The 57,671-nt window shown below is 35.3% G+C and carries 61 protein-coding genes and 2 riboswitches (1 of these 63 running past the window's edge); of the genes, 17 read left to right on the forward strand and 44 right to left on the reverse strand.

The window, feature by feature from the left end:
- Positions 1–202 precede the first annotated feature (202 nt).
- Positions 203–1,945 carry a ubiquinone-dependent pyruvate dehydrogenase gene (gene poxB / locus RWP19_RS03220; RefSeq protein WP_314356443.1) on the reverse strand — a complete coding sequence of 581 codons (1,743 nt, stop codon included), beginning with the start codon at positions 1,943–1,945 and terminating at the stop codon, positions 203–205.
- Positions 1,946–2,200: 255 nt separating this feature from the next.
- Positions 2,201–2,316: riboswitch (FMN riboswitch) on the forward strand.
- A 68-nt stretch (positions 2,317–2,384) separates the two neighbouring features.
- Here poxB and ribD point away from each other — a divergent pair.
- The 9 genes from ribD to RWP19_RS03265 all read left to right on the forward strand — a co-directional run bounded on the left by ribD (position 2,385) and on the right by RWP19_RS03265 (position 11,970).
- Positions 2,385–3,599, forward strand: a complete 1,215-nt coding sequence (gene ribD, locus RWP19_RS03225) for a bifunctional diaminohydroxyphosphoribosylaminopyrimidine deaminase/5-amino-6-(5-phosphoribosylamino)uracil reductase RibD (protein WP_314356444.1) — start codon at positions 2,385–2,387, stop codon at positions 3,597–3,599.
- A complete protein-coding gene (locus tag RWP19_RS03230) occupies positions 3,580–4,236 on the forward strand; it encodes a riboflavin synthase (protein WP_314356445.1) in 657 nt (218 codons plus the stop codon). The genes ribD and RWP19_RS03230 overlap by 20 nt, the downstream gene beginning before the upstream one ends.
- A 17-nt stretch (positions 4,237–4,253) precedes the next feature.
- Positions 4,254–5,456 (forward strand): bifunctional 3,4-dihydroxy-2-butanone-4-phosphate synthase/GTP cyclohydrolase II, encoded by a 1,203-nt coding sequence (locus RWP19_RS03235; RefSeq protein WP_314356446.1) that lies wholly within the window; start codon positions 4,254–4,256, stop codon positions 5,454–5,456.
- A 70-nt stretch (positions 5,457–5,526) separates the two neighbouring features.
- Complete coding sequence (ribE, locus tag RWP19_RS03240) at positions 5,527–5,988, forward strand: 6,7-dimethyl-8-ribityllumazine synthase (protein ID WP_295207914.1); 462 nt, start codon at positions 5,527–5,529, stop codon at positions 5,986–5,988.
- Positions 5,989–6,184: 196 nt separating this feature from the next.
- Positions 6,185–7,063: an Hsp33 family molecular chaperone HslO gene (gene hslO, locus RWP19_RS03245; RefSeq protein ID WP_314356447.1), complete on the forward strand. Its 879-nt coding sequence runs from the start codon at positions 6,185–6,187 to the stop codon at positions 7,061–7,063.
- Positions 7,064–7,171: 108 nt separating this feature from the next.
- Positions 7,172–7,966: an S-methyl-5'-thioadenosine phosphorylase gene (gene mtnP, locus RWP19_RS03250; protein ID WP_314356448.1), complete on the forward strand. Its 795-nt coding sequence runs from the start codon at positions 7,172–7,174 to the stop codon at positions 7,964–7,966.
- 44 nt (positions 7,967–8,010) lie between these two features.
- On the forward strand, positions 8,011–9,075 hold the full coding sequence (mtnA, locus tag RWP19_RS03255; RefSeq protein ID WP_314356449.1) for an S-methyl-5-thioribose-1-phosphate isomerase: 1,065 nt from the start codon (positions 8,011–8,013) through the stop codon (positions 9,073–9,075).
- A gap of 222 nt (positions 9,076–9,297) precedes the next feature.
- On the forward strand, positions 9,298–10,542 hold the full coding sequence (locus RWP19_RS03260) for an adenosylhomocysteinase (protein ID WP_295289252.1): 1,245 nt from the start codon (positions 9,298–9,300) through the stop codon (positions 10,540–10,542).
- A 138-nt stretch (positions 10,543–10,680) separates the two neighbouring features.
- The gene (locus RWP19_RS03265) at positions 10,681–11,970 is read left to right on the forward strand and encodes an amidohydrolase (RefSeq protein ID WP_314356450.1); all 1,290 of its coding nucleotides are present in this window, start codon (positions 10,681–10,683) and stop codon (positions 11,968–11,970) included.
- Positions 11,971–12,143: 173 nt separating this feature from the next.
- Here the strand turns inward: RWP19_RS03265 and RWP19_RS03270 are convergent, their stop codons facing one another.
- Positions 12,144–12,893 carry a class I SAM-dependent methyltransferase gene (locus RWP19_RS03270; protein ID WP_314356451.1) on the reverse strand — a complete coding sequence of 250 codons (750 nt, stop codon included), beginning with the start codon at positions 12,891–12,893 and terminating at the stop codon, positions 12,144–12,146.
- Between the two features lie 145 nt (positions 12,894–13,038).
- Here RWP19_RS03270 and RWP19_RS03275 point away from each other — a divergent pair, with 145 nt between their 5' ends.
- The 3 genes from RWP19_RS03275 to RWP19_RS03285 all read left to right on the forward strand — a co-directional run bounded on the left by RWP19_RS03275 (position 13,039) and on the right by RWP19_RS03285 (position 15,778).
- On the forward strand, positions 13,039–13,977 hold the full coding sequence (locus RWP19_RS03275) for a DUF1848 domain-containing protein (protein ID WP_314356452.1): 939 nt from the start codon (positions 13,039–13,041) through the stop codon (positions 13,975–13,977).
- Between the two features lie 147 nt (positions 13,978–14,124).
- The gene (locus RWP19_RS03280) at positions 14,125–15,033 is read left to right on the forward strand and encodes an HAD family hydrolase (RefSeq protein WP_314356453.1); all 909 of its coding nucleotides are present in this window, start codon (positions 14,125–14,127) and stop codon (positions 15,031–15,033) included.
- A gap of 1 nt (position 15,034) precedes the next feature.
- Entirely contained in the window at positions 15,035–15,778 is a 744-nt protein-coding gene (locus RWP19_RS03285) for a DUF4241 domain-containing protein (protein ID WP_314356454.1), read from the forward strand.
- A 106-nt stretch (positions 15,779–15,884) separates the two neighbouring features.
- Here the strand turns inward: RWP19_RS03285 and RWP19_RS03290 are convergent, their stop codons facing one another.
- From RWP19_RS03290 to RWP19_RS03300, 3 genes are all read right to left on the reverse strand, one after another.
- Positions 15,885–16,034, reverse strand: coding sequence for a hypothetical protein (locus RWP19_RS03290; RefSeq protein ID WP_295257613.1), 150 nt, complete (start codon positions 16,032–16,034; stop codon positions 15,885–15,887).
- Between the two features lie 253 nt (positions 16,035–16,287).
- Positions 16,288–16,905, reverse strand: a complete 618-nt coding sequence (locus RWP19_RS03295; RefSeq protein ID WP_314356455.1) for a phosphatase PAP2 family protein — start codon at positions 16,903–16,905, stop codon at positions 16,288–16,290.
- 215 nt (positions 16,906–17,120) lie between these two features.
- Positions 17,121–18,440: a VanW family protein gene (locus RWP19_RS03300; protein ID WP_314356457.1), complete on the reverse strand. Its 1,320-nt coding sequence runs from the start codon at positions 18,438–18,440 to the stop codon at positions 17,121–17,123.
- Between the two features lie 107 nt (positions 18,441–18,547).
- Here RWP19_RS03300 and RWP19_RS03305 point away from each other — a divergent pair, with 107 nt between their 5' ends.
- Positions 18,548–19,558, forward strand: coding sequence for a site-specific integrase (locus RWP19_RS03305; RefSeq protein WP_314356458.1), 1,011 nt, complete (start codon positions 18,548–18,550; stop codon positions 19,556–19,558).
- A 122-nt stretch (positions 19,559–19,680) separates the two neighbouring features.
- On the opposite strand, the gene RWP19_RS03310 is transcribed toward RWP19_RS03305, so the two are convergent.
- A complete protein-coding gene (locus tag RWP19_RS03310; RefSeq protein ID WP_105094378.1) occupies positions 19,681–19,989 on the reverse strand; it encodes a LysM domain-containing protein in 309 nt (102 codons plus the stop codon).
- A gap of 252 nt (positions 19,990–20,241) precedes the next feature.
- Between RWP19_RS03310 and lexA the strand changes: the two genes are divergently transcribed.
- Positions 20,242–20,913 (forward strand): transcriptional repressor LexA, encoded by a 672-nt coding sequence (lexA, locus tag RWP19_RS03315; RefSeq protein WP_024065698.1) that lies wholly within the window; start codon positions 20,242–20,244, stop codon positions 20,911–20,913.
- A 100-nt stretch (positions 20,914–21,013) separates the two neighbouring features.
- Here lexA and dapA read toward each other — a convergent pair whose 3' ends face one another.
- The 26 genes from dapA to cobU all read right to left on the reverse strand — a co-directional run bounded on the left by dapA (position 21,014) and on the right by cobU (position 43,031).
- Positions 21,014–21,901: a 4-hydroxy-tetrahydrodipicolinate synthase gene (gene dapA / locus RWP19_RS03320; RefSeq protein ID WP_314356459.1), complete on the reverse strand. Its 888-nt coding sequence runs from the start codon at positions 21,899–21,901 to the stop codon at positions 21,014–21,016.
- Between the two features lie 21 nt (positions 21,902–21,922).
- Positions 21,923–22,954 carry an aspartate-semialdehyde dehydrogenase gene (locus tag RWP19_RS03325; RefSeq protein WP_314356460.1) on the reverse strand — a complete coding sequence of 344 codons (1,032 nt, stop codon included), beginning with the start codon at positions 22,952–22,954 and terminating at the stop codon, positions 21,923–21,925.
- Between the two features lie 23 nt (positions 22,955–22,977).
- Positions 22,978–23,775 carry a 4-hydroxy-tetrahydrodipicolinate reductase gene (gene dapB, locus RWP19_RS03330; RefSeq protein WP_314356461.1) on the reverse strand — a complete coding sequence of 266 codons (798 nt, stop codon included), beginning with the start codon at positions 23,773–23,775 and terminating at the stop codon, positions 22,978–22,980.
- A gap of 74 nt (positions 23,776–23,849) precedes the next feature.
- A riboswitch (Lysine riboswitch) is annotated at positions 23,850–24,021 on the reverse strand.
- Positions 24,022–24,062: 41 nt separating this feature from the next.
- Positions 24,063–25,727, reverse strand: coding sequence for a DNA repair protein RecN (recN, locus tag RWP19_RS03335; RefSeq protein WP_314356462.1), 1,665 nt, complete (start codon positions 25,725–25,727; stop codon positions 24,063–24,065).
- 4 nt (positions 25,728–25,731) lie between these two features.
- Positions 25,732–26,187, reverse strand: a complete 456-nt coding sequence (gene argR / locus RWP19_RS03340) for an arginine repressor (RefSeq protein WP_295257636.1) — start codon at positions 26,185–26,187, stop codon at positions 25,732–25,734.
- 320 nt (positions 26,188–26,507) lie between these two features.
- Positions 26,508–27,029 carry a class I SAM-dependent methyltransferase gene (locus RWP19_RS03345; RefSeq protein WP_314356464.1) on the reverse strand — a complete coding sequence of 174 codons (522 nt, stop codon included), beginning with the start codon at positions 27,027–27,029 and terminating at the stop codon, positions 26,508–26,510.
- An 81-nt stretch (positions 27,030–27,110) separates the two neighbouring features.
- Complete coding sequence (locus tag RWP19_RS03350) at positions 27,111–27,995, reverse strand: NAD(+)/NADH kinase (protein WP_314356465.1); 885 nt, start codon at positions 27,993–27,995, stop codon at positions 27,111–27,113.
- A 9-nt stretch (positions 27,996–28,004) separates the two neighbouring features.
- Positions 28,005–28,808, reverse strand: coding sequence for a TlyA family RNA methyltransferase (locus tag RWP19_RS03355; RefSeq protein ID WP_314356466.1), 804 nt, complete (start codon positions 28,806–28,808; stop codon positions 28,005–28,007).
- Positions 28,805–29,284, reverse strand: a complete 480-nt coding sequence (locus tag RWP19_RS03360; RefSeq protein WP_295257644.1) for a divergent PAP2 family protein — start codon at positions 29,282–29,284, stop codon at positions 28,805–28,807. Before RWP19_RS03360 ends, RWP19_RS03355 begins: the two co-directional genes overlap by 4 nt.
- A gap of 28 nt (positions 29,285–29,312) precedes the next feature.
- Positions 29,313–30,191, reverse strand: a complete 879-nt coding sequence (locus RWP19_RS03365; protein ID WP_314356467.1) for a farnesyl diphosphate synthase — start codon at positions 30,189–30,191, stop codon at positions 29,313–29,315.
- A 9-nt stretch (positions 30,192–30,200) separates the two neighbouring features.
- Positions 30,201–30,407, reverse strand: a complete 207-nt coding sequence (gene xseB / locus RWP19_RS03370; RefSeq protein ID WP_314356468.1) for an exodeoxyribonuclease VII small subunit — start codon at positions 30,405–30,407, stop codon at positions 30,201–30,203.
- Positions 30,382–31,605, reverse strand: a complete 1,224-nt coding sequence (gene xseA, locus RWP19_RS03375) for an exodeoxyribonuclease VII large subunit (RefSeq protein WP_314356469.1) — start codon at positions 31,603–31,605, stop codon at positions 30,382–30,384. The genes xseB and xseA overlap by 26 nt, the downstream gene beginning before the upstream one ends.
- A gap of 2 nt (positions 31,606–31,607) precedes the next feature.
- Positions 31,608–32,561, reverse strand: coding sequence for a metallohydrolase (locus tag RWP19_RS03380; RefSeq protein ID WP_314356470.1), 954 nt, complete (start codon positions 32,559–32,561; stop codon positions 31,608–31,610).
- Positions 32,561–32,965, reverse strand: coding sequence for a transcription antitermination factor NusB (gene nusB / locus RWP19_RS03385; RefSeq protein ID WP_314356471.1), 405 nt, complete (start codon positions 32,963–32,965; stop codon positions 32,561–32,563). Before nusB ends, RWP19_RS03380 begins: the two co-directional genes overlap by 1 nt.
- Positions 32,955–33,350: an Asp23/Gls24 family envelope stress response protein gene (locus tag RWP19_RS03390; RefSeq protein WP_295257655.1), complete on the reverse strand. Its 396-nt coding sequence runs from the start codon at positions 33,348–33,350 to the stop codon at positions 32,955–32,957. Before RWP19_RS03390 ends, nusB begins: the two co-directional genes overlap by 11 nt.
- 12 nt (positions 33,351–33,362) lie before the next feature.
- Positions 33,363–33,743: an Asp23/Gls24 family envelope stress response protein gene (locus RWP19_RS03395; RefSeq protein ID WP_295208619.1), complete on the reverse strand. Its 381-nt coding sequence runs from the start codon at positions 33,741–33,743 to the stop codon at positions 33,363–33,365.
- A 136-nt stretch (positions 33,744–33,879) separates the two neighbouring features.
- Complete coding sequence (gene efp, locus RWP19_RS03400; RefSeq protein WP_004695799.1) at positions 33,880–34,437, reverse strand: elongation factor P; 558 nt, start codon at positions 34,435–34,437, stop codon at positions 33,880–33,882.
- Positions 34,438–34,452: 15 nt separating this feature from the next.
- Positions 34,453–35,526, reverse strand: a complete 1,074-nt coding sequence (locus RWP19_RS03405; RefSeq protein WP_314356472.1) for a Xaa-Pro peptidase family protein — start codon at positions 35,524–35,526, stop codon at positions 34,453–34,455.
- A 70-nt stretch (positions 35,527–35,596) separates the two neighbouring features.
- Complete coding sequence (locus RWP19_RS03410) at positions 35,597–36,295, reverse strand: pseudouridine synthase (RefSeq protein WP_314356473.1); 699 nt, start codon at positions 36,293–36,295, stop codon at positions 35,597–35,599.
- The gene (cobC, locus tag RWP19_RS03415) at positions 36,295–36,933 is read right to left on the reverse strand and encodes an alpha-ribazole phosphatase (protein WP_314356474.1); all 639 of its coding nucleotides are present in this window, start codon (positions 36,931–36,933) and stop codon (positions 36,295–36,297) included. Before cobC ends, RWP19_RS03410 begins: the two co-directional genes overlap by 1 nt.
- A gap of 7 nt (positions 36,934–36,940) precedes the next feature.
- Positions 36,941–38,071: a threonine-phosphate decarboxylase gene (locus RWP19_RS03420; RefSeq protein WP_314356475.1), complete on the reverse strand. Its 1,131-nt coding sequence runs from the start codon at positions 38,069–38,071 to the stop codon at positions 36,941–36,943.
- 24 nt (positions 38,072–38,095) lie between these two features.
- Positions 38,096–38,980 (reverse strand): GHMP kinase, encoded by an 885-nt coding sequence (locus RWP19_RS03425; RefSeq protein WP_314356477.1) that lies wholly within the window; start codon positions 38,978–38,980, stop codon positions 38,096–38,098.
- 65 nt (positions 38,981–39,045) lie between these two features.
- Positions 39,046–39,939 (reverse strand): adenosylcobinamide-GDP ribazoletransferase, encoded by an 894-nt coding sequence (cobS, locus tag RWP19_RS03430; RefSeq protein ID WP_295208633.1) that lies wholly within the window; start codon positions 39,937–39,939, stop codon positions 39,046–39,048.
- Positions 39,939–40,931 (reverse strand): adenosylcobinamide-phosphate synthase CbiB, encoded by a 993-nt coding sequence (gene cbiB / locus RWP19_RS03435; RefSeq protein WP_314356478.1) that lies wholly within the window; start codon positions 40,929–40,931, stop codon positions 39,939–39,941. The genes cobS and cbiB overlap by 1 nt, the downstream gene beginning before the upstream one ends.
- Before the next feature lie 11 nt (positions 40,932–40,942).
- On the reverse strand, positions 40,943–42,460 hold the full coding sequence (locus RWP19_RS03440; RefSeq protein ID WP_314356479.1) for a cobyric acid synthase: 1,518 nt from the start codon (positions 42,458–42,460) through the stop codon (positions 40,943–40,945).
- Positions 42,453–43,031: a bifunctional adenosylcobinamide kinase/adenosylcobinamide-phosphate guanylyltransferase gene (gene cobU / locus RWP19_RS03445; protein WP_024066073.1), complete on the reverse strand. Its 579-nt coding sequence runs from the start codon at positions 43,029–43,031 to the stop codon at positions 42,453–42,455. Before cobU ends, RWP19_RS03440 begins: the two co-directional genes overlap by 8 nt.
- A 63-nt stretch (positions 43,032–43,094) precedes the next feature.
- Here cobU and RWP19_RS03450 point away from each other — a divergent pair, with 63 nt between their 5' ends.
- Positions 43,095–43,430 (forward strand): hypothetical protein, encoded by a 336-nt coding sequence (locus RWP19_RS03450; RefSeq protein WP_005386666.1) that lies wholly within the window; start codon positions 43,095–43,097, stop codon positions 43,428–43,430.
- 47 nt (positions 43,431–43,477) lie between these two features.
- On the opposite strand, the gene RWP19_RS03455 is transcribed toward RWP19_RS03450, so the two are convergent.
- The 11 genes from RWP19_RS03455 to RWP19_RS03505 all read right to left on the reverse strand — a co-directional run bounded on the left by RWP19_RS03455 (position 43,478) and on the right by RWP19_RS03505 (position 54,401).
- On the reverse strand, positions 43,478–43,993 hold the full coding sequence (locus tag RWP19_RS03455; RefSeq protein ID WP_314356480.1) for a cob(I)yrinic acid a,c-diamide adenosyltransferase: 516 nt from the start codon (positions 43,991–43,993) through the stop codon (positions 43,478–43,480).
- A 65-nt stretch (positions 43,994–44,058) separates the two neighbouring features.
- Entirely contained in the window at positions 44,059–44,466 is a 408-nt protein-coding gene (gene ndk / locus RWP19_RS03460) for a nucleoside-diphosphate kinase (protein ID WP_314356481.1), read from the reverse strand.
- 22 nt (positions 44,467–44,488) lie between these two features.
- Positions 44,489–45,364, reverse strand: coding sequence for a zinc metalloprotease HtpX (htpX, locus tag RWP19_RS03465; protein WP_314356482.1), 876 nt, complete (start codon positions 45,362–45,364; stop codon positions 44,489–44,491).
- Between the two features lie 55 nt (positions 45,365–45,419).
- Positions 45,420–46,334, reverse strand: coding sequence for a homoserine kinase (thrB, locus tag RWP19_RS03470; protein ID WP_314356483.1), 915 nt, complete (start codon positions 46,332–46,334; stop codon positions 45,420–45,422).
- Positions 46,335–46,337: 3 nt separating this feature from the next.
- Positions 46,338–47,627 (reverse strand): homoserine dehydrogenase, encoded by a 1,290-nt coding sequence (locus tag RWP19_RS03475; protein ID WP_295257674.1) that lies wholly within the window; start codon positions 47,625–47,627, stop codon positions 46,338–46,340.
- A 24-nt stretch (positions 47,628–47,651) separates the two neighbouring features.
- Positions 47,652–48,101: an ACT domain-containing protein gene (locus tag RWP19_RS03480; protein ID WP_295208657.1), complete on the reverse strand. Its 450-nt coding sequence runs from the start codon at positions 48,099–48,101 to the stop codon at positions 47,652–47,654.
- A 15-nt stretch (positions 48,102–48,116) separates the two neighbouring features.
- Positions 48,117–49,109: a lysylphosphatidylglycerol synthase transmembrane domain-containing protein gene (locus RWP19_RS03485; RefSeq protein ID WP_314356484.1), complete on the reverse strand. Its 993-nt coding sequence runs from the start codon at positions 49,107–49,109 to the stop codon at positions 48,117–48,119.
- Positions 49,106–49,960: a ChbG/HpnK family deacetylase gene (locus RWP19_RS03490; protein WP_314356485.1), complete on the reverse strand. Its 855-nt coding sequence runs from the start codon at positions 49,958–49,960 to the stop codon at positions 49,106–49,108. Before RWP19_RS03490 ends, RWP19_RS03485 begins: the two co-directional genes overlap by 4 nt.
- A 188-nt stretch (positions 49,961–50,148) precedes the next feature.
- Positions 50,149–50,940, reverse strand: coding sequence for an RNA methyltransferase (locus RWP19_RS03495; RefSeq protein ID WP_314356486.1), 792 nt, complete (start codon positions 50,938–50,940; stop codon positions 50,149–50,151).
- Position 50,941: 1 nt separating this feature from the next.
- Entirely contained in the window at positions 50,942–52,687 is a 1,746-nt protein-coding gene (locus RWP19_RS03500; protein ID WP_314356487.1) for an ABC transporter ATP-binding protein, read from the reverse strand.
- Positions 52,674–54,401 carry an ABC transporter ATP-binding protein gene (locus tag RWP19_RS03505; protein WP_314356489.1) on the reverse strand — a complete coding sequence of 576 codons (1,728 nt, stop codon included), beginning with the start codon at positions 54,399–54,401 and terminating at the stop codon, positions 52,674–52,676. The genes RWP19_RS03500 and RWP19_RS03505 overlap by 14 nt, the downstream gene beginning before the upstream one ends.
- Before the next feature lie 282 nt (positions 54,402–54,683).
- Here RWP19_RS03505 and tpx point away from each other — a divergent pair, with 282 nt between their 5' ends.
- Both tpx and RWP19_RS03515 read left to right on the forward strand, forming a co-directional pair.
- On the forward strand, positions 54,684–55,199 hold the full coding sequence (gene tpx / locus RWP19_RS03510; protein ID WP_295990333.1) for a thiol peroxidase: 516 nt from the start codon (positions 54,684–54,686) through the stop codon (positions 55,197–55,199).
- A 111-nt stretch (positions 55,200–55,310) separates the two neighbouring features.
- Positions 55,311–55,706, forward strand: coding sequence for a phosphate-starvation-inducible protein PsiE (locus tag RWP19_RS03515; protein WP_295208672.1), 396 nt, complete (start codon positions 55,311–55,313; stop codon positions 55,704–55,706).
- An 87-nt stretch (positions 55,707–55,793) separates the two neighbouring features.
- Here the strand turns inward: RWP19_RS03515 and RWP19_RS03520 are convergent, their stop codons facing one another.
- Positions 55,794–57,671, reverse strand: partial view of a glutamine synthetase gene (locus RWP19_RS03520; protein ID WP_314356491.1) — the 3' portion only. Its footprint extends 27 nt past the window's final position; 1,878 of the gene's 1,905 nt are visible here — the last part of the coding sequence; its start codon lies beyond the right edge, outside the window; the stop codon is at positions 55,794–55,796.

Raw genomic sequence — 57,671 nt, forward strand, 5'->3', positions numbered from 1 at the left:
GTGGTTGCCAGACCAACTTCATTTTATCACTAGGAGGTTCTTTCCTTTTCTCTAAGAATTTTTGCCGACCCCCAGTTTAACTGGGGGATTAGTCATGCCTATTCGGCGTACATAGATAAAAGAGGAGTCATCACTCGATGACTCCTCTTTTTGAAAGTTTTGCAGTTTATTTAATTTGGCAGATTTTGTAAATTTGAAAATATTAGTATAAGGATTTATATTTCATCCAGTTTGTTTTGGCCATTTCTTTAAGTTCTGTACCACGGCCATCAAGGATTGCATTAATCAAGTATTTACTGAAGCCTTTAGCTTGTTGGTAAGCAATTTTTGGAGGCATAGCAAGTTCTTGTTTATCTACGTGAACATTAACGATAACAGGACCATTATGGTTGAGAGCTTCCATAATTTTTTCGTCTATTTCGCTAGAGTTTTGAATGCTTACACCTTTAATACCAGCAGCTTCTGCAAGTTTACCAAAGTCTGGATTTACAAAGTCTGTAGCATAGTCTAAGTAGCCAGATGCTTTCATTTCCATAGCGATGAAGCTAAGTTCCTCGTTGTTGAATACAAAGATTTTGACTGGCAAGTTAAGTTGTTTTAATGTTAACATTTCGCCCATCATCATTGTGAAACCACCATCACCGGAGAGGGAGATGACTTGACGGTTTGGACATGCATTTTGAGCTCCAATAGCATGCATCATAGCATTAGCCATGGAGCCATGGTTATAGGAACCCAAGATGCGGCGTTTACCATTTGTTTTTAAGTGACGAGCAGTCCAAATAACTGGAGTACCTACGTCAAAAGTAAAGATTGCATCTTCGGAAGCTAATTTATTAAGACGATTTACAAAGTATTGAGGGTGAATTGCAACACCATCTGGTTCTGCTACTGCATAGCTATCTAAATCGCTTCTAAATTTAGCATACGCTTTACGTACAGTATCAATAAATTCAGTATCACCACGTTGAGCAATTAAAGGTAATAATTCTTTTAATGTGTCTTTTACTGTACCAATGATGCCTTGTGTAAGAGGAACACGACGACCTAGTGCACTAGGATCTCTGTCAACTTGAATTACCTTAGCATTTTCAGGATAGAAAGGACGGTAAGGAAAGTCTGTACCAAGCATTACAAGTGTGTCGCATTGTTCAATAGCACGATAACCGGATGTATAGCCTAATAGACCAGTCATACCTACATCATATGGGTTATCCCATTCAACCCATTCTTTACCTCTAAAGGCATGTACTACAGGAGCTTGTAAGCGTTTTGCTAACTCTACTACTTCGTCATGAGCACCTTCACAGCCTGCACCACAGAAGAGGGTAATGCGTTTACCGGTTTCTAAATGAGCAGCCATTTCTTCGATATCATCGCGTTGAGGAATGATATGAGGTAAACGTGGTTGATTCCAAACAGGTAATTCGTCAATCTCCATTTCCATAACAGCCACGTCACCTGGAAGAACGATAACAGCAACATCTTGATTACCAACTGCTGCATTCATAGCACGGAATAGGATTTCAGGCATTTGTTTAGGATTGGACACAAGTTCACAGAAACAAGAACATTCTTTAAACAAGTTTTCTGGATGTGTTTCTTGAAAGTAATTTAAGCCTACTTCAGATTGAGGAATATGAGAAGCAATTGCCAATACTGGAACACGATTGCGATGGCAATCGAATAGACCATTGATTAAGTGTAAGTTACCAGGGCCAGAGCTACCAGCACATACAGTTAATTTATGAGTTAAGGATGCTTCTGCACCTGCAGCAAAGGCTGCTGTTTCTTCATGTCGAACATGTTCAAAAGCAATCTTACCATTACGACGTAAACTATCGTTTACAGAATTTAAACTATCGCCAGTGATACCATAAATGCGTTCGATACCTGCATTGGCTAAGACTTCTATAAGTACATCAGAAATTCGTTTTTTTGCCATATTATCACCTTTATTCAATAATTAATATCAATAAAATATGGTTCTCAAAACCATATAAAATATACTAGACCTATTTTTAGTGTATTTATGTGATATAAATCACTAAATATTGTATACATCGTTTATAATTATTTATAAAAAGGTGGTAAGGCATATATTTTCACAACTATTTATTTGATATTCTTTCTTAATACAAAACTCTTATTCTTGCATAACCCTAATAAAAGTGTTACTATTAATTCATAAAGAAAATAGATAAGTCTTTGGGGACAGGTGAAATTCCTTACCGGCGGTATAGTCCGCGAACCTTTTAGGTATGAATCGGTGCAATTCCGATACCGACAGTACAGTCTGGATGAGAAAAGACGAGGCACATTTGTTGTGCGCAATTATGATTACCCAAGGACTATGTACATAGTCCTTTTTTTATTGAGGTGATATGGTGGATGACGTAGCATATATGAAACGCGCCATTGCACTGGCAAAATTGGCCACGGGTCACACTTCGCCAAATCCTTTGGTTGGTGCCGTGGTGGTTAAAGACAATACAATAATCGGTGAAGGTTATCATCATAAGGCTGGTACAGCTCATGCTGAGGTTCATGCCTTAAACCAAGCTGGTGGTAATGCTAAAGGTGCTACTTTATATGTAACCTTAGAGCCATGCTCTCATTATGGTAAAACTCCACCTTGTGCGCTGCGTATTATCGAGGCTGGCATAGCTAAGGTCGTTGTAGGGAGTACAGATCCTAATCCACTTGTATCTGGAAAGGGTCTGGATTTACTCCGTGAAGCAGGCATAGAGGTTGTTTGTCCCGTATGTAGTGAGGAATGTGCTGAACTAAATGAGCATTTCTTTACCTATATCCAAACGGGTAAACCTTTTGTAACTATTAAAAGTGCTATGTCCCTTGATGGTAAGATTGCCACTTTTACTGGTCAATCTCAATGGATTACGAATGAGTCCTCCCGCCGAGATGGACATATACTGCGTGCTACTCATGATGCCATGCTCGTTGGCATTGGTACAATTCTGGCCGATAATCCTCAATTAAACTGTCGTTTAACTGATACTGAATTATCAGAGGCTTTATTAGATACAAGTATACTTGATGAACCGATTCATGTTCATCAGCCTGATGTAATCATCTTAGATAGTCTAGGTAGAACACCTACGACTAGTCATGTATTTGAAGTAGATACTCGCAAGGTACATATATTTGTATCGAAAGGTTGTCCTAATGAACGGATACAGGCACTAGAACAAGCCGGTGCTCTTGTAACCGTTGTCGAATCAGTTGCTACTCGTAAAAGTAAAAGTACAGATATCGTAATAGATATTAAAAAACTATCTATTGATGATATTCTTATGAAGTTGGGCGATTTTGGTTATACTTCAGTGTTAGTTGAAGGTGGCTCTGCCATTATAAGTTCATTTGTAGAAACATTGAACTTTGATAAGGTAGTTACCTATATTGGTAATACAATAATCGGTGGAACAGAGGCTACACCTGCTGTAGGTGGTCGTGGCTTTGAAAGTTTAGAATCTTCTCCACAGTTAACTTTTACAAAAACTAAAGTATTAGATAATAACATTCGTATCGAAGCGTATCGTCAAGGAAGGAGGGGCGCTTATGTTCACGGGAATCGTTGAAGAAATCGGCCGTGTAGAGAGCATTAAAAAGGGCCCTAAATCCTTGGCTATTACAATTCGGGGGAATAAAATATTTAGCGATTTAAAAATTGGTGACTCCGTAGCTGTTAACGGTGTGTGCTTGACGGCCACCACAATTGGTAATGGCGTATTTACCGCAGATGTAATGCCAGAATCTATTAAGATGACTACTTTTACAAATTTGAAAGTTCATCAACCGGTCAATTTGGAGCGAGCTATGCTTGCTAACGGTAGATTTGGTGGTCATATTGTGGCAGGTCACGTAGATGGGACGGGCCGCATTATTAATCGCGAACAAACGGATAATGCCATTATCTTTACCGTAGAGGCCCCAAAATCTGTTATGGATTATGTTATTTATAAGGGCTCCATTACGATCGATGGTATTAGCCTCACAATTATGCGACGAACAGACAGCAGTTTTTCAGTATCTATTATTCCTCATACCTTGGGAGAAACTATTTTAGGCTCTTCCCATATTGGTACAGAGGTTAATTTAGAAACGGATATTGCTGGTCGATACATTCGTCATTTTATGAATCTCGGTAGTGAACCTACCGAAGACAAACCTAAGAAATCTATGCAATCCCTCTTAGTAGAGAATGGATTTATATAAAAGTAAGGAGCGTTCCTATGAGCGAACAATTGCATTCTATTGAAGAGGTCTTACAAGACCTTAAAGCTGGTAAACCTGTTATTATTGTTGATGATGAAAGTCGTGAAAACGAAGGCGATCTTATCATCGCTGCAGAGTTTGCTACACAAGAAAATATTAATTTTATGGTTAAATATGCACGCGGTATCGTATGTACCCCAATGCGTCGTGAAGCTTTAGAAAAGCTTGGCATTCCTGCAATGGTTGCCAAAAATACAGATAACCATGAAACTGCTTTCACCGTTACTGTTGACCATGTAGATACTACAACAGGCGTATCTCCAGCAGAACGTGCTTATACAATTCAAAAATTAATAGATCCTAATGCTAAACCAGAAGACTTCCGTCGTCCGGGTCACGTATTCCCTCTAGTATATAAAGAAGGTGGCGTACTTGTTCGTCAAGGTCATACGGAAGCATCTATTGACCTTTGTCGTTTAGCAGGCTTACAAGAGGCAGCTGTTATTTGTGAAATTACAAAAGATGATGGCGATATGGCTCGTCTGCCAGATTTACTACAATTCGCTAAAGAACACAATCTTAAAATTGCGTCTGTAGCGGAACTTATTGAATACCGTAAACAACATGAAGATATGGTAGAACTCGGTGCTTGTTCTAAACTACCTACTAAATTTGGTGACTTTAATATCTTTGTATTTAAAAATGATTTAGATCATAAAGAACATTTAGCTATTGTTAAAGGTGATGTACAAAACTGTGATGATGTTCTTGTACGTATTCACTCTGAATGTTTGACTGGCGATGTATTCGGCTCTAAACGTTGTGACTGTGGTGAGCAATTAGATCATGCGTTGCGTGCCATCGAAAAAGAAGGCAAAGGCGTTGTAGTGTATATGCGTCAAGAAGGCCGTGGTATTGGTTTAACAAATAAAATCAAAGCCTATGCTTTACAAGAGCAAGGTTTAGATACTGTAGAGGCTAATGAACAATTAGGATTCCCTGCAGATATGCGCGAATATTCCTTGGCTGCTCAAATTATTCGTTTCTTAGGTATAAAGAGCGTTCGTTTGTTAACGAATAATCCTGATAAACGTCACGGTTTACAACATTGGGGGATTGATGTGACTAGTCGCGTACCACTCATTATTCCAGCCAATAAATTTAATGCAGGATACTTAAAAACAAAAGAAGAAAAAATGGGGCATATGTTAGAAGACTAATTAGTTCAATTTAAATATCATTTGATAATACGAACACATTTCCTAATCAGGAATATAGGAGGTCAATATAATGAAGGTTCAAGAAGGTAACTTATTAGGTACTGGTAAAAAATTTGCTATAATTGGTTCTCGTTTTAACGAGTTCATTACATCTAAACTAATCGGCGGCGCTGAAGATTGTTTATTGCGTCACGATGTAAAAGAAGAGGATATCACTGTTATCTGGGTACCAGGTGCTTATGAAATTCCATTGATTGCAAAAAAAGCTGCTTCATCTGGTCGTTTCGATGCGGTTATCTGCGTTGGTGCTGTTATTCGTGGTGCTACAACTCATTATGACTATGTATGTAATGAAGTTGCTAAAGGTATTGCCCATGTTTCCTTAGAAACTGGTGTTCCTGTTATGTTCGGTGTAGTAACAACTGAAAATATTGAACAAGCTATTGAACGTGCTGGTACTAAAGCTGGTAATAAAGGCTATGATTGTGCTATGGGCGCTATCGAAATGGTTAACCTTATTGATCAATTCTAAGAAGGCTATTAAAAACACTCAGTATCTTATGGTGCTGAGTGTTTTTATAATATCGAAAATATGTTCCTTTACATTTGAAATAAGCTAGGCGAACATATATTCTTTATAATTTGAAATGTAATTCTTTGACATGATATACTATATAAGCACTTATAAGTACAGTTTTAAACATTAAGTAGAAATAAGGAATGATAGAATGGATTATATAAAACGTTTTACTACCCGAGAAGGGGTGCGTATGTCTTTAGCAGTAACAACCGATACTGTTGAAACGGCTCGTGTACGTCATGATTTATGGCCTGTTGCAACGGCTGCTTTAGGTCGTGCCATGACAGGGGCTATTCTACTAGCTGGTGATTTTAAAAATCATGAAAATGTAAGTTTACGCATAAAAGGTGATGGCCCTCTAGGCGTAGTTCACGTAGATGCCTTTTCTGATAATACGGTTCGTGGCTATGTGGATGAACCACATGTAGATGTACCTTTAAAACGAGCTGGTAAGCTTGATGTAGGTGCTGCTGTTGGTCATAATGGTGAAGTACAAATTACTCGGTTTACTCAATTAGCACAAGATTATACCTCTACAAGTCCAATTCAAAGTGGTGAAGTAGCTGAGGATTTGGCTTATTATTTATATGCTTCTGAACAAGTACCTTCTACTATTAGCTTAGGTGTATTAGTAGACCCAGATTATCATACAGTTGTAGCAGGTGGTTTTATCGTACAAGCTTTGCCAGATGCTACAGACGAAGCATTAGCACAAGTAGAAAAGAATATTAATGAACTTGGTCCTGTTACAGAATATTTAAAAGCTCATCCAGATGGTAAAGGCCTCATGGAACGAGTTCTTGATGGCTTAACAGTTAATGAAGTATATAATGAGCCAATTCACTTCCAATGTCGTTGTGGTCGCGATCGTTTCGGTGCCGTACTTATGACATTAAGAGAAGAAGATAAACAGGCTATTTTGGAAGATGAAGTGACAGAGCTTGTATGCCATTACTGTAATGAAAAGTATCATTTCACACGTGAAGAGTTACAGGATATGTTTGCTCCAAAAGGTCCTATTCAATAATAATTGTATAATATGTAAAAAAATACAGGCTATTAGGTTTTTCCTATAGCCTGTTTCTCTATTATGTGAGAGAATAAAAGATAGAGTTATTAATAATAGGAGGTCACAATGAGTGCAATTGGCGTAATTGGTGGTACAGGTGTATATGATCCGTCCATCTTTGAAAATATTCATGAAGAATCCTTAATGACACCATATGGTGAAATAGATTATGTACAAGGTACATACCATGGAAAAACGGTAATCTTTGTTGCTCGTCACGGCAAAGATCACACAATTCCTCCACATAAAATTAACTATCGTGCTAATATTTGGGGGCTTAAAAAATTAGGTGTTACATTTATTATCTCTACGACTGCGGTAGGTTCTTTAAATGAAAACTTTAAACCTGGTCACTTCGTTTTGACTGATCAGTTTTTAGATTTCACTAAAAACCGCATTACTACATTCTATGAAGGTGGTGACCGTCCAGTGGCACATCTTGATGTAACAAATCCTTACTGCCCTGAATTGCGTGATATTCTTCAAAAGGTTGGTATAGAACAAGGTCTTACTATTCATAATGGCGGTACTTATGTATGTACCGAAGGGCCTCGTTTTGAAACACCGGCGGAAATTAAAATGTTCCATATGCTCGGTGGGGATACCGTAGGTATGACTAATGTACCTGAAGTTAATCTAGCTAATGAAGCTGAGATGGCATATGCTACTATTTCTATGATTACTAACTTTGCAGCAGGTATTTCTGAATCTGCGTTGACACATAGTGAAGTTGTAGAAATGATGGGTAATATGGCGGCTCAACTTAAATCTCTTATTTTAGGTGCTATTGATGTAATCGATGTAGATGCTCATTATGACGCTCATAATCGTATGAAAGAATATGGTGGTTTTAAACTATAATCTATTCATTCGAAATACTACAATAGTCCATTGAAGGAGAAGGTATGAGTAATATAGAATGGCGTAAAGATACGTTGGTACTATTAGATCAAACTAAATTGCCTACTGAAATTACTTATGTTTACTGTACGGATTGGCGACAAGTAGCGGAGGCTATTAAAATGCTTCGAGTGCGTGGGGCACCTGCTATTGGCGTAGCTGCAGCTTACGGTCTAATTTTAGCTGCCATGGAGGCAGGGAATTTAGATGCTCCGTTTAGTGAACAACTTATAAGCTTATATGAATTTAGTGAAACTCTAAAGGAAACTCGTCCAACAGCAATCAACTTAGCTTGGGCGGTGGATCGTGTTATTTTGCTTGTAAAATATCATGTTGAAAGTATGTCCTCTATGAGAGAAGTAGTAGACCTGATTACAAAAGAGGCCATTATTATTCATAAAGAAGATGTTTATTTAAATCGTCGCATGGCAGAAGCCGGGGCCACATTATTTGAAGGCCAAAAGAATATTAGGATTCTAACTCATTGCAATGCTGGCGCACTCGCTACAGGTGGTTTAGGTACAGCACTTGGCGTTGTCCGCAAGCTTCATGAAAATGGTCAATTGGAACGAGTTTATGCAGATGAAACACGACCATTATTGCAAGGCGCGCGTCTTACAGCATTTGAATTGCATGAGGATGGCATACCTGTAACCTTGGAAACAGATAATATGGCTGCTTATGCGATGCAACATGGTCTCATTGATGCTGTTATTGTCGGTGCAGACCGCATCACTACTAAAGGTGATGTAGCCAATAAAATCGGTACTTATGGTGTGGCTGTGTTAGCTAAATTTCATAATATTCCATTCTATGTGGCGGCACCATATAGTACATTTGACTTTACTTTAGAAAATGGCAGTGATATTCCAATTGAAATGCGCGATGATTATGAGGTAACATCTTTATATGGTGTACAAACAGCACCTAATGGTATTGATGTACTCAACCCAGCTTTCGATGTGACACCACATGAGCTCGTTACTGCTATTATTACTGAAGAAGGTGTTTTAAAACCAAACTATGAAGAGTCTATTCATAAGCTACGTCAGATCATAGAATCTAAATAACTAGCTTCTCAAAAATGTAGATTATTAACTATATCGTTATTTAAGTAATATAGTATCTATATAATTTACTATCAATATAGTTTAATAATGATAAAGATAAAGATAAAGATAAAGATAAAGATAACAATAACAATTAAATTATGTAGTATCTATACATCCAAGTGGATTGACTATTAAATATTTATTTTCTTGTTTATATTTGTATGAGTAAAAGGAGTTATTATGGAATCTTTAATTAAAGATATTAATTTAGCCGCTGAAGGCCGTAAGAAAATTGATTGGGTTTCTAACTTTATGCCTACATTAAATACATTGGGCGACCGTTTTGAAGCAGAACAAACTTTCAAAGGTCAAACAATTGTTGTTAGTGTTCACTTGGAGGCAAAAACAGCATATTTAGCTACTGTATTAAAACGTGGTGGTGCAGATGTTATCGTAACAGGTTCTAATCCATTGTCTACACAAGATGATGTTGCAGCAGGTCTCGTTGATATGGGACTAACTGTATATGCTTGGTATGATTGTACTGAGGAAGAATATTTTAATTTCCTTAACAAGGCTCTTGATCATAAACCACACATTATTATCGATGATGGTGGTGACTTGGTAAACTTGTTGCACACAACGCGTCAAGATGCTAAAGAACGCTTGTTAGGTGGTAGTGAAGAAACTACAACAGGTGTACATCGTCTATATGCATTAGAAAACGCTAAACAATTGACATTCCCTATGATTGCAGTAAATGATTCCTACTGCAAATACCTCTTTGATAACCGTTATGGTACAGGCCAATCTGTTTGGGATGGTATCATGCGTACTACAAACTTAACTGTAACAGGTAAAAACGTAGTTGTTGCTGGTTATGGTTGGTGTGGTAAAGGTGTTGCTATGCGTGCAAAAGGCCTTGGTGCTCATGTATATGTAACAGAAGTAGATCCTATTAAAGCGATTGAAGCAGTATTCGATGGTTTCAAAGTATTACCTATGATTGAAGCTGCTAAAGTAGGGGATATCTTCTGTACTGTTACAGGTTGTAAAGATGTAATTGTAAAAGAACATTATGAAGTAATGAAAGATAAAGCTATCTTATGTAATGCTGGTCACTTTGATTGCGAAGTTAATGTTGCAGATCTTACCGAGCTTGCTGTAAGTCACGAACGTGTTCGTCAAAACATCGAAGGTTATACTATGGCAGATGGTCGTAAACTTTATGTATTAGCTGAAGGTCGTCTTGTTAACCTTGCCGCTGGCGATGGTCATCCTGCAGAAATTATGGACTTGTCATTTGCTATGCAAGCACTTGCTGCAGAACATATTTTACATAATGGTAAAGATATGGACCCTAAGGTATATGTATTACCTCATGAATTAGATGCAGAAATTGCGAAACTTAAATTGAACTCCATGGGTTACGACTTAGATTCTTTAACACAAGAACAAATCGATTATTTAACAAAAGTAAACTAATTTCAAATCAATTTACATCTAAATTTAATAGAAATCTAATAGATTTCTATTAACAACTATATTTAAAATTTATTAGTTTTCTACTTTAATCAATATAACCGAGCTATTATGGCTCGGTTATACCTATGAGGAAAGACTATGTCTGATTTATTAATTACTAATGTAGACGTCTTAACTAATGAGGGCGTTTTTAAAAATCATGCCATTGAAATCGAGAATGGCTATATTACATCTATTTTAAATGATAGAGAAGTAGAAAAGGCTAAAGCTTCTGCTAAAGAAGTTCTAGATGGTAAAGGACAATTAGCGGCGCCAGGTCTTGTTAATACACACACTCACATTGCGATGGGCCTATTTAGAAATTATGCAGATGATCTTGAACTTATGGACTGGCTTGAAACCGCCATCTGGCCAACTGAGGCAAAGCTTAATGATGAATATGTACGTTATGGCACACAACTTGGTATTGCTGAGATGTTACGTACTGGGACTACTACATTTAGTGATATGTACTTCTTTATGAATACAACTGCTGAGGTAGTAAAAGAAACTGGTATTCGTTCTGTTTTATCTCGTGGCTTAGCAGGTGTATCTCCTACAGCAGATCAAGCATTAGTTGAAAATGCTGATTTATTCCGTACTTGGAATGGATATGATAATGACCGTATTAAGGTATTACTTGGACCACATGCACCATATACTTGCCCAGATACGTACATGGAAAAGGTTATTGCTTTATCTCATGAACTAAATTGTGGCATTCATATGCACTTGTCTGAAACAAAAGGGGAAGTGGAAAATGTTATAAAGGCTACTGGAAAAACACCAATCGCTCATATGCATGATTTAGGCCTATTCTGGAATACTACTTTAGCGGCTCACTGTGTTCATGTTACAGATGAAGATATGGACATTATGGCTGAAAACAATGTAGCTGTAGCACATAATCCGCAATCTAACCTCAAATTAGCAAGTGGTATTGCACCAGTGCCTGAAATGATTGCCAAAGGTATTATAGTAGGTCTTGGTACAGATGGCTCCGCATCTAATAATAATGCAGATATGTTAGAAGAAGTTCGCCTTGCTGCTACATTACATAAGGCACGTCTCTACGATCCTAAAGCCATTCCTGCACAAGCAGCTTGGAATATGGGCACTGTAGAAGGTGCAAAAGCATTAGGCTATACAGACCTTGGTGTTTTAGCAAAAGGGTATCGCGCAGATATCGTTTTATATGATGTATCTGGTATGCACTGGATGCCTCGTTACAACGATTTAGCTGCTCTTGTATATTCTGGTAATAGCTCTGATGCTAATACTACAATTGTAGGCGGTAAAGTTCTTATGAAAGATAAAGAATTGCTTACAATTGACGAAGAAAAACTTCACGCTGAAATGACGAAAGCTCAAGAATATTTTAGTATCTAATATTTAGTAATTAATATATTCATAACTATTAAATTATTTATAGGCTACTAATAAATTATATATGAGCTAATATAGTGATTAGCATACAAAGAAAACCACTCATGAGATTTCATAGAGTGGTTTTTTCTTTATATAGACTTACTTTTATTATATTACAACTATTAATTTTCTAATTATTTTATAGCTTTTACCAAAAACATAGGTACAGGAATATAGAATTCATCTTCCTCATTATAAATGCGAGGACCTACTGTAGGATCTATAGATACTGAACTAGCACCCATTTTAGTGAGTAACTCCTTATCCCATTGAGGGCGTGTATAGGATGAAATTTCTAGCATATGGTATATTGTATGACAACGTTCTTTTAATTCATTACTAACGTGTTCATGTGCATGATGTACAGATTGTGGTAAATTATGATGATTGCGTGCATGTTCCGCATCATAGTTTAGAATTAATCCGCCAGGACGGATGACACGTAGCCATTCGGCGTAGGCTTTATCAGGATGAGGTAAATTCCATGTTACATTGCGTGCCACAACGATATCAAAGGTATTAGTATCAAAGTTAAGATTTTCTGCATCCATCACAGAAAATGTAGCATCAGAATTTAGTGATTCGGCCAGTTGGTTAGCTTCATCAATCATATTTGGGGTAATATCAATACCATGTACTGTATGGCCTAATTCAGAGAGAATGATACTGAAAAATCCAGCGCCACAGCCAATATCTAAAATCCGTAGAGATCGGTTAGAGTCAAAGATATGGCTCATTAACTCATCGCGCCAAAGCTTAAGTTTAGGACTTTCTAATTCTTTTGCACGTAAAGCACCAAAATCATGTGCTCGATCACTCCAATAAGATGTAATAAATTCTTTATCATCTATCATAGGATGATTTTTTTCAAATATATCGTTCATTTTTTAGTTCTCCTCATTTTTATACCTTCCTATAGTATCATAAAATGAGAATTCACCATACTACAAAAATCACAGTACTCCATAATAATTACTATTGGATATGATATAATACATCTATATTTTTGTTTTATGAAAGGGCAGGACGATGATTTTACAGACGGGACAGCGTACAGATATTCCTGCCTTTTATGGGCAATGGTTAATTAACCGCGTTCGTCAAGGATTTGTAGATGTACGGAACCCGTATAATCCGATGCAGATAATACGGTATCCCATTAATCATAATGTGGTAGATGGTATTGCTTTTTGTACAAAGAATCCGTTGCCTTTTATTCCGCTCTTACATGAAATAAATGATTATAGACAGTATTGGCATATGACTATAACTCCATATGGAGTAGATATAGAGCCTAATGTACCACAAGTGGATCTAGTAATAGATGGATTTAAGCAAATATCTACAAAACGTAATCCTCAGTCCATGGTGTGGCGTTATGATCCTATTATTTTAACCCACAACTATACAGTTGATTTTCACTTAGAAAGCTTTTATAAAATGGCTAAAGCCCTCGAAGGATATACAGATACCGTAGTTGTCAGTTTCATAGATATATTTGATAAGGTAGCTCAGAACTTTCCCGAAGGTTATAGACCGAGTTTAGATATTCAAACGAAGATTATTAAAGAATTAGTATCTATAGCTCATTCTCATCATATGATACTTAAAACCTGTGGAGAAGGGGACGTTTTCAAAGAATTAGGTGTTAATACGGAAGGTTGTCTTACGCTAGACTGTTATGAACGTGCGTGGAACGTTAAGTTAAAAGCCCCTAAACGTACACCAGCTAGACCGGAGTGTAATTGTTATTTACATGGTGATATAGGTGCCTATGATACTTGTAGCCATTTTTGTCGTTATTGTTATGCTAATACAAATCAGGCTGCCGTACAGCACAACCGTTTGTTACATGACCCTAAATCTAGTTTACTTATTGGCCAGCTTTCAAAAACAGCAATTATTATAGAAAGTGCGGAAAAAAGCTGGATTGTAGATACAAATTACACACAAGGTTCTTTATTTTAAGGAGAATTATGACCTGCTTTTACTCCTATAGCGTTGACGTATCGTGTAAAATATAGACAAAAGGGGTTGTCAAAGGGACATCTCAGGAATATAAGAGGGTGTAAAGACTATTTTTTGTATTGTTTTATTATTACAAGGAGGTGGAGTATGATCACCTATAAGAGTGAAAGTAAAGATTCATTACAATCACTAGAATCATCTATGCCAGTTCTTGCTATGTGTTATGATTTTGATAAGACATTAACACCTGATGATATGCAGGCACAAGGCTTTATCCAATCTGTTGGCTATGATGAAGAGCAAATTAAACAGTTCTGGCAAGAATCTAATCAGCTAGCAAAGAAAAATGATATGGATAATAACTTGGCTTATATGTACAAGATGATTCAAGAAGCAGTTGGTCGTTTTTATGTAACTCGAGAAAAGCTTATGGAATATGGGAATCAAGTGGAACTATATGAAGGTGTTCGCACTTGGTTTGAGCGTATTCGTGAATATGGTTTAGAACACGGTGTACGCATTGAACATTACATCATATCTTCTGGTTTAAAAGAGATGATAGAAGGTACTGAAATGGCGAAAAAGGGAGCTTTCACCAAAATCTATGCCAGTGCATTCATGTTCGACGACAAAGGCGTAGCAGTATGGCCTGCACAAGCCATTAACTATACAAATAAAACACAATTTTTATTCCGTATTCAAAAAGGAATTTTAGATATCAATGACACAGGTGTTAATGATTATGTTAAGCCTGAAGATCAACGTGTACCATTCCGCAATATGATATATATTGGGGATAGTGATACAGATATTCCTTGCATGAGCTTGGTTAATGCTAATGGCGGTCATTCTATAGGTGTTTATGATCCTGTTAAGAAGGATAAAGATAAGGTGTATAAGATGATGCGTCATCACCGCATACGTTACTATGCACCTGCAGATTATTCAAATGGTTCAAAGTTAGATACATTAGTTAAACAAATTATTCGTAAAACCGCAGCCTATGAAGTCTTAGAAGGTGAGTATATACATTGTAAACACGAAGCAGAGGAGTAATATGGATCAATCTAAATTAACAAGTGAATGGATTCAAGCGTTTAATCGTTTAGGATCTGAAGGCAAATTAAAACCTACCGTACCGTATCATGATTTATTTAACCGTAAAGAACTAAAAGGATTCCCATTGCATACATTGCCTATGTGGACTGTAACATTCCCAACAGGCCGTATTACATGCTGTGACCCTTTGGTAACGCTACCTAATAAACCAGATACATATATCAGAACGGTAGAACCAGGTACATACTTGTTGGAAACAAAAATCATTGAAATGGAACCTAATGAATACCGTTATGTAGCAAGCCGTGTTGTTTTTAATGGTAATGAGCCAGTGAACTATGAATTAGCATTAAAAGGTACAGAAGATTTAACAGATCTTGATGATGGTGAAAGCTACATTGGATTCCCTGTAGACTCTGGACTTGCTACAGTAGTTGATGCTGAAACAATTGAAGAGTACAGAAAATTCTACGATCAATGGCATACAAACTATCCTGATAAAAATATTTATGATGATTACTATAGTGATTTATTCCAATTAAACGCATTAGCATATCCACAATATCAACGTTCTAAAGGAGATTGGATTAATCTTACTATTCCTGATACTGAATTAACAGTACCTATGATTCAATCCGGCTTTGGTGATGGTTTATATCCTGTATATTGGGCATTTGATAAAGACGGTCATATCTGCCAACTTATCATGGAATATATTGATTGCAGCGAAGCATATCAATAGTAAGATCAAGTAAAATTTGTAGAGAATCTTAGAATAAACTTAATATATAGAAAAAGACGCTTACATACTAAGCGTCTTTTTCTATGACATTATTTATTTTATAGGTTTAAATACCAAAAATCCAATTTACGAATACACGAAGGATACTGAGACCTACAATAAATTCTGCTAAGAATCTTAAAGAACCTTCCATGCCATTACCTAAATGTTTTAAACTACCAATTTTGGCTTTACTTACGATATCACACCAGCACATATAATACCTCCGTGAGAGTTAATATGAGTAAATTACATAATTTATATGCTTATTTTACAACGTTATATCAAAAATTTCAATATGTATTTAAAATTAAATAATAATAATTCTACAAATATATCTATAATAGTAAAACTATAGTTTGTAATTCATTACTTCCGATAACGATATATTATCGGAAGTAATTATATAATAAAAATTGGGCCTAAATGGCCCAATTCCTTATGTTTTCTATTTTTTTAGTCTATTCAGCTTACTTACGTTTAAATGTATATGGTTCGTATTCTACATCATTATGGCGATTAGTCCACCAGTTCCATCCAACTCTTGCAAGTTTCCATGCAATGAAGCCTATGATGATTCCCAATACTAAGCCTGTTAATACATCTGTTGGATAATGTACAAATAGATATACTCTAGAAAATGCTACTACTAATGACCCAAGTAATGCTATAATTCCTAAATATCGCTTCTGAGGCGCTATTTGACTTAAGCCTAGGTAAATAGTCATTGCTGACGCAAATGAACCAAAGCTATGGCCTGATGGGAATGAATAACTACTTGCTTTTGGTAATGCAGACTCTAATGGTACTGTTACATTAGGAAAATCTACAAAAGGTCTTAATCTAGCTACATGTGGTTTTAAACCTTGGTCACCGATGATTAATACAAATCCTAATGCAATTATTATAGCTACGCCTAATACACGATATTTTTTCTGTAACATCAATAACAAGGCAATTATAATCCATAAGGCACCGCTGCCAGTAATTTTTGAAATAAATGCCATAATAGGTGTTAAAAAACTATATACAAGGTGGTCATGTACATAGAATATTAAAGAGTGATCAAATTGTAAGATTGTGTCCATAGCTTCCTCTTTTAATTTCATTAAATGATAATTATTGAGAATAAATGAGCAGTGATATTTTAATCCTTTTATTATTGGATTTTATATACTTTATATCATGTATATATCTTTTTCTCATTTACATCCAAATAATAGCCTAAACTATTTAGACCTCATGGTCAATAGTTTAGGCTATATTTAATAAAATCTTTAATTATGTTTTTTATTTCTTTGTTTTATTTACTAGAAGACTCTGTCGGCATTGTTATAATCGTATCTACAGGATCATATACAGATTCAAAGGAATCAGTTTGTGTAACCCAGTTACCATATGTTATGGTTCTATATGTGTTCATTGTTAATCCCACATGCCCTTCTTGTATTTCTTTTTGCTTTAATGATGAATCTATGCGTGTAATTGTTTTATTTGGTATCTCACTGCGATCACCAACTGAAATAGATACATTTTTAGGCTTATCTTGGGCTGTACCAATAATATAAATAGTTAAAGTGCCATTATTCATAACGCTAAGGATATAAATAGATTGTTGGTAAGGGTTTCTAAACTTAAAATCTAAATAGCCCCAAGCTACTGTAGCATCACGACCAGCTTGAATATATCCTACTGGCTCAAAATGAGGTGTACGCTCGATGATATTCATACCCGATAATAAAGCTGTATTAAATATGGTAGAACTTACTTGGCAAATGCCACCGCCAATACCAGGCACTAGTTTGCCATCAATCATAACAGGTGCATCATCATAGCCTGCCTCTGCAGTACGTTCACCTACAACATCGTTAAAGGAGAATTGTGCACCCGGTTTAATTAGGGTACCATTTATTTTATCAGAAGCTAATTGAATATTATGGGTTCTGCTTTCATTATCTGGATTATATTCAGTAGTGAAAGATGCTAATACTGTATTTAATGGTTTTAAATCAGCATCAGTAACTTTTATAGTATTTTGAGTAGTAAATACCATGGATAGTGAATTAATATTATCACCGGCTTGTAAATCATCTTTTAATTTTTTTAAAGTCGCATCTATATCGATACGCTTACCTTCTTTTGCAGGATGTAATACAACTTGTCCATTTTCAATCGTAAGGTATGCGTCATGACCTGGTGTATCAATTGTTTTAGCTAATTCACTAAGATAGGTTTTACCTTTTACTTCATCAAGCTTATATTGTGGTGTAAAGTGTTGTCCATAATAGAATCCATGGAATCTATGTAAAAGAAGTGTCCACCAATCTTCTTCATATCCATAAGAAGAAATTTCTTTTACTATAGCCTCTGTATCAACTTGAATTCCTAAATCATAATAAGATGCCTGTTGCTTTTTATTATTTCCTAGATCGATAGATACAGTTTGAGGGATCTTACTATTTAACTCTTGTAAGCGACCTTGTAGTTCATTCTTAGGTGTATTAGATAAATCGGTATCATTGTAATATACACCATAGGAAATATTTTCTGTTGGAATGTATGAACAACCGCTCGTACTCAGGAGGACAAGCATAGTCCCTAATATTATATGTTTCTTATTCATCGTATTATAAACTCTCATAAATTAGTCATTATATTCTCTAATTATAGCATATAAGATTACAATCTATGGTACAATTATATTGATATTTTTAGAGGTAAGGATGGATTATGTCAGAGTCGAAAGAACAACACAAACATTTTTATTTGCGCAACAATGATGTGCTTATGAATAGTACAAAGTTGTCTATGAAAGCAAAACAAAGCATATTGTTATCTAAAGCTGAAAATACTGTGGATGCTTACGAATCGGATTGGGACGATTTTGTAGATTGGTGCACTTATCAAAAGGTAGCTTATTTTCCTGCTACACCAGAAACAATTGTGAATTATATTAATGATCTTGCTGATTATGCTAAGGCAAATACAATCTCTCGTCGTATTAGCGCTATATCGGAGAATTATAATGCTTCTGGCCATCGGGATAATCCATGTATGGCACCAATCGTAAAACAAGCGTTACGAGGGATTAGACGTTTAAAAGGTACATTTCAACAAGGTAAAACACCAGTACTATTAGAGGATATTGAAGATATTCTAGATTGTATGACTAAACTAGATGTACCCGAATTACAGTTATTACGAGATAAGGCCATTCTTTTAATTGGTTTTATGGGTGCTTTTCGTCGTAGTGAAATTGCAGCTATTACAGTAGAACATCTACAGTTTTCTCCACAAGGTGTTGAAATCTTTGTACCATCCTCAAAAGCAGACCAAGAAGGTCAAGGTGCTGTGGTAGCTATCCCTCATATACCTGATTCCCCTCTCGATTCTGTACAGGCCTTACAACAATGGTTACGAGCATCTGGCATTACTAAAGGGCCTGTATTTAGAGGTTTTACTAAAAATATGTCACTTCGTAAAACAGCTATATCCGATAAGATGATTGCTGAAATTGTAAAGAAATATATTTCTCTTATCGGTCTTGATCCATCTATGTATGGAGCCCATAGTTTGCGTCATGGCTTTGCAACGACTGCCGCAGCTTATGGTGTAGAAGAACGTAATATTATGAGACAAACACGTCATCATAGTGTTAACATGGTTCGTCGTTATATTAATGAAGCGAACAAGTTTGTCGATAATCCTATTTCAACAATCTTTGAAAAACGATTTAGATGATAATTATAGATCATTTGATTAAGATAATATCTATAAATCGTATAATAACATATATTAGATAACAAAAAGCAGCTATCTCTATTGAGTAGCTGCTTTTTCGTGTGGGTTACACCCATATATATTTAGTTTTGAGCCACATAGTCCAAAGCTCTAACTGGACTATCAGAATTATGTGCTGGTACCTTTAATACTGTACCAGGTACAAGTGTACCAGAATCACTGATGTTGTTGAGTTCTTTCATAGCATATACCATTTCTCGAACATCCATATCTTTATGAGCTGTACGAGCTGCAATATCCCACATAGTGTCGCCTGCTTGTACCTTTACTTCACGTACTGCATGTGTATTTGTAGCTGTTACAGGATTTGTCATATTATAGCCGAACAAGATTGTTAAGCACATTCCTACCATCATCAATATATTTTTCATCTCATACCTCACATTTATATCGAACATAATATCTGAGAACATTTGTTTGTTTACATTCTTATATTAGCACACGAACGAATGTTCGGTCAAGTGTTTTAGAACAAATGTTTGCAAAAACTTTTAAAATTGCCTATAATAGATATATAAGATTAGTAATTATCTTATGTTTTTATTATATAGTACAAAATGAGTAATTTTTTTCGCATATATATTGATATTATTTTGATGTTACATTGACTATGGAGGTTCATCGTGAGACGCCCTGCTACAGATATAAATACCAAACAGCGCCGTATATTAGACTTTATTAAGGATTCATTACATAATGAATATCGCTGTCCTACAGTTCGTGAAATCTGTACCCATGTAGGACTCAGTTCTACATCTACTGTGCAATCTCATTTGAATGCTCTTGAAAAGTTTGGTTATATTAAACGGGATCCTAATAAAAATCGCGCTATTACAGTACTAGAGGATACAAAACCTTCTATTTCTGTAGATGGTAATGAAACATCAAGTTCTGATAATTTTGAGTTCTTAGGTGCTGGTTTAAAACAAGTTCCTCTTATTGGTACTGTACAAGCAGGTATGCCTATTACAGCGGTAGAAAATTTAGAATCTACTCTTACATTACCTGTTCAACTAACTGGTGATTCTGACTGCTTCTTACTACGCGTTCAAGGCGAATCTATGATGAATATTGGTATGTATGAAGGTGATATGCTAATAGTACGTCATCAAAATACAGCTAATAATGGTGATGTTGTGGTTGCTCGTATTGATGACGAAGCAACAGTAAAACGTTTTTATAAAGAAAATGGACATATTCGTTTACAACCAGAAAATGATAATTTTGATCCTATTATTGTAGATGACTGTCATATTGAAGGTCTTGTCATTGGTCTTGTACGAGACAGAATATAGAAAAAAAAACGGCAACTTATGGTTGCCGTTTTTTTATTATACTTAAGACTTGTAAAAAAAACAGAAGCTACATTAAATAGCTCCTGCTTTTATTTTTATTTTATTTTACATATTCTGTTAACGCTTTATCAATATATGCGGCTTCTTCGGCACTAGGGTCACACATCGGTAAATTGAATGCACCAGCAGGTAAACCTATTTTACGGGCTGCATATTTAACAGGTATTGGATTTGTAGTGATAAACATAGCTTTTATGATATCCGCTAAGCTTTGATGAATACGAAGTGCTTCGTGATTATTGCCAGATTCATAGGCTTGAATCATAGCATTCATATCGTTTCCTGCTACATGGGATACTACGGATACTACACCACATGCACCAACAGATAACATTGGTAATGTAAGACCATCATCTCCACTATACACCATGAAGTCGTCCTCAGGCATTAAACGTTTGATTTCAGATGCAATCATAAGATTACCACTGGCCTCTTTAATTGCACATATGTGAGGATACTCATTATGTAATTGCGCTAATGTTGTTGGGAAAATACCTGTTCCTACACGGCTTGGTACATTATAAACCATGATTGGCAGTGTCGTAGCCTCTGCAATGGCTTTAAAATGTAAGTATTGGCCTTGTTGATTTGGTTTATTGTAGTATGGTACTACAACCAATAAACCATCAATTCCATCAATTTTAGATACTTCTTTCACAAATTCTACAGAGGATGTTGTGTCATTTGAACCTACATTAGCAATAATAGAACCTTTATGACCACATTCTTTAGCAATAGCTGTAAATAGTGCTAATTTATCCTCTTTAGACATAGATGGGTTTTCACCTGTTGTTCCGCATACAACGAGGCCATCGGAGCCATTATCTAATAGATAATTTGCAATAGCTACACTATTTTCTATGTTTAAGGATCCATCATTATTAAATGATGTAATCATAGCCGTTAATACTCGACCAAAGGTTTTCATATCTGTCCTCCCCTTGATAGATTAAAATGCTTGTTTTTCTACCAAGTACTCAGCAATTTGCAACGCATTAAGTGCGGCACCTTTACGAATTTGATCCCCTACAATCCAGAAATTCATACCTTTGTCGTTATATAAGTCTTTACGAATACGGCCGATTTCACAGTCGTTTTGATTAGATGTATATAAAGGCATAGGATAAAGTTGTTCTGCAGGATTATCTTTCACTTGTAAACCAGGGAATTTTTCACAAGCTACTTTAAAAGCTTCTACAGAAACCGGTTCCGCTGTTTCTACTAAAACAGATTCGGAGTGGGAACGATACACAGGAACACGTATAGTAGTTGGTACTACTTGAATTGTGTCATCGTGAAGAATTTTTTGTGTTTCATTTACCATTTTCATTTCTTCTTTTGTGTAATCATTGTCCAAGAACACATCGATTTGTGGCAATAAGTTAAATGCTATAGGATAATGTTTAGGCGCAGAACCTGTTGGCAATAAGTTTGCAGTCATTTCTTTGCCAGCAGTATATTGTTTTACTTGGTTTTCAAGTTCTTCAATACCCTCTTTACCAGCACCAGATACTGCTTGATATGTACTTACAACGATGCGTTTAATTGGGGAAATATCATGTAGTGGTTTTAAACCTAAGCTCATAATAATAGTAGAACAATTTGGGTTAGCAATAATACCTTTATGTTTTAAGATATCTTCTGGATTTACTTCTGGCACAACAAGAGGTACTTCAGGATCCATACGGAATGCACTAGAGTTATCGATAACAATTGCACCACGTTTAGCGGCTTCTGGTGCTAATGTTTTAGAAATAGAACCACCTGCAAATAAAGCGATATCAATATTTTCAAAGGATTCTGGTTTTGCTTCCTCTACTACATACGTTTTTCCATTCACTGTAAGTTCAGTACCTGCAGAACGAGCAGATGCCAACAATTTTAAATTGTCATATGGGAAATTACGCTCTTCAATAAGTGTAATAAATTCTGCACCTACTGCACCAGTAGCACCAAGAATTGCAACATTAGGTTTTTTCATTACTATATCTCCTTGCTCTAATATTATAAATAATGCTCTAAGCCGTAAGTTAAACCAGTTTTAGCACTAATTTTTTTACATGCTAATACTACACCCGGCATAAAGGAAAGTCGGCTTAAACTATCGTGACGAATTGTTAACGTTTCATCATAGCCACCAAATAGTACTTCTTGGTGAGCTACGTAACCAGGTAAACGAACGCTGTGGATTGTTACGTTATCAACCTTAGCGCCACGAGCACCTGGTAAACTTTCACGAGTCAAATCTTCATCAGGCGTTACATTCGCCGCTTGTTTAGCTTCGTTGATTAATTTAGCCGTTAAAATAGATGTACCAGACGGAGCATCGTATTTATGGTTATGATGTAGTTCAATAATCTCTACATTAGGGAAATATGGTGCTAGTTCTGCAGAAACCTTCATCATCATAACTGCACCAAGCGAGAAATTAGGTGCTACAAGGCAGTTTGCATCATTTTGGCGACCAATAGCATCTAATTCGTCACGTTGTTCCGCAGTTAAACCTGTAGTGCCAATAACTACATGAATACCTGCAGATAACATTTTTTTTGCATTTTCATAGATGACTGCAGGATTTGTGAAATCTACAATTACATCTGGTTTATTTGTATCTAGTATCTCATCGATAGAGGCATTCATTGTAATTCCCAATTGTTCGATGCCTGCTACGGTGCCCACATCTTCACCTGCTTTAGTTGGGTCAATACCACCTACTAATGTTAATTCAAGATCATTATGTACTGCTTTGACTACTTCACGACCCATTTTGCCGCCAGCGCCATTTACCATTACTCGAATCATATATACCTCCAAAAAAGCCAGTGGATGCATCCACTGGCCTTATAGTTTATATAGCTTATAACTGTTACTAAAAGATCAATGATAGCACTCCACCAATTTAAATTGATGACAGTCGTCTATCTATTAAATAGACAACCAGAACGATGAGTCGCAATCATCGAACTTCGGCAAGTATCCCTTTTATCATGAATCAATGCATGCCGACTCCTCATGATTACTCTTTATACTTGCACCTCTATCAACATATTTACTTAATACTATTAGTATAAGTAATTATACGATTTTCGTCAATTAAAATGGTCAATTAGTTCTTTTGCAGCTGCTAATGCCGTAGACGACATGCCTCGACCTGACATCATAGAAGCAATTTGTGTAACTCGTTCTTCATTATTAAGTACCGATAATGTTGAAACTGTACGGTCATCTTGCTCAATTTTAGTTAAATGATAATGTTGCTTTGCAATACTTGCTGTTTGAGGCAAATGAGTGATACAGAATACTTGATTCGTTTTAGATAAGTGTAGAATTTTTTCTGCTACCTTTAATGCTATATCACCACTGATACCAACATCAATTTCATCAAATACCATTGTTTTGAACGTATCACTACGGAAGACAGATTTGAATGCTAATGCAATACGAGCTAATTCGCCACCAGAGGCTACCTTGTGAAGAGGCAATAACTGTTCTCCTTTATTGGCAGAAAATAATAGTTCAATAGATTTTGCTCCTAAAGGAGATAATTCTTCACTATCCTCTATATAGAATTGAATGTCTCCTTTAGACATCCCTAAATCTATCAGTTCTTGATGTAATGCAGTAGCAATAACTTCTCTATTCTTGATACGAATTTCACGTAAAACTCTTAAAGCCTCTTCTGCAATCATTTTAGCTTTAGATAATCGTTCTTCTAATTCATCTTGTGCAAATACAAGTCCCTCTAGTTCTTCTAAGCGCTTTTGTGCCTTTTCTTCATAAGCTAAAATTTCTTCTATGGTTTCTCCATATTTTTTCTTTAATCCATAAAGTAATGTGTCGCGGTCTTGGCAATATTTATATCGCTCTTCATCGCAGCTAATAGTATCACGATATCGATCTAGTGATTGTGCGGCTTCTTCCAATTGGAAATAGGCAGAATCTACCATTTCAGATACTTCTTTTAATTCACCATCATATTTTACAAGGTCGTTAACCTCTACCTTAATTGAGTTAATAGTATCTAGTAATGGTTGGCGTCCATTATAGAAGGCGTCATAGCAAGAACCTAATACCTTATCAATATGTTCAAAACTATCAAGACGTTTTAATTCTTCTGAAACAGATACATCTTCGCCAAGAGTAAGACCAGCTTCTTCAATCTCATCAATTTGGTATCGTAACATATCAAGCTCTCGAGCACGTTCAGACATATTTTCTTGTAAATGATCTACATCTTGTTTTGCCTGTTTATATATTTTATAAGCATCTAAATAAGTCTTATAGGCTACTTGGCCTTCTTTATTATAAGTGTCTAAATACTCATGATGTGTATCTGCATCTAATAAACGTTGATTACTATATTGACCATGAATATCTGCTAAATGTTGACCAATTTCTTTTAATGCTTTTAATGGTATAGGTTGATCGTTAGCTAAGATAGTAGATTTACCATTACGATTAAATGAACGTGAAAGAATTAATTCGCCTTCTTCAATCATAATGTTTTTAGATTCTAAAAGCTCTAGTATACTTTGGTGATTAGCAATATCAAATATTCCATCTATAACAAAACTATCTTTACCATGACGAATGAACTCGCTGCTTGCGCGTTCTCCTAAAAGAATACTAAAGGCATCCATTAATATGGATTTCCCTGCCCCAGTTTCGCCGGTAAAGATAGTTATGCCATCATTGAATGAAATATTCATTTGCTCAATCAACGCAAAGTTGCGAATGCTCATTTGCGTTAACATATATTTAATCCTTCATTAAATCTTGAATTTTAGATAAAATTGATGGAACTTCAGCTTCTGATTTTGCAATTAATAAAATTGTGTCATCACCAGCTAATGTGCCAATAATTTCAGACCATTTAGCATGGTCAATAGAAAATGCTACAGATTGAGCAGATCCAGGTATTGTATGTAATACAACTTGATTCAAGCTATGATCTACCTTGATTAAAGAGTCTTGAAATAATCGATTAATTCGACTACGAGATAAAACTACATTTTCTTCTGGAGATAATGCATATCGATAGTGTCCATCGCCTGTAGGAATTTTGATTAGCATCAATTCCTTAATGTCACGAGAAACTGTAGCTTGTGTAACTTCAATACCTTCTTCTAACAAGGCCGCTGCTAATTCCTCTTGAGTTTCAATCGCCTTGGACTGCACGATTTCTTTAATTTTGTTATAGCGATAGCGTTTCATTTTAAACTCCCTTTTTTAAAACTTGCACATAAAAGAGAATAGTATCTTTCTGATATTATTATACCATATATTCATAATTAATATATGGTATAAATCTCATATCTCATACTAGTTATGCATATTATATTAATATTTAAAATATTGTTAACTTTCTATATATTAATATCGTATAAACACATAGCCTATAAGCTTCATCTATTTATACGAAATTAATAATTTAAAATTAGAATTATATACATGTATAAATAAAAGCCCCTCTAAAGGGGCTTTTACACGTTTCTTATGACTTTTATTCATAATGAATAAAAATATATTTAGCTTTAACGTTTTTGTAATATAAATAACTCAGGTGGATTATTTATTTGATTCATTGGCTGCCAATGACATACATTATACAATCTCTGTTCTAAATCTGATAAAAACGATTTAAGCATCTGCATTTCTTCTAACCCTTCTGTAGTTCCAGGATAAGAAATAATTGTGATAATTCCAGATTTAGATAAATTTTTTAAACCTTCCTTTATAGCATCAATAGTTTGATACGGTTTAGTTATAATATGATGATCACTACCAGGTAAATATCCTAGGTTAAAAATCATTAAATCGATAACTTCATCTTTTAATTGATTAGCTAATGCACGATCATGCGAGTTATGAATAAATGTTAGGCTAATATCTTTAGCTATATCGTTCGATTGCAATAATTCTTGGCTATTATTAATAGCTGTCATTTGAATATCGATGCCATATAAATGACAGCCTTTCTCTGCTCGTTTAGCTAAATATAATAAATCATGCCCGTTACCACATGTAGCATCTACTACAACACTAGCGTGTTTCATTACTCGATCCCAGACTAAATGTTGAAACTGAACAGCATTGTTAATGTTAATCACATAATCACCCCACTTGAGATTTTATTATTATAATAACTCGTCACGACGAGAGGCTAATTTTTTAAATAATGTACCAAAGAAACATTGATCTTTAAACCGTACAAATAAACAATATACTGGATTAGAGCTTACATGTAATTTTTCTTTATTGGTAAACGTATAATCAAATGTACCGTCTATACAAATATGTAATTGAGGTTCACGTTCAGGCATAGTAATTTGTATTGTATCATGCTCTTCCAATACAAGTGAAACACCTTGAATCAGGTGTGGCGCAACAGGTGTAACAATGATAGATCTATTGTCAGGTTTCATAATAGGACCACCTGCAGATAGATTATACCCCGTAGATCCAGTTGCAGAAGAAATAATCAAGCCATCAGACGGATACATTTGCGTATGTTGGTTATTTATAGACATGTTAATACGTGCCATTTTAGCTGGCTCAGCACGGGTGATAACTATTTCATTGATAATGGGAACGAGTTCTTCTTCATGTCCATCATTACGATTAATGTAAGCATATAGATGACCACGTTTTTCAATATTGTAATCCCCTTGCGCAATACGTTTAATATGACTTTGCATTTGGTGAACTTCAATTTGATTTAAAAAGCCTAATTCACCTAGGTTAATACCACAAACAGGTACATTATATGGATAAATTTGTCTTGCCAGATGAATGATAGTACCATCACCACCAAAACTAAAGGCAATATCAATTTGTTTAAAGATTTCTGGACGACTTAAAATATGAGTTGTAGGAATCTTAAGTACTCGTGCAGGTGCATCTGATTCGAGATCATCTGGCAAAAATACTTCGATACCTTCATCTTTACAAATATGTGCAGCCATTTTTAGAACTGCCATAATATTGCTTTTTCCCATATTAGGGAAGAATCCGATACGCATAGCAATCTCCTATAAAGAATGAGCTTCTGCAACCACTGTATCTATTAAAATATCATCAATGGTTAAAGCCCCTTCTTCGTACTTTTTAAAATAACCTAAAAACTCAATATTACCTTCCATACCTTTAATTGGTGAAAAAGTTAAGCCGTGTACATACAATCCACAATCATAAGCCACATGTAAGATACGATGTAAAACTTCTTTATGGATTTCCGAATCTCTAACAATACCACCTTTACCAACATTTTCTTTACCCGCTTCAAATTGCGGCTTAACCAAAGCTACAAGTGATCCTGTATCTTTCAATAATGTGGTAGCTACTGGTAATACTTTATCTAAAGAAATGAAAGCAACATCTATAGAAATAAAATCTGCGAGTTCTCCTAATTGCTCAGGTGTAACAGTGCGGATATTTTGTTTTTCCATGTTGATAACACGTGGGTCTTGGCGTAACTTCCAGGCGAGTTGGTTATAACCTACATCGATGGCGAATACTTTAGCAGCGCCATTTTGCAAGGCACAATCTGTAAAACCACCTGTGCTGGCGCCGATATCAACCATAACGGCATCTTGTAAATCGATAGGATACGTTTGAATAGCTTTTTCTAACTTTAGCCCACCACGGCTAACATAAGGTAAAGTGTTGCCCTTTACTACGATATTAGCCTCTATAGGAATTTTGGTTCCCGCTTTATCAATACGTGTTGTATCCATAAAGATTTGGCCAGCCATTATTGCTGCCTTTGCTTTTTCTCTACTTTCAAAAAGTCCTCGATTAACGAGAAGTATGTCTAAACGTTCTTTACTGCTCATATCACACCATTATAAATATAATAAAATTGAATACCTGCTACTAAAATACCGAGAATTAATCCTCCAAATACCTCTATTGGTGTATGTCCTAATAACTCTTTTAAGGCCTCTTTACGAGTAATGACAACTGGTATGTTTTTCTTTGTAAAATAGTCTACAATTTGATTTAGAATTTGAGCTTGTCGACCGGCTTCTAAACGCACGCCAGAGGCATCATACATGACTACAATTGAGAATACCAAGGATAGAATAAAGAGATCAGATACCCCATTTTTAAGATATATGGCTGTAGTTGTAGCGATTACAAAGGATGTATGAGAACTAGGAAATCCTCCAGAACCTACAAGGCGTTCAGGACGGAATTTCCCATATCGAACTAGTTGCCATACGAATTTGATAGCTTGAGCAGTAAACCAACCCCAAAATGCGGCTTGCGCTATGTAATTGTGTGCTATTTGTGGTAATATATCAATCATTATTTATACCTTCTACAGGTAATATAAATTAATTAGTACGTTCTAAAAGATAATCAATTAAAGCCGATAATATAGATGTATCATAAGAAACAGAGTCTAATGCATCATGAGCTTGTTGTCCTACTAAAGTGGCTTGATTTTTAGCGCTCTCTAAACCTAGTAAGGATACGTAGGTAGATTTATGTTGGCGAATATCACTACCAGGAGTCTTTCCTAATTCTTCAATTGTTCCAGTTACATCTAAAATATCATCAGTGATTTGGAATAATAATCCTAAACAATTAGAATACTTCATGAGTGCTGATGTAGTCGCACTATTTGCACTCCCTAGAATCAAACCAAGTTCTACAGAGGCATTAAATAATGCACCTGTTTTTCCACTGTGTAAAACTTTTAACTCTTCTAGTGGGATATGGTTATCTTCACTGAGCATATCAAAGGCTTGACCACCGACCATACCTTCAGGGCCTGCTGCAGCAGCTACGCATTGAATAGCATCTATTTTTTGTTGAGGCGTAGCAGTTTTATTCTTAGTCATTAACTGAAAAGCATAGGTTAATAAACCATCACCGGCTAGAATGGCCATACCTTCACCATATACTTTATGATTAGTTAAATTACCGCGACGATAATCATCATTGTCCATAGCTGGTAAATCATCATGTACTAATGAATAGGTATGAATACACTCCATAGCACATAGAAATTCTTTATAATCGGCAGGATTTTTATGAAGCATTTCTAGTACAGCTTTTGACAAGATAGGTCTAATTCGTTTGCCACCTTGCATTAAGCTATAATTCATGGATTCATATAGTGGTTTAAATTCTTGATTAGGGCTTGTTAATACTTGACTTAACCATTGTTCAATAGTTTGTTTGCTAGACGCTAAATAGTCTTTGAACATAGAATCTCCTTATTCGCTGATGCGGACTTCTTCGATAATTCGTTGAACTTCATTTTCAACTGAATCGAGCATTTCTGCACATTCTTTTACTAATGTTAAGCCCTTTTTATATTGAGTTAAGAGTTCAGAGATGGTCATATCACCATCGTCTAATTGTTTCACAATATCCTCTAAGGCTTTATATTTCTTTTCATAATTTTTTAGTGATGCGGCCATCTTTGTGCGCCTCCTTTACCGTAGCATTCACATAACCATCAGCAAGTGTAACTCGTATATCATCCTTTGGATGTAAATGAGTAACAGACGTTATAGGTTTATCATTATGTTCAACCTTTGCAAACCCTTTTACCATCATTTGTAATGGATTAAGAGATTCTAATTGTTGAGCTAATAATGCTAAACTATGTTTCTCTGTATTGCATCGTTCTTTTGTAGCATTAGTTAATGATTGTGAAAGCTCTTGTAAATGCGTTTTCTGTTTATTTAAAAATTGTAGAGCTGGAATACCTAATCTACGATTAAAGAGCAATGTTAAATCTGTACGTTTCTGCTGTAATGTATAACGTATAAACTCGTGTAGGTATTCTTCTTTTTCTGTTAATTGATCTTGTAGTGTAATGATAGGAAGTACAGCCATTTCTGCAGCGTGACTTGGCGTTGCTCCACGAGCATCTGCTACATAATCACATAAGGTATAATCTGTTTCATGACCTACTGCTGAGATAACTGGTGTATTAGCAGTATAAATAGCCTCTACAACTGCTCTATCATTGAAACACCATAAATCCTCCATAGATCCACCACCACGACCAACGATGATAAGGTCTACCTCTGAGTCGGCATCAGCCGCTGCTATTCCCTTAGCTATAATAGGTCCTGCTGTATTACCTTGGACAGGAACAGAGAACAATTTAAATTGAACTAATGGGTTTCGTCTTTCGCTGACATGTAAAATATCATGTAATACAGCGCCGGATTGAGATGTAACAATCCCTATGCAACTTGCCATGTACGGAAGACTTTGTTTGTGGCTGTCATCAAAGTATCCTAGCGCCGTTAACTCTCGTTTTAACGCATCAAATTCGAGCTGTAATGGGCTTTTAGACCCTATTTGCATATCCGATGCAATGAGATTTAAACGCCCCATTTTATTGTAAAAATTAACAGATGCTTTCACAGTGACTAATAATCCATTTTGAATGGCATTAGCCAGTCCTTTTTGCATAACTGTACTAGACCACATGGTAACATCAATAGCGGATTCTTCATCTTTTAAAGAGAAATACATATGACCACTACTATGACGCTTTGCGTTAATAATAGTGCCGCTAACATAAAGATTCTTAAGTAGATATTCACGGTCTAAGGTGCGCTTTATAAGATTGTTTAATTGTGTAATGGTTAATACATTCACGATTATCCTCTAATTTCCTCTAAAAAAGCGGCGCCAAAAGCATTGCCAGTGGCATTATCAACAGAAAATTGTGGTTGTGCCACGTGTAATGTAATGTGATTACGCATACAATAATGCTCCATTCGATGACGAAGTATACTATTGCTCATTACACCACCTACGGCAATTAATGTTTTAACAGATTTATGTTTTAAATGATAACTAATCATTTTTTCTAATGCATTGCCTATAGAAGTGAATACAGCTCTTGCCAAATTAGACTTTTCTATATCATTTATAGAGTCACTAATACGTCGCATAGCTGCACTACATGGCCCTGCAAAGCTTATCCAACCTTCTTTTACAGAAGATGGTAATGGTTCATATTCTGTAGTTTGTAATGCTAATGCCTCAAGATGCTTACCTGCAGGAAATGGCAAACCCATTGCAACACCAATACGATCTACATATTGACCGCCTTGTAAATCCTTAGAGCCGCCAATAATGTGAGACTCAAATATGCCTTCTCCTTTATAATGACAATATACAAGCTCCGTAGTACCACCTGATAAATGAAGTGCTAAAAATGGATCTTTAGGAATTGTTTTTAATTCTCGAAGGGCAGCTAAAATATGATTTTCTTGATGTGCAAAAACTTGTAAAGGTACATTCATCACATGACTTAAAGATTGACCATGCCCTAGCCCTACTATAAAGGCTGGCATATAGGAATTTTCCTCACGTCTAGGAAAACCACTAACACCGATACCACTAATTGGTAGTTGTGGCAATTCAGATATCAACTTAGGCAATGCCTTTGTATGTTGAAAGACCATATTTGATTGTTGTAGTCCTCGCTCACCCTGTTTGACCTCTAATATTTTGCGGGCTTCCCCAACTATTTGAAAGTCGCTATCTATAATGGCACAACTTGTAGTGTAGCAACTAGTATCAATGCCTAAGTAAAATCGTTTCATTATTTACTCTTATTATATGCATCTAGAATTGCATTTATTAATTTATAGGAAGAATCAGAACCAAAATTTTTAGCTAATTGAATAGCTTCATTAATAGCTATAGATGGTTCTAAAGGTTCATCTTCATTTGTCATTTCCCATAGAGCAATACGTAAAATAGCACGATCAACCTTGTCTAAGTTTTCAACTTTACGTGATTTACAAAATGGCTGTAATCCTGCATCTATAATTTTAGAAGCGGATAATACACCATTTATAATATTATTTGCATAGGCCTTATCCATAGATTTATGCATATGTCCTTCTGGAAATTGAACATCATTTTGGTCTACATGAAATTCATTAGCATATAACATTTGAAATGCGTATTGACGTGCTTCACGTCGATTTCGCTTAATTACCATGTGGAGTTGGCTCCTTTTCTTTAACAATACCTTCAATATGAACATCAACCTTAACATGATTAAGATCAAGCATATTCTTTAAGGTTTGTTTGATTTCTAACTGCAATTGTTTGGATAATTCAATAAGATTGTATCCATACAAGGCTTTAATATAAATATTGATTTCAATAAAACCTTTACGATGTTTAACATTGATACCTGGTAAACTACGTTGACCAAAGGCATGTGTAATGCCCTCTACTAATTCATCGTAAAAGCGCGGGCTTAGAGAATGAATACCGGGAATCGTAGCTAACGTTTTAGTAGCTACATCGATGATGACAGAGTCTGCAATATCAATGGTATCCATATCTAATCCATAGTTTAATTGATTGTCTGAACTCATATAGATACCCTCCTAAGGCTGTGATGGTGTTACTAAGTCATCAAAAATAATGTCTTGTACCACTATATCAATAGTTTGCACTTCAATTTCTGTATAAGAAACTAAAGCTGTTTTTATGCGTTCTTGTAAACGTAATGCTACATCAGGAATACGGTATCCATACTGAATACAAACATATAATGTTACAGAAATAGCACCTTCATCATTAAATGATATCTTGACACCTTCATGATCAGATTTGCGTCTAAAGAAGGTATTAACACCATCATTAAAGGTGGAACTCATATGATGTATACCCTTTGTTTCGAGTGCTGCCATAGTCACAATCGTAGCATATACATCTTCATTTATCTTAATTTTACCAGACTCTAGTTCAGTATTTTTCTTGGTCATACTGGCCTCTTTCAAAAAAAAGCACTTGTCCCTATATATAATTACATAGATGACAAGTGCTTACAGTGCAAATGTTAGGATATATGGGGAATAAGATTCCATAAAAAGATCTAGCCCCAATACATATCAATAAGTATTAGGCACGTTCAATGTATTGACCTGTACGAGTATCAATACGAAGTACATCATCTACTTCAATGAAGAGAGGTACTTTTACAGTGTAGCCTGTTTCTAAAACAGCTGGTTTGTTACCACCAGTAGCAGTATCCCCACGGATACCAGGATCTGTTTCAACTACGCGAAGTTCAACAGCTACAGGTAAATCGATACCGATTACGATACCTTGGAAGAACATGATGGATACTTCCATATTTTCTAGAAGGAAGTTTTTAGCATCGCCTAATTGTTCAAGGGTAAGTTCAACTTGATCATAAGTTTCGTTATCCATGAATGTATAAGAGCCGTCAGACTCGTATAAATATTGCATACGACGACGATCAACATGTGCTTTAGGCACTTTTTCACCTGCATTGAATGTACGCTCTACTACAGAACCAGTTTGTAAATTTTTCATTTTAGTACGTACGAATGCAGCACCTTTACCTGGTTTAACGTGTTGGAAATCAACTACTTGCCATACATTACCGTCGATTTCAACGGTTACACCTGGACGAAAATCATTACTGGAAATCATCTAACTCTTCTCCTTCTAAATACCTATTTCAATTAACTCTTTTGGACTATGTGTCAACACCTCATAGCCGTCAGATTTGACGATGACACTATCCTCTATTCTCAATCCGATAGTACCTGTAATATAAATGCCAGGCTCTACCGTAATGATCATATTTTCTGCAAATACCGTATCGGATTTAGTATTGGCCACTGGTTCTTCGTGTATCTCAAGACCTATGCCATGACCAGTACCATGATTAAATTCCTTGGTATATCCATGTTCTTTAATATAATCACGACAAACTGCATCAAGTTCTTTGCCAGTTATACCAGCTCGAACTGCAGTTACGCCACGTTTTTGTGCTTCTAAAACTATACTATATAACTTCTTTTGTAATTCAGAGGCAGGCCCCATTACAATAGTTCTAGTCATATCGGAATGATAACCCTTATATACTGCACCAAAGTCAAAGGTGACAAAATCACCAGCTTCGATGACCTTATCACTGGCTACACCATGAGGCATACTAGACCGATTACCCGATGCAACAATGGTCGCAAAGGAAGGTTCCTCTGATCCACGTTTTAACATTTCTGACTCTAATATAATGCGCGCTTCATTTTCTGTCATTCCTACTTTTAGTTGTGGTATCAACGCAGCAAAAGCATCATCACCAATTTTAGCAGCTTTACGCAATAACTCTAATTCGTCTTCACGCTTAACCGCACGTAGTTTAGCAAAATTGATAGATGTAAAATTAAAGCGTTCATCCAATGTATCACATAACGTTTCATACGTATCAACAGGCATTTGTTTGCCTTCGATTCCAAATAAACCTTCGTGAATATGATGCTCATTGAATATGTCTACAAGAGTACCCATAACAGAGGACGCATATTGAATGACTATATACCCTTCACATTGTTTTGTAGCTTGTTCAGTATATCTAAAATCGGTAATCATAAAGGCCTTATCTTGTGTAATAATAGCAAAGCCTGTTGTACCGGTAAAACCAGCAAAATAATGTAAATTTATAGGGCTTATCAAAATGACGCCTGTTAATTCTTGCTCTTTAATATACTGTTGTAGCAGATTTAATCCATTCATAATCATGCTCCTAGTCTATAAAGTACAATTAATCTTACCATAAAATACCTATATTGAATAGAATTTTATGCTATTTTTTGAAAGCCTCTATATCAACTAAGGTCAAGTCCTGTACAGAACCAACCTCTTCGATACCGGTTAAGTCTATATGACCTATGGTTAGACGCTTTAAATATGTCACGGTGCCACCAGCAGCACCAATCATACGTTTCACTTGATGATATTTGCCTTCTTCAATTGTAATATGCACGGATTTCGAGGATATAACATCAATTAAAGCGGGCTTACAATGTGTCCCATCGCCTAGAATAATCCCCTCTTTTATACGTTGAATTCCTTCTTCGGTTAATTCACCTTCGAATTCTACATAATAAACCTTGGATACATGTTTATTTCCATTGATAATGGAGTGTCCCCAAACACCATCATTGGTAAGTAATAGTAGTCCCTCGGTATCCTTATCTAATCTCCCCACAGGGACTACCCCCATTTTAATATATTCTGGTGGCAATAGATCCATTACAACAGGATGGTTTACATCCTCCACTGCAGTAACATAGCCTTTGGGTTTATGAAATTTAACATAGTAATACTGCTTAGTATTAACTATTTGATTATCAACTGTAATTTCATCAGACTCAATATCAAGGTGAACATCTTTTTTTGTTGCTATGTTACCATTAATACGAACCCTTTGATCCTTTATGAGTTGATGAACCTCTTTTCGACTGCCATAGGCTTTATTGGCTAATAATTTATCAAGTCGCATTATACATGTCCTTGTAATAACTCAACATGAGCCGTATCATTGAGCAAATTCAAGATATTATGATCATATTCACCCATACCATTGTAGAAGATACGGTTAATAGCCGTATTACCTTGACTAAAATTCCAACAATGACTAATAGAAATATCTAATAATTTGCATAATAAGGTTCTAATAGTTCCTCCATGACATGCAATTAAAAGTGTTTCCTCTTCATCATTGACATTGAGAAATTCTTCTAAACCTGTCCATGCACGATCTTGCAAGTCTTTGAAACTTTCTCCATTTGGTACCTTAACTAGATGAGGTCGTAAGTACATTTCATCAATTAAACCTGGCCATCGTTTTTCAATCTCTGAAAATAACATAGCTTCCCAGTCACCGAAATTTAATTCTCGTAATCGTTTATCTACTGTGATAGGTGTATTGCGATCACCTCGAATTGTTTCGGCAGTAACTAAAGCTCTACTCAAGTCACTAGATAAGATGCGGTCAAACGTAATATCTTTAAGGGCCTCACCACATGCTTTAGCTTGATTTAGACCATTCTCGTTTAGAGGAACGTCTGTAATGCCTTGATATTTCCCCATTTTATTCCAATCAGTTTCACCATGGCGCACAATATATAATGTTTTCATAATTTCCCTATACTTTCAAAATATCTGTTAGTTTCTCTACTAGTTTGATATTAGTTTCATGATCTTTAATAGCAATGCGAACCCAGTCATTATTGAGACCTACATAAGAATCACAATTGCGTACGATCATATTATATTTCTTCAGATTTTCATTAATGGTGTTAGCTGTAATGCCTTCACGATTAATTTGGAACAACATAAAATTGGCGGAAGGTGGATATACGGTAATTCCTTCTATAGCATGTAATGCATCATACATAAATGCTCTTTCTTCACATAATTCTTGTTTTGTTCTTTTACTATAATCTGCATCATTTAAAGCTGCCTCTGTATATGCTTGTGCTAATGTATTTACAGACCAACTAGGAATATATTGATGTAGTTGACAAATTAGTTTTTCATTACCAAAAGCAGCACCGATTCGAAGGCCTGGGACAGCATAAAATTTTGTGAAAGAATGAACCACAATGACATTATCAAATTCATTGACTAACGAACGCATAGATTGCTCATTATCTCGTAATGGGTCATTGCCAACAAAGTCAATAAATGACTCATCTATAACTAGCAAGCTATTGGCATCTTTCAACATACTCGCTACAGTACGAATATGTGTTTTATCTAGTAATGTTCCATCTGGATTATTAGGATTGCCTAAAAATACAATAATGCGACCATCTTGACCTTTTAATTCAGCAGCAAAGGTTTCTAATGCCAAATAAGGTACTTCAAAATAAGGTTTTCCATTATCATCTTCCCGAGATCGATAAAAAATATCACGCACAGGAATCTTACTTGCTTCAAGAGCCTCTTTATACTCAGAAAATCCCGGTGCAGGTACAAAAGCACCCGTATATTCTGGTAAACGGCAAATAGCATATAATAACTCAGCGGCACCATTACCAACTACAATTTGTTGTTTATCCATCCCATACGTATCGGCAATAGCATTTAAAACATCGTCATTTGTAGCATCTGGGTAGTGAGAAATATACCGTAATTGAGTATGTAATGCATCCAATCCACCTTGACTAGGTCCAAGTGGATTAATATTGGCGCTAAAGTCAATTACCTGATATGGTTCAATTTGTTGTTCATGGGCAAACTGAAATATATTGCCCCCATGTATCTTAGACATTTGGTTCTCTTTCTGTTAAATATATTATCGTTTAATATAGGTTAAACCTTCATTCGTGGTTTCTACTGTATCCACATAGGATAGCTGAGGTAACTTACGCATGATTTCTTGTTTACAATCATCGATGCGACCATAATCTACAGGGAATAAGAGCCCCATAATGGTACCGCTATGAGCTATGATTGTGCCTACACTATTATAGTAATTCCCTATATCGTGAAAGTCATATAAATTTGGTTTATATAGTATACGTTGATTACCAAAAGCACTCAATGTAGCTGCTTGACCAATTAAATTGATATCATGTGTATTCAAGCCTTGCTTAAATAAATCGAGTGATTCTTGTATAATCAACTCTTTTTCTAAAATTTTAGTTTGTAAATGTATTTGTTGATTAAATGATATCGTATCAATACTACCGCCTTCATCAAATACAAGGATTTTTAATGGGGGACACATGCCTAGTGATTGAGAAATGGTTCCTTTAATATAATCAAACTGAGTTACACCTGGATAAAATGAAGCATCTGTAGGCTCTACAGTTAAGCAAATTTGCTCCAATTCCTTTAGCGATAAATCATAATTCATAGCTAACGCTGTTGCCATAGCTGTTACAGAAATATCCGCAGAACTTGATGCCATCCCTTTACCTTGTATAATATCAGATCGTACATATACAGGTGGACAAGATTGGTTTCTATTTTTTTTTTGTGATAAATATTGTACTAATTGTCTTGCCTTAGCAGACTTCGGTTGTAATGCACAATACTGTTTTGAAAATGGATGTGCTACATTACTTAATGCGTAGGAGTAACGATTAATAGGACAGGTCACTAAGAATGACTGGCCATTAATAGAACCTTGTAGAAATTCCCCACATGTACCTGGGGCTCTTACATAATAGGTCACATTAAACTCCTTTCATATCAAATAGAAATAGTAATTATTATAAAGAATCCATTGGAATCTGATGATTAAAACATAGTAGTATTGGATGCAACGGTAGCAGATAATATGGATAAAATAACGATATATACAAAGAGTAAAATCACTTCTGTAATTTCTACAACGAATCCATATGTATCACCTGTAGTACCACCTAGTTGCTTAACAATATAACGATTGAGTATACGATTGATAATATAGGTAATTATCATGCTAATGATATTGATTTGGAAAATACCTAATGTAGCATACACTAATACACCTAATCCTACAACATATCCTACATCAGCTATAGAAAAGATAGCATATGCACCATATAAAAAAGTGTATAAGATTACGCCAATTATTAGGATTACAATAGGCATAAAGAAGGTTGAAAGTGTATTGTAAGTAATAACATGTTTAGGTGCTAAATTAGCAAATGCAGCACCCATTCCCTCTTTTCTCGCATACGGATACGATCGAATACTCAATACAAGGGACCAACGACTCATTAAAGGCATCATAATCAGTGCCATAGGAATAAACTCTGCTGTAGGAATTGCTGTTAATAATTGCCATTTTAAAAGTGTAACAAATACAAAAGCAACAACACCAAAAGATCCTATACGACTATCTTTCATAATTTCAAGCTTACGTTCTCTCTCTCGTCCTGAAAATAGACCATCACTAGTATCCATTAGACCATCTGCATGGAGTCCACCCGTGATTAAGAATTCCGCTACAACGATGATTAGCATCAGCGGCACTAATGGTATAAAAGGTGATAATATTCCATATAGTAATGCTAAGATAAGGCCGATAACTAAGCCTACATATGGAAAGGCTGCAACGGACTTTCCGAAATCCTCCATTGACCACTCTGTTTGATTGACGATTTTTAAACGTGTTAAGAATTGTAAAGCTATAAAGAAAGGTGTCATTATACATTCATCCCATAAGTAATGACTGTACTAATAATTACCATTAGTATAGTCGTAAAATACATCATATAAATTGTACGTGTAATATGGTTACGATTTAATTTTTCAATAGGATCCCCCATGTACTCACGAAAGGTCATTTTTTTGAAATATTGGTTGTAACCACCTAAACGAATATGTAAAGCACCCGCAACAGGTGCTTCTGCATAACCGCCATTAGGGCTAGGATGCTTATGAGCATCACGCAAGCCTATTTGGAGGGCTTTTTTTGCATCATACCGTAAAAAGAATGCAGCGATAATCAATAATATAAAGGTGATTCGCGCAGGGATCCAATTAAGGACATCGTCAAAACGTGCCGCCACACGACCAAAGTATAAATACTTTTGATTTTTATAGCCCAGCATGGAATCCATAGTATTTGCAGTTCTATATATAATTGCACCCATTGGACCACCAATGATAAAGAAAAATAAAGGTGCAATAATTCCATCTACTGTATTCTCTGCAATTGTTTCTACAGCAGCTCGTGTAATTTCACTTTCATCTAATTCTTCTGTATCACGACCAACAATCCAAGATAATCGCTTGCGAGCTTCTTTAATATTATCTTGCTTAATTAATTGGCTAATAGTAAAGCCTGCACCAGCTAATGATCGTGGAGATATAGCAATATATAGAATAATTACTTCAAAAGCGTATTCTACCCATTCATCAACTACACCACCAAGCCATAGAATCAAAGATACAATAATATATACAGAAACAAGGATTAAACCTACTGCTATACCACCGTACCATAGTTTTTTTGTGTCATTATCAGTATCTTTATAGAGAACGGCCTCAAAAAAAGATATAATACGGCCAATAATGGCTACAGGATGGTATTTACTATTGGGATCGCCAATGAGTAAATCTAATATAAATGCTAAGATTGGTATACATATAAAGCTATACTTTGTAAACCAATGCAATACTGTTAAATGTTCCATATATTCCCCTATTACCCCAAGGTAGACATAATATAATCCATATCTAAGTGTTCCTCCACAATATCTGCTAAGCGATTATACGCCGCATTTTTGTGTTCAAAATAGCGGAATACTACGTCTAATGGTTCTAACCCCTTACGTTTACGCAATTGATTAATAATAAAGCGTCTAAAATCATCATTGTCGAATACACCGTGAATGTATGTCCCCATGACTTGATGATTGCCATCAATAAATCCATCGACTACATGTACTGCTTCTTCACTACGGCTAGTAATTGTAAAACAACGGCTTACTGTATCTACTAATGGTGTAGTATCACCCATATGGATTTCATAGCCTACTAAATTTTCACCTGTGAAAGTACCTTTTAAAAACTGTAGATTAGATACATTAAACTGTACTTGGTGTGTAGTTTTTTGGTCCTTCATAGTTGTAGAGGAATCTACCAACCCAAGACCTTCAATTTCTTCAATATCTCCTTCCATATGATGCGGATCATATATTGTTTTGCCTAACATTTGATTGCCCCCACATACACCGATAACAGGCGTACTTTGGTCAGCAAGTTTTTTTATTTCATCAGCAAAGCCTGAATCACGAAGATATGTAAGATCCGCTAATGTATTCTTAGAGCCAGGTAGAATAATCAAGTCCGGCTTGCCAATAATATCTCCAGGCCCAACAAATCGAACAGATACATCTGGTTCATAATTTAATGCATCGAAGTCCGTAAAGTTAGAAATTTTAGGTGTCTGCATAACTACAACTTGAATTTCTTTAGCACCACTATTACGTTTGTTTTCTAGTGCCACAGAGTCTTCTTCATCAATATCAAGATTTTCAATAGCTGGGATGACACCTACTACTTTTTTACCTGTTTTTTCTTCAATAAAAGTTAAGGCTGGTTCAAGAAGTTTGATATCTCCACGAAATTTATTGATAACAATACCTTTAATAAGATTTCGTTCTTCTGGTTCAAGCAATTCTAATGTACCCACAATAGATGCAATAGCACCACCACGATCGATATCAGCGATGAGATATACAGGTGCTTTCGTCATCTTAGCAATGCGCATATTTACGATATCATTAGCCTTGAGATTCACTTCTGCAGGACTACCTGCACCTTCAATAACCATCATATCGAAATTGGAATCTAAGAAATCGATAGATTCTTTTACCTTATCTAGAGCTGTTAAGGAATATTTTGTATGGTATTCTTTAGCACTATAAACGCCCACAGGTTTACCCATCAATACAACTTGAGAAGATTGATTACCTGTAGGCTTTAATAACACAGGGTTCATTTGTACAATTGGATCTATGCCAGCAGCCTCAGCTTGCGCTACTTGAGCACGACCAATTTCATCGCCCCATTTTGTTACATAAGAATTGAGGGCCATATTTTGAGCTTTAAAGGGAACAGTTTTAAAACCTCTTCTATAAAAAATACGGCATAATGCAGTACATAAAATACTTTTGCCTACATTGGAACTTGTTCCTTGGAACATAATTTTCTTAGCCATTTATATGAACCTCCTGAGATTTTAATTCAATGGTAACACCACTAATCGTTAAGTATAATTTGTCAGCCTCAGTTGCTACTGTTCGATTGACGCGGCCTGCAATATCTCTAAAATATCTGGCTAGCTTATTATCTGGTACAATACCAAGACCAATTTCATTAGTTACAAATATAACTATTTTATCATCACTTACTTTGATTAGATTTAATAATGCTTCTAATTCTGAAAGTACCGTATCTTCTAACCGATTTGCATCTTGTTGGCCTTGAATTGACCCATGTGCCATCATATGATTTGTTGTAAACATGGTTAAACAGTCTATGAGTATTACATCCGCTACACTGCTAATATGTTGCCACTCTTCGGCCAAATATAGTGGTATTTCAAAATTCGTCCATATATTACCACGTCGCTCTTGATGTTTCTTTATACGATCAACCATTTCATCATCAAAAGCTTGTCCTGTTGCTACATAAGCTTTTCGACCTTCTGTAGCAAGAGCTAAACGTTCTGCAAATTCACTTTTTCCACTTCGTGCCCCACCGGAACACAATATAATTTGGGATTTCATAATGCACCTATACAAGAATTTATAATTTCAGTATCATTATAAGTATAACAAAGGAGCGATACTATGGAAATTATGAATATGAAACTAAAAATGATGGCTACTTTATGGGATAATACCTATCGTGTTGCCATTGACGATGGACAAGGTAAATATATTGGCACTGCACGTGTAGTAGTAAATGTTCCACTACCGCCTGAAGCGTTACCAGAAAATGCACCTCAAGTAGAACCACAGTTGTTGGTTTTAGTAGAAGATTTTGATTTCGGAGCTGATAAGATTATAAACTTCGAAACAACACTTTCTGATTTATTGAGAGAAAAATTCCGCTATGAAATTCCTCATATTTTCTTCTACTATCCAAGTCCTCATGATGTTTTAAACCAAACGATTTCACAATAAGGTCTATAACGAGCAAAAAGCTATGTAAAATACATAGCTTTTTTTGTTTATTCGGCTCCAATTTCCTCTTCTACACGACACATAATAAAGCAAAGATCGGATAGACGGTTTAAATATTTCAAATTAGATTCGTGAACGCTTTCACCAGCATCTAATACGCGCCATAAATCACGTTCCGCACGTCGGGTAATCGTTCTCGCTACATGTAAGTACGCTGAAGATTGTTTTTCACCAGGAATCACAAAATTAGATAATGGTTCAAGCTTTTCATCAAAGCGATCAATAACCTTTTCTAAATGTTTAACATGTTGTTCTGTAATCACTGGAGCAGTATTTAGACTTGCAATATCGGCCATTAAAGTCCACAAGTTGCGTTCAATATCATATAATTCAGTAGCAACGCGTGAATTTTCTGCATAGGAACGAGCCAAGCCTAAAAATGCTTGCAATTCATCAATTGTACCATAAGCTTCTACGCGTAAAGAGGATTTAGGTACTCGTTCACCAGTATATAAACCAGTTGTACCAACATCACCTGTTTTTGTGTATACACTACTTGCCATATGTATTACCTCCTATAGATATACATAAATGTAGAAAGAAAAGCTACATAATTTCAACATTGAGATTATTTGTATTCTGGGAACCAAAGATGAATTTCACGAGCAGCAGCCTCTGGAGAATCAGAAGCATGTACTACGTTTGCATCCATTGTTAAAGCATAGTCACCACGAATACTACCAGGGGCAGCATCTACAGGATTTGTGGCACCGTTTAAAGCACGTACGGATACGATGGCATTGTCTCCGGCCAATACGAAAGCAAGAACTGGACCAGATGTGATGAAATCAACTAATTCACCGAAGAATGGTTTTTCTTTGTGTTCAGCATAATGCTCTTCCGCTAATTCACGAGGTACTTGTAAAAGTTTTAACGCTCTAATGACAAGACCTTTACGTTCATAACGGCTAATAATTTCACCACTTAATTGACGCTTAACTGCATCTGGTTTTATTAAAACTAATGTTTCTTGCATGATATCCTCCTGTAGATATTAATTAAAATAATGCTTTCTCTTTATATTTAGGATTCATTGCTTGTTTTTTTAGCTTTTCAATACGTTCTTCTGTACGAGGATGTGTACTAAAAAGATTACTCAAGCTTTCACCAATACCCATCATAGGATTAATAATAAACATATGGGCTGTTGCATTACTTGCATTCGGTAATGCACCATGTTTAGAATAGTAATCGATTTTAGCAAGAGCAGAAGCTAAGGCTAGTGGGTTACGACACATGTCTCCACCACCTTCATCCGCTAAGAATTCTCTGGCACGAGAAATGCTCATCTGAATAAGACCTGCTGCGATAGGAGCAATAATTATGGCACCTATTAACTCTAACGGGTTAGAGCCTTCACGGTCATCTGAACGACCAAATATAGCTGAGAATTGAAGCACATAGGCAATCATAGAAATTGCGCCTGCCATCATGGCAGCAATAGTACTGATCAATGTATCACGATGCTTAACATGGGTTAATTCATGTCCTAGAACACCTTCTAGCTCGTCATCTGTTAATAGTCGTTGAATACCTTCTGTAACAGCAACTGCTGCATGACTCGGATTTCTGCCTGTTGCAAATGCATTAGGTACATCACTTGGAATGATATACACTTTTGGCATTGGTAACTTACCATTCTTAGCCAAACGTTCTACCATACCATATAATTTTGGGTTAGATTGTGCAGTAACTTGTTGTGCATCATATTGTGCTAAAACGATTTTGTCGCTATACCAATAGGACATAAAATTCATGCCCATGGATATAACGAACATAATCATCATACCACTTCTACCGCCAATCATATCACCTAAGACCACTAAAATGGCCGTCAAAGTCGCTAATAAAAGCGTTGTTTTTATATTGTTCATAGTTTCCTCCAATTATAGTTATAGACTATGCCTAACGCTATAATTATACCACAAACTAAATAATTGATGCTCCTGTACTATCGGCTTCTAAGCAATATGTTCTATTTTCAATTCCATTAGATGTAAATACAGCACCCATAGCGTCTGCTACAGCTTGTACGTGGGCTTTATCAACATAGGCGATTAAAGTAGAACCAGATCCACTGATAGTAGCGCCATAGGCTCCGGTAGCTTTGGCGGCCTCAAAGGCTGCATCACAATAAGGTATTAATGTTTTGCGATACGGAACATGTAAATTATCATCCAATGCAACAGATAAATTACTTAATTGATGTGTAATTAAACTTGTTACAAATAAAGATGCATGACTCACATTTTGGACTGCTTCTTTAAATGGTACATGATTAGGTAAAACAGAACGAGCATATTCTGTTGAAACCATAACTTCAGGTACTACTACAGCAAAATGCAATTCCGATGGAACAGAGATGACTGTATTAAGTACTTTTGTTTTTAAACCCGTAGCACAGCATAAATTACCAAAAATAGCAGGTGCTACATTGTCAGGATGTCCTTCCATACGGTTTGCAATAACCAACAATTCTTCTTTATTAAGGGGCTGTTTAACTAATGCATTGGCTAATAAAAGACCACCTACAATAGCTGTACTACTGCTACCAAGTCCACGAGATGGTGGAATTAAAGTTTCTGAAGTAATGTGTCCGTATTGAATAGGCTCTTGTGCTGTAGCAAAAACTTGATCCATGGCAAATCCAATAAGATTCTTTTTAGGATCTTCAGCACGTAAAATGTCTGCGCCAAAACCTTCAAAAGTATAGGTGTATTCTGTAGCTTTTACATCAGGTGTAAAGCTAAAAATGTTGTATAGATTGAGTGCCAAACCTAAGCAATCAAAACCAGGTCCACAGTTAGCACTAGTGGCTGGTACTTGTACGCGAATAGTATTCATAGTTTAAGCTTCCATTATACGAATGATACTATTAACAGCCTTAACAGAACGCAAGCTGTTAAAGGAATCGATAAGATTTAAAATATAAGATCTAGGGCATTTAGAAGTAACAATTGCAAGAACAGCTGTTTCCGGGTCCATATTTCGTTGAACGATGGATAAAACAGAAATCTTTTGCTCTGCCAATTTAGCAGAAATTTTGGCTAATACTCCTGTTTTATTATCTACTTCTAAACGCAAATAGTAGCTAGATTGGATTTTACCAGGAGAATAGATATTTTTTTGATCATAATAGAATGGTTTCAATCGACCAGTTTCGTTGTACGAAACATTTTTAGCTACTTCCATGATATCGGACACTACAGAGCTACCTGTAGGCAAGCTACCTGCACCACGACCATATAACATGACATCATCAATACCATTACCTTTAACATAAATAGCATTATAAGAGCCACGAACAGATGCTAAAGGATGTGTTGTAGGAATAAATGCAGGGTATACGTTTAAAGATAAGCCTTGGCTAGTTTCTTTAGCAATACCTAATAACTTAATATTGTAGCCAAACTCCTTACCGAATTTTATATCTTCTGTATCTATGCTCGTAATACCTTCTACAGATACGTCTTCAAAGAAGATACGACGATTAAAACTAATAGACGCTAGGATAGCTAATTTACGTGCTGCATCTAGACCTTCAACGTCAGCTGTAGGATCCGCCTCTGCATAGCCAAGGTCTTGAGCTTCTTTTAATACATCTTGATAACTAAGACCTTCTTCAGACATTTTCGTTAAAATAAAATTTGTTGTACCATTCATAATACCAATGAGTTCAGTAATACGGTTACCTGCTAAGGACTCGTATAATGTACGAATGATTGGAATACCACCTAATACAGATGCTTCAAAGCGTAAATCTACGCCGTTTTTACTAGCTAAGTCTAATAAATATGGACCAGATTCTGCTAATAAGTCTTTATTTGCAGTTACGACATTTTTCTTAGCCTTTAACGCACCTTCTACACAATCTTTAGCAAAAGTTGTGCCACCCATTAATTCTACAACCATTTGAATGGAATCATCTTTTAATACTTCATCAATATCAGTTACATATTGAGCTGTTTCAGGCAACGTAATATGGCTATATTTATTAGGATTACGTACAAAAATCTTAGAAATCTCAACATTAACACCTGTACGATTTCTAATTAACTCAGCATTGTCTTGTAACAAATTAAATGTACCTTGTGCAACAGTACCAAAACCTAATAACGCAATTTTTATAGTGGTCATAATTGTCCTACTCTCTTAATTAGCCTATGCTTGGCCTAAAATTTCTACTTTAATAATGCCCTTCATGGAGCGAATATCCAATAATAAATCTTCCAATGAACCTTGTAGATCTTTTGTTTCAAATGAAATACTACTATTGGCAATACCTTGTAAAGGAATATCTTGATTGATTGTTAAAATACTACCATTACGTTCTGCAATTGCTTTGAGCACGCTAGATAACATACCTGACTCATTAGACATGGAAACATAAATACTAACTATTTTGCCTTGAGCAATTTCAAAAAAAGGGAATACATAATCTTTGTACTTATAATACGCAGAACGACTTAAATCCATTTTTTCCACTGCTTCATTAATAGTTTTAACTTCACCTAATTTTAAAATTTCTTTTACCTTAATTGTCTTTTTTATAGCTTCAGGTAAAATATCCTCTTGTACCAGATAAAACTTATCTTTTTTTTGTTTAGTCATAGAACACACACTCCCTTATTGTTCTTTTGAAGTTTCTTGGGCCACAAATTGGCGCCCATATAAGGTTAACACTGCATACATACCGATAAAAAATGGCAAATATTCTGCTATAACACGCCACGCTACAGCTACAAGCCCAACAGTTCCATTAGGTACAAAGGTACTAAACAATACCACAAATAGTCCTTCTGCAATCCCTGTTCCCCCTGGTGTTGGTGCAAAATATAAAATTAAATTTAATAAAATCATTCTATCTAATATATCAATGATAGCGATATCTGATGTAAAAGCATACATTAATGCTGGTGCAATACAATATAAGCATAATAAACTTAAACCAGATTCAATAAATACTATCAAAGACTGAATTGGTTGTTTATATAATAAACCTAAACCTTGATTCAATGTTTCTAACTTAGAGAGCCAATCTCTTGTTTTATGTGCTTTAAACCGTTGTGCTAAATTATATACAAATTGACGCATATATTTAGTCTGTAAAATATATGTACCTAAAAGCGTTGCAATAACGGCTAATACAGCAAAAATTAATAGCATATCTCGTGAAATATACGGAATCTCAATAGCATCTCGTAAGAAGACAAAAGGTAGCATGATAACAAGAAACATAATAGAAAAAACGGTACGTATTAACACGATAGGTGTGCCTCTAGACATAGGAACGCCATAACTCCGTAATACTAATACTTGTGCAACTGCCCCTCCACTTGCACCTGGGGTTAACATAGCCATAAAATAATTACTAAAGATTACGCGAAGTACAGCCTTGATAGATAACTTGTAACCTCCAATTTTTACAAGTCTTTGTAACCGTAGTCCATCAAAATACATACCTGCTGCTAAAGCACCTACAGCTAGCAATAAAGAAATATAATTAAATGATGAAATCGTTTTTAATGCATCTAAATCAATAGTGTAGTAAATGATACCAATTGACACAGCCAATAGTAAGAGAAACATAAAAATGCCTCTCTTCATCATTTTACTCATATCAAGTCTCCATAATTAATTAGCTCAATATTATTTTGTCTAATATACAAATGTGTATGGTTTGAACAAACCGCTTGTAATTCATCCTCCCAATGATAACCCCATTTATATTGATTTCCAAGAATTGTATTATTTAAACCTGGATGAATCATTAATTCATGGACACCAGATTTTTTGGATACGGATTTTAAAATCCCCATTACAGTTTTCTGGTTAATGTGTCCCCCATTTACCATACCCCAAAAATATTGTGTGGAATACATTCCATTATCTCGTACTGTAGGTCTTGCCTTTGCAGCTACAGTTGATAAACCAACCTTGCCGAGTAATCGCACTGGGGAATACATATAATTGACAAATAAAGAGGATTCATCTGGAATACGTATTGCATTAATACCATAGTGTTTCGCTTGCTCAATAACGATTGGTAATACCGTTGGTAATACATGCATATGTTGATGACCATCAATATGCGTTACGTGCAAACCGGACTCCATGATCCGTTCTATTTGAGCGTGAATTTCTTTGCGCAATTCACTATAGTTAATCTTTCCAGTATAAATTCGTTTCATAAAATCGATATATGTTTCTGGAAAGACGCCTTCAGATGTGAGTAACGAAGGTACTTCAGATGGATTACATACCGGTTTTAGTCCACCTACTAAGGCGATATGAATACCAATGCCCAACTTAGGGTTATTTTTTGCCATACTTATAGCTTCTGCAAAAGCTTCGCCTCCCGCTAATAGAGAGGTACTCGTAATGATACCTGTACGATGGCCATCAATGACTGCAGCATTAACCGCACTATGAAGACCAAAATCGTCGGCATTTACTATTAATTTGGACATAGTTTACTTCCTTTTCATCAAAAAAAGGGAGAACTTTGTTCTCCCACAAAGGATATATGTTATTGTACCAAATACAGAACTATAAAATCAATACAAAAGCCCTCTACTTGTATACTAGTAGAGGACTTTCGATATGCTTATAAATTTTTATCATAAATACGTAATTTAACTTACATATATTTTGACTATCACATTAGTTGTTCTTGAGCTTTATACATACATAAGGCTGCTGCTACACTTACATTTAATGATTCTATATCACCATACATAGGAATCATAATACGATGCTTACAGAGGTCCATAACTTCAGGTGTAACACCATTGCCTTCATTTCCCAAAATCAACATACATCGTTTGTCATACGTAATGGTATGATAAGGTCTTGAATTATCTAAAGTTGTTACATAGGTAGTCATATTAGATTCTGCAATAAGATCATTAAGCATAGATAATGTTACATCCTCATAGACTGGTATTTTATGTAATGCACTCATCGTACTACGTACAGTCTTATCATTAAAGGGATCTACTGTACCTTTCATTAACAATATACCCTTCACACCTGCCGCTACAGCTGTACGTATAATCGTACCTAGGTTACCAGGGTCTTGTACGCCATCTAATGTAATATACACGCCATCTTCAATAGAGATAGATTCAATACTATGCTTTGGTTTAGATACTATGGCAATAATACCTTGTCCATGTACGGTATTATCAATTTTATCAAATATAGGATCTTGAGCGATATAAGCAGGTATAGATTGCATCGATTCTAAGGATAATAATTTTTCTATTTGTTTATCTTTACATTTAGATTCACGCATAACAATAGTTTTTATTACGCCATTATATGAAATATCACGGATGGAACGAATTCCTTCTACAATATATTCACCATATTTATTACGATTTTTACGTTGCCCTAGAGAGACTATACGCTTAATAGTCTTATTATCTTTAGATTGGATAAATTCCATATTAGCTCCCACTTTTTTGACGAATCCATAAATTGTAAAAGGCTCCTTTTAACTCAATTAACTCTTGGAAAGAACCTTTCTCTTTTATTTTACCATATTCAATATAAACAATTTTATCAGCTTCTTGAACTGTAGATAACCGGTGAGCTATGCTTATAATCGTTTTACTACCTCGAATAGTTTCAATACTGGCTTGTATTTGTTTTTCTGTATGGCTATCAATATTAGCAGTAGCTTCATCTAATAATAGAATAGGCATATTTCTTATCAATGTACGACCAATTGCCAATAACTGTTTTTGACCATCTGATAATAATGAACCTAAGTACCCTACTGATGTATTATAACCTTCAGGTAATTGGTCAATTATAGTATCTAAATTTACTTGTTTTGCAGCTTTCACCATGTCATCATGAGATATAGAGGTATCAAAAAGCGTAAGATTATCTTTAATAGAACCTTTAAATAGGAAAGCCTGTTGGAATACATAGCCCATTAAGTGACGGAGTACAGAGCTATCATATTTTGCTATATCAATTCCATTAATATAGATAGTACCATTTGTAGGCTTATAAATTCCCATTAATAAAGATAATAGTGTTGACTTACCACTTCCAGATGGCCCTACAATGCCAATAAAGTCTCCAGACGTAATATGTAACGTAAAGTCTTCTAATGCATAGATATCGTTATTGTCATAGGAAAACCAAACATGTTTAAAATCGATTGTTTCTACAGGAATTAATTCCTGTGGAACTTCATCAGCCATATTCCTATCTTTTTCTTCTAATAATGGAACCAACCGTTCTGCACCAGCTAATGCACTTTGCAAGGAATTATATTTATCTGCAATTTCCTTTAATGGTTGAAAGAATCGATCCATATATTGAATGAAAGCGAATACTGTACCTGCATCAGCTACAGAATCAATTAAATTTGTAGTAGTAAATATAACAATTAAAGCAACAAAGAATAATCCATCTACGAGTGGTCTAAAAATAGAAAATGTGGTTACTTCAAAAAGACCCGCCTCTAAAAAACCTTTGTTAACAGTATCATATCTACCTTCTATAGCCTTTTCTCCACCGTAGGATTTTACAATAACAATATAATTTAGTAATTCTTTAATACTCGCATTTGAGGCTGCTACAGAACGTCTTACTTGACGAAATGCTTTTCTAGAAAATTTTTGATACACCCAAATAATACTACCCATGATAGGTACTAAAATTGTCATAATAATAGCTAATGGTATATTAATGGCATACATAAAGGCTAATATACCAATAATCATTAACCCACTACTAGCTAAATTTAATAGTACATCAGTATATAAGGTGCGCAATGACTCTACATCATTAGTAATACGTGTTACCCAATTACCAATAGGTAATTTATAAAATTCATCATGTGGTTTATGTAGAATCTTTTTAAACACAATATGGCGAATATTATAGATAATCTTTTGACCAAAACTTTTTAAAAAGTAATTTTCTATAAAAATAAAACACACGCTACCAATGATAGTGAGACCATATAAAACAGCATAATATTCAATGACATGAATATCATTTGTAGCAAAACCAAGATCGATAACTTGTTTTGTAAGATATGGTCTACATAACAGTAGTACGAGATTTCCAGCCAGAGCAATTGTTGCTAATAATAAGATGCCTAAATAGGGTTTAATATATGCAGTTATATAGGAGAATAGAGCCCAATCATTTTTAACATTATGCTTTTTCATTGTGCGCCTCTCCTTTCTGTGCATCATAGAGTGTTTTATATAAACCGTTTCGATTTAATAACTCTTCATGTATACCTTCTTCAACTATATGACCTTCATCAAAGACAATAATTTTATCCGCTTTTTCTATAACCTCTAATCGTTGTGAAATACATAATATAGTTTGCTCATTTACCGTATGTAATGTGTCTAAAATAGTGTTAACCGTTACTGCATCTAACGCAGAGAAACAATCATCTAATAATAGATATGGTGCATTTTTGTAAAAGCCTCGAGCCATATTAATACGTTGCTTTTGACCACCAGATAAGTCATGCCCTTCTTCTGCAAGGTTATGTAAATCATTATGTAAAAGGGCACCTAAATCTCTATATAAGTCAGCCTTTTTAGCCGCTACCTCTACAGATTCATGCATAGGTAAATCTTTACCAAATTTAATATTATCTTCAATTGTGGTGCTCAACAAGTAAGATTGAGTAGGTACATAAGCGATTGAATTTCGAAGTTTAGATATCGGTATATCTGATATGTCTTGATTTCCAAAATAAATAGCCTTCGCAGGACTCTCTTGTAGTCCAATAAGTAGTTTAAAGAGCGTACTTTTACCAGATCCAGGTTTACCAACAATGCCAATAAAAGAGCCTTTAGGAATTGTTGTACATACTCGAGATAATGCATGACCTTTAGAATTTTCATAATTGAAATCTAAATATCGTATATTAATATCCTCAAGTGGTAATACTTCAGTTGAGTCATCAATTGACTCTATTGGTAGTCGTAAGAAATCGGTAATACGATCTAAAGATGCCAAGCCTTTTTGTACAATCGAAATGAGTCCACCAAAGCCAATTAAAGGTCCTACGATTAGCATAATGAATGAGTTGATAGTTACAAATTCACCTATAGACATTTGACCATCTACAGCTAGGTGACCACATATAAAAATACTGATACTAATACAAATAAAAGGAGCAATTCTCGTTAACGGTGTTAGTATAGAATCTAATAAAGCTACATCCATATTTTTTTTATAGTTCAATTTATTTATTTTTTCAAAAGAGTCAGAAATAATACGTTCTCGATTAAAGGCTCTAATTACATCTATACCTTGGAATAATTCTTGCCCAAATTCTGTCATATCACTATAAGTAGCTTGAGCACTACGCTGTTTAGCACGTAATTTTCTGCCCAACACAAATATTGCAACAATGATGAAGAATACAGGTGTCATGATTTTAAAAGCTAATAGACCATCTATTTTTTGTATTAAAATAATAGAACCTACAATGGAATAAAATATAATGTCTACCACGATCATTACACCTAAACCTAACGCTACACGAAGAGATGTAACATCATTTGTCATCAACGCCATAACTTTACCAGGTCCATTTGCCTCATAGTATGTTGTTTTTATTTGTAATGCTTTTCTACACAAAATTTCACGAAAAAGGTACTCCATACGACGGATGGAACCAAGTAAGGTGCGTCGCGAAATAACTTTTAGAATTGTTATAATAATAAATAATAAAATAAAGTAAATAATATAATTGACTAAGCCCTCTTTATTGTGACTTAGTGTATCGATGGCATTACCAATTAATTGTGGAACAAATAAAAATGCTATATCAATAGCAATTAGCATAGTTAATCCGATGGCATACACCCAGCCTTCTCGGCGGAAAAACTGCATAAATAGCTCTATAGGTTTCATAGGACCTCTCAGTTAAATTTCTATATTACAGGATTATCATTATTTAAATATACTCCTTATAGTATACACATTTTTTTCATATATCTTAATACACCTATACGTATATAATGTAGTTATAAGATATTTTCTTGATTATGAAGCCAATAATATACTATTTATTTCCTTAAAAACACTATATCGAATTTTTTAGTTTACTTATGGTAATGTAAATGTTATACTATGCATAGATACAAAACGTATCCTTACGAACATTAGAATTAAAACTCTTAGGAGGAATACAACATGGAAAAACGTACTGGCGTAGTAACATTTGCAGGTGGCCCTATCACTTTGGTAGGTCCAGAAATTAAAGTGGGTCAACAAGCTCCTAACTTCACAGTTTTAAGCAACGACTTACAAGCTAAAACATTAAAAGATTTTGAAGGTAAGGTTAAGGTTATCTCTGTTGTTCCTTCCCTTGATACAGGCGTTTGCGACGCTCAAACTCGTTGGTTCAACCAAGATGCAACAGCACTTTCTGATGATGTAGTAGTATTAACAATTTCTATGGACTTGCCTTTCGCTCAAAAACGTTGGTGTGGTGCTGCAGGTGTAGATAAAGTGATTACATTATCTGACCACAAAGATGCTTCCTTCGGTGAAAACTATGGTTTCTTGATTGAAGAACTTCGTCTTTTAACTCGTGGCGTAGTAGTAATCAACAAAGAAGATAAAGTAACTTATGTTGAATACGTACCTGAAGTAACACAAGCTGTTAACTTCGATGCTGCATTAGAAGCAATTAAAGCTGATATCTAATTTGTAGATGTCCTCTTGATTATATTATGTTGTAATTAAAAAAAGACCGTACGGTGTACGGTCTTTTTTATGTGATAGAGTATTTAGATTTTTATTGTAGGTGAATAATATATGTGGCTTCGTATTTCTAAACTATTATTAGCTATAAAAAATATAGCGCTTGTAGGTGTAGGCATTGCACTTTGTATTGCTCTTATCAATACATTAATTAGCCTTGGCTATGTTACGTGGGCTAATATTCATGGTTATAGTACATACTCTTTATTAATAGAAGAATTAATTACTTTCTTCCTATACTTTGAATTTATTGCACTCATCGTAAAATACTTTAAAAATAACTTCCACTTTCCTCTTGATTTCTTTTTGTATATTGGGATTACAGCAATTGTAAGACTTCTAATTATTGACCATGAATCTGCATTTGATAATTTAATTTGGTCTCTTGCTATTTTTGTGCTTGTATGCAGTTTAGTATTAGTAGAAAAGTTTATTGGACATAACGAATAATTTTTAAATAATTAAATTTAAATATATTAAAATGATAAATGGCCTCTACTGTAGTAGAGGCCATTTATATTAGTAAAATTAAAAGTATTAGAAAATATTTTTGCTATAGTTAGCATATTTAGTTTCTAATTCTTCCATTTTATCATTCATTTCAATTTGTAGTTGAGATGCTAAGTCATATTCACCAGCATTAAGTGCATCAATTAAACGAGTAAATAAAGATTTACGATCTTCACTATCTTTAGCAAGATAGAAACGTAAGTCGTTAACTTCTGCAAAACGTTTATCATCTACGCTATTGCGGCTATCTGTATGAATAGCAACCATTTTACGTACAGTTTCAAGGTTGTTAGGAATTAAGCGGTTTGCTAAAACAAGTTTCCAACGTTTCAAGATGGAAGCAATGAAGGAATCCATTAAGTCCTTAGCAAACGCATTACCTTGTGCCAAGGTTTCTACTAATTCAGGATGGTTTTGATAACCTTTAATATTTTCCCAAACGGTCGCAGGTGCTATGCCAAACATTTGATTACGTTCTTCTTGAGTGAAATCTTCAAATACATCTTTTTCAGAACGATAAGCACGGTTTGTAGCAAGGTAATCAGCTGGTTCACCAACATCTTTGGAAAGTTCTGCTTCCAATTGAGCTTGTGTTTTACCAGATGTAATAGCATATTTCATACCATCAAATGCAGAGATAAAAATCAATGCCAATGCAGTATATGTATTTGTATAAGGGTTTGGAGAACGCAATTCGTAACGTGTAGCCATAGGATTATCGATATCTCGAATCAAACCACAAAGGATTGTACGGTTACGACTAGGTTCGGAAGGATCAGTACCTAAAGATGTAACGATACATACTGGAGCTTCAAAACCTGGTTTTAAACGATTTAAGGAGTCTGTTGTAGAACTGATAAATGGATTGATTGCTTCATAATGTTTTAATAGCCCCATGATAGCACCAATACCCAAGGAGCTAGCAGATTCTTTACGCATATCTTCTGGGCTAAACAAGTTTACAAGTTTACCAGATTTTAATTTAGCCATAACACCAAAGTGTGTATGTTCACCAGAACCAGCTACGCCAATAATAGGTTTTGCATTGAATGTTACATCAAGACCATTTTCACGGAACACTTCACGAACGATAATACGAGCTTGTAATTCATTATCTGCTGTTTGTAATGGGTTGCCAGAGAATTTCCAGTCGATTTCTAATTGTTCTAATACAACTGCTTCATGACCATCTTCATCAAGTTTAGCTTTAACGCCACCTACTTCTTTATGGCCCATTTCTGCTTCCATACCATATTGATCAAGACGTTCTACTGCTTGTTCTAATGCAGTACGAACTGTACCATGAGTACGTTGCCAGTATTGTTCTTGTAATTTTTGAGATACGGACAATTCTTTTTTAGTAACTGTTCTAGATGGAGTTTTTACCCAGAATTCCAATTCTGTAGCAGATGTAAAGATAATATCTACAACGTCATCAGCTTTCACATGAGGCATACCAGGTAGACCATGTTCTTTAATCAAGGATAATAGTTCTGTGCGAACATAATCACAACTATTTTTTAAGATAGAACGAGAGTCAACATAACGGTAGTTATGCATCAAGAATGCAGGAATACGAAGTGTACCAGTTGGTAAACCTGTTTCTTCATCGATGTTTTCATAGTTATAATCAACGAACCAGTTTACACTTGGGTCACCCCACATATCAACGCGCGCATTGTTCAAAGTGGCGATGTTTGTAAGTACTACAGAGGAACCGTCAGTTTGTACTGCACGACCTTCAAAGAATGCTTCATAATCATCAAAAAATGCAGACATAGGAATTTTTTCGTCTGTATCATTACCTGCTAAATCGATACCTACAAGAGATACGAATTTAATTTCTGGATGTTGTTCTAGTAACGCTAGGACACCTTCTTTACCATATTGGCCTGCAGGGATGTA

The organism is uncultured Veillonella sp. (assembly GCF_963522475.1).
Classification (GTDB): Bacteria; Bacillota; Negativicutes; order Veillonellales; family Veillonellaceae; genus Veillonella.

Bases quoted from the DNA above. Each gene is read 5' to 3' on its own strand.
- poxB (WP_314356443.1), bottom strand. From the start codon at position 1,945: ATGGCAAAAAAACGAATTTCTGATGTACTTATAGAAGTCTTAGCCAAT.
- ribD (WP_314356444.1), top strand. From the start codon at position 2,385: ATGGTGGATGACGTAGCATATATGAAACGCGCCATTGCACTGGCAAAA.
- RWP19_RS03230 (WP_314356445.1), top strand. From the start codon at position 3,580: ATGTTCACGGGAATCGTTGAAGAAATCGGCCGTGTAGAGAGCATTAAA.
- RWP19_RS03235 (WP_314356446.1), top strand. From the start codon at position 4,254: ATGAGCGAACAATTGCATTCTATTGAAGAGGTCTTACAAGACCTTAAA.
- ribE (WP_295207914.1), top strand. From the start codon at position 5,527: ATGAAGGTTCAAGAAGGTAACTTATTAGGTACTGGTAAAAAATTTGCT.
- hslO (WP_314356447.1), top strand. From the start codon at position 6,185: ATGGATTATATAAAACGTTTTACTACCCGAGAAGGGGTGCGTATGTCT.
- mtnP (WP_314356448.1), top strand. From the start codon at position 7,172: ATGAGTGCAATTGGCGTAATTGGTGGTACAGGTGTATATGATCCGTCC.
- mtnA (WP_314356449.1), top strand. From the start codon at position 8,011: ATGAGTAATATAGAATGGCGTAAAGATACGTTGGTACTATTAGATCAA.
- RWP19_RS03260 (WP_295289252.1), top strand. From the start codon at position 9,298: ATGGAATCTTTAATTAAAGATATTAATTTAGCCGCTGAAGGCCGTAAG.
- RWP19_RS03265 (WP_314356450.1), top strand. From the start codon at position 10,681: ATGTCTGATTTATTAATTACTAATGTAGACGTCTTAACTAATGAGGGC.
- RWP19_RS03270 (WP_314356451.1), bottom strand. From the start codon at position 12,893: ATGAACGATATATTTGAAAAAAATCATCCTATGATAGATGATAAAGAA.
- RWP19_RS03275 (WP_314356452.1), top strand. From the start codon at position 13,039: ATGATTTTACAGACGGGACAGCGTACAGATATTCCTGCCTTTTATGGG.
- RWP19_RS03280 (WP_314356453.1), top strand. From the start codon at position 14,125: ATGATCACCTATAAGAGTGAAAGTAAAGATTCATTACAATCACTAGAA.
- RWP19_RS03285 (WP_314356454.1), top strand. From the start codon at position 15,035: ATGGATCAATCTAAATTAACAAGTGAATGGATTCAAGCGTTTAATCGT.
- RWP19_RS03290 (WP_295257613.1), bottom strand. From the start codon at position 16,034: ATGTGCTGGTGTGATATCGTAAGTAAAGCCAAAATTGGTAGTTTAAAA.
- RWP19_RS03295 (WP_314356455.1), bottom strand. From the start codon at position 16,905: ATGGACACAATCTTACAATTTGATCACTCTTTAATATTCTATGTACAT.
- RWP19_RS03300 (WP_314356457.1), bottom strand. From the start codon at position 18,440: ATGAATAAGAAACATATAATATTAGGGACTATGCTTGTCCTCCTGAGT.
- RWP19_RS03305 (WP_314356458.1), top strand. From the start codon at position 18,548: ATGTCAGAGTCGAAAGAACAACACAAACATTTTTATTTGCGCAACAAT.
- RWP19_RS03310 (WP_105094378.1), bottom strand. From the start codon at position 19,989: ATGAAAAATATATTGATGATGGTAGGAATGTGCTTAACAATCTTGTTC.
- dapA (WP_314356459.1), bottom strand. From the start codon at position 21,901: ATGAAAACCTTTGGTCGAGTATTAACGGCTATGATTACATCATTTAAT.
- RWP19_RS03325 (WP_314356460.1), bottom strand. From the start codon at position 22,954: ATGAAAAAACCTAATGTTGCAATTCTTGGTGCTACTGGTGCAGTAGGT.
- dapB (WP_314356461.1), bottom strand. From the start codon at position 23,775: ATGATTCGAGTAATGGTAAATGGCGCTGGCGGCAAAATGGGTCGTGAA.
- recN (WP_314356462.1), bottom strand. From the start codon at position 25,727: ATGTTAACGCAAATGAGCATTCGCAACTTTGCGTTGATTGAGCAAATG.
- argR (WP_295257636.1), bottom strand. From the start codon at position 26,187: ATGAAACGCTATCGCTATAACAAAATTAAAGAAATCGTGCAGTCCAAG.
- RWP19_RS03345 (WP_314356464.1), bottom strand. From the start codon at position 27,029: ATGAAACACGCTAGTGTTGTAGTAGATGCTACATGTGGTAACGGGCAT.
- RWP19_RS03350 (WP_314356465.1), bottom strand. From the start codon at position 27,995: ATGCGTATCGGATTCTTCCCTAATATGGGAAAAAGCAATATTATGGCA.
- RWP19_RS03355 (WP_314356466.1), bottom strand. From the start codon at position 28,808: ATGAGCAGTAAAGAACGTTTAGACATACTTCTCGTTAATCGAGGACTT.
- RWP19_RS03360 (WP_295257644.1), bottom strand. From the start codon at position 29,284: ATGATTGATATATTACCACAAATAGCACACAATTACATAGCGCAAGCC.
- RWP19_RS03365 (WP_314356467.1), bottom strand. From the start codon at position 30,191: ATGTTCAAAGACTATTTAGCGTCTAGCAAACAAACTATTGAACAATGG.
- xseB (WP_314356468.1), bottom strand. From the start codon at position 30,407: ATGGCCGCATCACTAAAAAATTATGAAAAGAAATATAAAGCCTTAGAG.
- RWP19_RS03380 (WP_314356470.1), bottom strand. From the start codon at position 32,561: ATGAAACGATTTTACTTAGGCATTGATACTAGTTGCTACACTACAAGT.
- nusB (WP_314356471.1), bottom strand. From the start codon at position 32,965: ATGGTAATTAAGCGAAATCGACGTGAAGCACGTCAATACGCATTTCAA.
- RWP19_RS03390 (WP_295257655.1), bottom strand. From the start codon at position 33,350: ATGAGTTCAGACAATCAATTAAACTATGGATTAGATATGGATACCATT.
- RWP19_RS03395 (WP_295208619.1), bottom strand. From the start codon at position 33,743: ATGACCAAGAAAAATACTGAACTAGAGTCTGGTAAAATTAAGATAAAT.
- efp (WP_004695799.1), bottom strand. From the start codon at position 34,437: ATGATTTCCAGTAATGATTTTCGTCCAGGTGTAACCGTTGAAATCGAC.
- RWP19_RS03405 (WP_314356472.1), bottom strand. From the start codon at position 35,526: ATGAATGGATTAAATCTGCTACAACAGTATATTAAAGAGCAAGAATTA.
- RWP19_RS03410 (WP_314356473.1), bottom strand. From the start codon at position 36,295: ATGCGACTTGATAAATTATTAGCCAATAAAGCCTATGGCAGTCGAAAA.
- cobC (WP_314356474.1), bottom strand. From the start codon at position 36,933: ATGAAAACATTATATATTGTGCGCCATGGTGAAACTGATTGGAATAAA.
- RWP19_RS03420 (WP_314356475.1), bottom strand. From the start codon at position 38,071: ATGTCTAAGATACATGGGGGCAATATATTTCAGTTTGCCCATGAACAA.
- cobS (WP_295208633.1), bottom strand. From the start codon at position 39,939: ATGACACCTTTCTTTATAGCTTTACAATTCTTAACACGTTTAAAAATC.
- cbiB (WP_314356478.1), bottom strand. From the start codon at position 40,931: ATGGAACATTTAACAGTATTGCATTGGTTTACAAAGTATAGCTTTATA.
- RWP19_RS03440 (WP_314356479.1), bottom strand. From the start codon at position 42,460: ATGGCTAAGAAAATTATGTTCCAAGGAACAAGTTCCAATGTAGGCAAA.
- cobU (WP_024066073.1), bottom strand. From the start codon at position 43,031: ATGAAATCCCAAATTATATTGTGTTCCGGTGGGGCACGAAGTGGAAAA.
- RWP19_RS03450 (WP_005386666.1), top strand. From the start codon at position 43,095: ATGGAAATTATGAATATGAAACTAAAAATGATGGCTACTTTATGGGAT.
- RWP19_RS03455 (WP_314356480.1), bottom strand. From the start codon at position 43,993: ATGGCAAGTAGTGTATACACAAAAACAGGTGATGTTGGTACAACTGGT.
- ndk (WP_314356481.1), bottom strand. From the start codon at position 44,466: ATGCAAGAAACATTAGTTTTAATAAAACCAGATGCAGTTAAGCGTCAA.
- htpX (WP_314356482.1), bottom strand. From the start codon at position 45,364: ATGAACAATATAAAAACAACGCTTTTATTAGCGACTTTGACGGCCATT.
- thrB (WP_314356483.1), bottom strand. From the start codon at position 46,334: ATGAATACTATTCGCGTACAAGTACCAGCCACTAGTGCTAACTGTGGA.
- RWP19_RS03475 (WP_295257674.1), bottom strand. From the start codon at position 47,627: ATGACCACTATAAAAATTGCGTTATTAGGTTTTGGTACTGTTGCACAA.
- RWP19_RS03480 (WP_295208657.1), bottom strand. From the start codon at position 48,101: ATGACTAAACAAAAAAAAGATAAGTTTTATCTGGTACAAGAGGATATT.
- RWP19_RS03485 (WP_314356484.1), bottom strand. From the start codon at position 49,109: ATGAGTAAAATGATGAAGAGAGGCATTTTTATGTTTCTCTTACTATTG.
- RWP19_RS03490 (WP_314356485.1), bottom strand. From the start codon at position 49,960: ATGTCCAAATTAATAGTAAATGCCGACGATTTTGGTCTTCATAGTGCG.
- RWP19_RS03495 (WP_314356486.1), bottom strand. From the start codon at position 50,940: ATGGAATTTATCCAATCTAAAGATAATAAGACTATTAAGCGTATAGTC.
- RWP19_RS03500 (WP_314356487.1), bottom strand. From the start codon at position 52,687: ATGAAAAAGCATAATGTTAAAAATGATTGGGCTCTATTCTCCTATATA.
- RWP19_RS03505 (WP_314356489.1), bottom strand. From the start codon at position 54,401: ATGAAACCTATAGAGCTATTTATGCAGTTTTTCCGCCGAGAAGGCTGG.
- tpx (WP_295990333.1), top strand. From the start codon at position 54,684: ATGGAAAAACGTACTGGCGTAGTAACATTTGCAGGTGGCCCTATCACT.
- RWP19_RS03515 (WP_295208672.1), top strand. From the start codon at position 55,311: ATGTGGCTTCGTATTTCTAAACTATTATTAGCTATAAAAAATATAGCG.